The 56675-nt window shown below is 72.3% G+C and carries 49 protein-coding genes and 1 riboswitch (2 of these 50 running past the window's edge); of the genes, 14 read left to right on the top strand and 35 right to left on the bottom strand.

The features are described from left to right. Positions 1–353, bottom strand: partial view of an APC family permease gene (locus tag ACI2LW_RS15800; RefSeq protein WP_404731758.1) — the 5' portion only. 1702 nt of this gene lie to the left of the window's left edge; the window shows 353 of its 2055 coding nt (coding positions 1–353); it begins with the start codon at positions 351–353; the stop codon falls past the left edge of the window. 421 nt (positions 354–774) lie between these two features. Here ACI2LW_RS15800 and ACI2LW_RS15795 point away from each other — a divergent pair, with 421 nt between their 5' ends. Together ACI2LW_RS15795 and ACI2LW_RS15790 are read left to right on the top strand one after the other, a co-directional pair. Continuing rightward, positions 775–1446, top strand: a complete 672-nt coding sequence (locus tag ACI2LW_RS15795; RefSeq protein ID WP_404731757.1) for a potassium channel family protein — start codon at positions 775–777, stop codon at positions 1444–1446. Continuing rightward, on the top strand, positions 1446–2123 hold the full coding sequence (locus tag ACI2LW_RS15790) for a potassium channel family protein (RefSeq protein WP_404731756.1): 678 nt from the start codon (positions 1446–1448) through the stop codon (positions 2121–2123). The genes ACI2LW_RS15795 and ACI2LW_RS15790 overlap by 1 nt, the downstream gene beginning before the upstream one ends. A gap of 433 nt (positions 2124–2556) precedes the next feature. Here ACI2LW_RS15790 and ACI2LW_RS15785 read toward each other — a convergent pair whose 3' ends face one another. The 8 genes from ACI2LW_RS15785 to ACI2LW_RS15750 all read right to left on the bottom strand — a co-directional run bounded on the left by ACI2LW_RS15785 (position 2557) and on the right by ACI2LW_RS15750 (position 10908). Then, positions 2557–3348: a DUF3159 domain-containing protein gene (locus ACI2LW_RS15785; protein WP_404731755.1), complete on the bottom strand. Its 792-nt coding sequence runs from the start codon at positions 3346–3348 to the stop codon at positions 2557–2559. A gap of 3 nt (positions 3349–3351) precedes the next feature. Further along, positions 3352–3750 carry an OB-fold nucleic acid binding domain-containing protein gene (locus ACI2LW_RS15780; RefSeq protein WP_404731754.1) on the bottom strand — a complete coding sequence of 133 codons (399 nt, stop codon included), beginning with the start codon at positions 3748–3750 and terminating at the stop codon, positions 3352–3354. Between the two features lie 150 nt (positions 3751–3900). Continuing rightward, positions 3901–4590 (bottom strand): response regulator, encoded by a 690-nt coding sequence (locus ACI2LW_RS15775; RefSeq protein WP_404731753.1) that lies wholly within the window; start codon positions 4588–4590, stop codon positions 3901–3903. Further along, entirely contained in the window at positions 4587–7190 is a 2604-nt protein-coding gene (locus tag ACI2LW_RS15770) for an ATP-binding protein (protein ID WP_404731752.1), read from the bottom strand. The genes ACI2LW_RS15775 and ACI2LW_RS15770 overlap by 4 nt, the downstream gene beginning before the upstream one ends. Before the next feature lie 816 nt (positions 7191–8006). Beyond that, positions 8007–8699, bottom strand: a complete 693-nt coding sequence (locus ACI2LW_RS15765) for an ABC transporter ATP-binding protein (RefSeq protein ID WP_404731751.1) — start codon at positions 8697–8699, stop codon at positions 8007–8009. 304 nt (positions 8700–9003) lie between these two features. Further along, positions 9004–9765: a DUF3710 domain-containing protein gene (locus tag ACI2LW_RS15760; protein ID WP_404731750.1), complete on the bottom strand. Its 762-nt coding sequence runs from the start codon at positions 9763–9765 to the stop codon at positions 9004–9006. A 1-nt stretch (position 9766) separates the two neighbouring features. Further along, entirely contained in the window at positions 9767–10327 is a 561-nt protein-coding gene (dut, locus tag ACI2LW_RS15755) for a dUTP diphosphatase (protein WP_404731749.1), read from the bottom strand. Next, positions 10324–10908, bottom strand: a complete 585-nt coding sequence (locus ACI2LW_RS15750) for a PaaI family thioesterase (RefSeq protein ID WP_404731748.1) — start codon at positions 10906–10908, stop codon at positions 10324–10326. The genes dut and ACI2LW_RS15750 overlap by 4 nt, the downstream gene beginning before the upstream one ends. A 57-nt stretch (positions 10909–10965) precedes the next feature. On the opposite strand from ACI2LW_RS15750, the gene ACI2LW_RS15745 reads away from it, so the two are divergent. After that, positions 10966–11445 (top strand): DUF3093 domain-containing protein, encoded by a 480-nt coding sequence (locus ACI2LW_RS15745; protein ID WP_404731747.1) that lies wholly within the window; start codon positions 10966–10968, stop codon positions 11443–11445. A 40-nt stretch (positions 11446–11485) separates the two neighbouring features. Here the strand turns inward: ACI2LW_RS15745 and ACI2LW_RS15740 are convergent, their stop codons facing one another. The 4 genes from ACI2LW_RS15740 to ACI2LW_RS15725 form a co-directional block, all read right to left on the bottom strand. Beyond that, a complete protein-coding gene (locus ACI2LW_RS15740; RefSeq protein ID WP_404731746.1) occupies positions 11486–12448 on the bottom strand; it encodes a hypothetical protein in 963 nt (320 codons plus the stop codon). A gap of 13 nt (positions 12449–12461) precedes the next feature. Continuing rightward, complete coding sequence (locus ACI2LW_RS15735) at positions 12462–12758, bottom strand: DUF4193 domain-containing protein (protein ID WP_005481602.1); 297 nt, start codon at positions 12756–12758, stop codon at positions 12462–12464. 403 nt (positions 12759–13161) lie between these two features. After that, positions 13162–14403, bottom strand: a complete 1242-nt coding sequence (locus ACI2LW_RS15730) for a sensor histidine kinase (protein WP_404731745.1) — start codon at positions 14401–14403, stop codon at positions 13162–13164. A 6-nt stretch (positions 14404–14409) separates the two neighbouring features. Then, positions 14410–15063 carry a response regulator transcription factor gene (locus ACI2LW_RS15725; RefSeq protein ID WP_003997304.1) on the bottom strand — a complete coding sequence of 218 codons (654 nt, stop codon included), beginning with the start codon at positions 15061–15063 and terminating at the stop codon, positions 14410–14412. Between the two features lie 690 nt (positions 15064–15753). Between ACI2LW_RS15725 and ACI2LW_RS15720 the strand changes: the two genes are divergently transcribed. Further along, positions 15754–15927, top strand: coding sequence for a hypothetical protein (locus ACI2LW_RS15720; protein ID WP_019981855.1), 174 nt, complete (start codon positions 15754–15756; stop codon positions 15925–15927). Between the two features lie 310 nt (positions 15928–16237). Here ACI2LW_RS15720 and ACI2LW_RS15715 read toward each other — a convergent pair whose 3' ends face one another. After that, positions 16238–17053, bottom strand: coding sequence for an inositol monophosphatase family protein (locus ACI2LW_RS15715; protein WP_404731744.1), 816 nt, complete (start codon positions 17051–17053; stop codon positions 16238–16240). Positions 17054–17061: 8 nt separating this feature from the next. Then, on the bottom strand, positions 17062–18189 hold the full coding sequence (locus ACI2LW_RS15710; protein WP_404731743.1) for a ferrochelatase: 1128 nt from the start codon (positions 18187–18189) through the stop codon (positions 17062–17064). A 188-nt stretch (positions 18190–18377) separates the two neighbouring features. Between ACI2LW_RS15710 and ACI2LW_RS15705 the strand changes: the two genes are divergently transcribed. The 3 genes from ACI2LW_RS15705 (at position 18378) to sepH (ending at position 22332) form a co-directional block, all read left to right on the top strand. Then, positions 18378–19616: an MFS transporter gene (locus ACI2LW_RS15705; protein ID WP_404731742.1), complete on the top strand. Its 1239-nt coding sequence runs from the start codon at positions 18378–18380 to the stop codon at positions 19614–19616. Next, entirely contained in the window at positions 19576–20895 is a 1320-nt protein-coding gene (locus ACI2LW_RS15700) for a D-arabinono-1,4-lactone oxidase (protein ID WP_404731741.1), read from the top strand. The genes ACI2LW_RS15705 and ACI2LW_RS15700 overlap by 41 nt, the downstream gene beginning before the upstream one ends. 405 nt (positions 20896–21300) lie before the next feature. Then, a complete protein-coding gene (sepH, locus tag ACI2LW_RS15695) occupies positions 21301–22332 on the top strand; it encodes a septation protein SepH (protein WP_404731740.1) in 1032 nt (343 codons plus the stop codon). A 118-nt stretch (positions 22333–22450) separates the two neighbouring features. On the opposite strand, the gene ACI2LW_RS15690 is transcribed toward sepH, so the two are convergent. Next, positions 22451–23302 (bottom strand): sulfurtransferase, encoded by an 852-nt coding sequence (locus tag ACI2LW_RS15690; RefSeq protein ID WP_404731739.1) that lies wholly within the window; start codon positions 23300–23302, stop codon positions 22451–22453. Positions 23303–23601: 299 nt separating this feature from the next. Between ACI2LW_RS15690 and ACI2LW_RS15685 the strand changes: the two genes are divergently transcribed. Beyond that, entirely contained in the window at positions 23602–24477 is an 876-nt protein-coding gene (locus ACI2LW_RS15685) for a VOC family protein (protein ID WP_404731738.1), read from the top strand. Positions 24478–24577: 100 nt separating this feature from the next. Here the strand turns inward: ACI2LW_RS15685 and ACI2LW_RS15680 are convergent, their stop codons facing one another. From ACI2LW_RS15680 to ACI2LW_RS15655, 6 genes are all read right to left on the bottom strand, one after another. Beyond that, positions 24578–26524, bottom strand: a complete 1947-nt coding sequence (locus ACI2LW_RS15680; RefSeq protein ID WP_404731737.1) for a DUF262 domain-containing protein — start codon at positions 26522–26524, stop codon at positions 24578–24580. A 116-nt stretch (positions 26525–26640) separates the two neighbouring features. Further along, the gene (locus ACI2LW_RS15675; RefSeq protein WP_404731736.1) at positions 26641–27114 is read right to left on the bottom strand and encodes a hypothetical protein; all 474 of its coding nucleotides are present in this window, start codon (positions 27112–27114) and stop codon (positions 26641–26643) included. Further along, positions 27114–29546 (bottom strand): AAA family ATPase, encoded by a 2433-nt coding sequence (locus ACI2LW_RS15670; protein WP_404731735.1) that lies wholly within the window; start codon positions 29544–29546, stop codon positions 27114–27116. The genes ACI2LW_RS15675 and ACI2LW_RS15670 overlap by 1 nt, the downstream gene beginning before the upstream one ends. A 206-nt stretch (positions 29547–29752) precedes the next feature. Further along, complete coding sequence (locus ACI2LW_RS15665) at positions 29753–30133, bottom strand: hypothetical protein (RefSeq protein ID WP_404731734.1); 381 nt, start codon at positions 30131–30133, stop codon at positions 29753–29755. Continuing rightward, positions 30130–30387, bottom strand: coding sequence for a hypothetical protein (locus ACI2LW_RS15660; protein WP_404731733.1), 258 nt, complete (start codon positions 30385–30387; stop codon positions 30130–30132). The genes ACI2LW_RS15665 and ACI2LW_RS15660 overlap by 4 nt, the downstream gene beginning before the upstream one ends. 80 nt (positions 30388–30467) lie before the next feature. Continuing rightward, entirely contained in the window at positions 30468–31028 is a 561-nt protein-coding gene (locus ACI2LW_RS15655) for an ATP-binding protein (protein WP_404731732.1), read from the bottom strand. A gap of 149 nt (positions 31029–31177) precedes the next feature. Between ACI2LW_RS15655 and ACI2LW_RS15650 the strand changes: the two genes are divergently transcribed. Both ACI2LW_RS15650 and ACI2LW_RS15645 read left to right on the top strand, forming a co-directional pair. Further along, entirely contained in the window at positions 31178–32119 is a 942-nt protein-coding gene (locus tag ACI2LW_RS15650) for a helix-turn-helix domain-containing protein (RefSeq protein ID WP_404731774.1), read from the top strand. Further along, entirely contained in the window at positions 32116–32331 is a 216-nt protein-coding gene (locus ACI2LW_RS15645; RefSeq protein ID WP_404731731.1) for a DUF397 domain-containing protein, read from the top strand. Before ACI2LW_RS15650 ends, ACI2LW_RS15645 begins: the two co-directional genes overlap by 4 nt. Positions 32332–32424: 93 nt before the next feature. Here the strand turns inward: ACI2LW_RS15645 and ACI2LW_RS15640 are convergent, their stop codons facing one another. Together ACI2LW_RS15640 and ACI2LW_RS15635 are read right to left on the bottom strand one after the other, a co-directional pair. Then, entirely contained in the window at positions 32425–33267 is an 843-nt protein-coding gene (locus ACI2LW_RS15640) for a hypothetical protein (RefSeq protein WP_404731730.1), read from the bottom strand. Positions 33268–33395: 128 nt separating this feature from the next. Continuing rightward, on the bottom strand, positions 33396–36671 hold the full coding sequence (locus ACI2LW_RS15635) for a type I restriction endonuclease subunit R (RefSeq protein ID WP_404731729.1): 3276 nt from the start codon (positions 36669–36671) through the stop codon (positions 33396–33398). A 221-nt stretch (positions 36672–36892) separates the two neighbouring features. Between ACI2LW_RS15635 and ACI2LW_RS15630 the strand changes: the two genes are divergently transcribed. Beyond that, entirely contained in the window at positions 36893–38092 is a 1200-nt protein-coding gene (locus tag ACI2LW_RS15630) for an IS110 family transposase (RefSeq protein WP_331747619.1), read from the top strand. 8 nt (positions 38093–38100) lie between these two features. Here ACI2LW_RS15630 and ACI2LW_RS15625 read toward each other — a convergent pair whose 3' ends face one another. From ACI2LW_RS15625 to ACI2LW_RS15615, 3 genes are read right to left on the bottom strand one after another with little or no spacing between them, the layout of a single operon-like run. Continuing rightward, positions 38101–39390, bottom strand: a complete 1290-nt coding sequence (locus ACI2LW_RS15625) for a restriction endonuclease subunit S (protein ID WP_404731728.1) — start codon at positions 39388–39390, stop codon at positions 38101–38103. Further along, positions 39383–41005: a type I restriction-modification system subunit M gene (locus ACI2LW_RS15620; RefSeq protein ID WP_404731727.1), complete on the bottom strand. Its 1623-nt coding sequence runs from the start codon at positions 41003–41005 to the stop codon at positions 39383–39385. Before ACI2LW_RS15620 ends, ACI2LW_RS15625 begins: the two co-directional genes overlap by 8 nt. Before the next feature lie 17 nt (positions 41006–41022). Beyond that, positions 41023–43170 carry a hypothetical protein gene (locus tag ACI2LW_RS15615; RefSeq protein WP_404731726.1) on the bottom strand — a complete coding sequence of 716 codons (2148 nt, stop codon included), beginning with the start codon at positions 43168–43170 and terminating at the stop codon, positions 41023–41025. Between the two features lie 231 nt (positions 43171–43401). Here ACI2LW_RS15615 and ACI2LW_RS15610 point away from each other — a divergent pair, with 231 nt between their 5' ends. Next, entirely contained in the window at positions 43402–44034 is a 633-nt protein-coding gene (locus tag ACI2LW_RS15610; RefSeq protein ID WP_404731725.1) for a hypothetical protein, read from the top strand. Positions 44035–44538: 504 nt separating this feature from the next. Then, positions 44539–44898 carry a hypothetical protein gene (locus ACI2LW_RS15605; protein WP_404731724.1) on the top strand — a complete coding sequence of 120 codons (360 nt, stop codon included), beginning with the start codon at positions 44539–44541 and terminating at the stop codon, positions 44896–44898. A gap of 41 nt (positions 44899–44939) precedes the next feature. On the opposite strand, the gene ACI2LW_RS15600 is transcribed toward ACI2LW_RS15605, so the two are convergent. From ACI2LW_RS15600 to ACI2LW_RS15585, 4 genes are all read right to left on the bottom strand, one after another. After that, on the bottom strand, positions 44940–45590 hold the full coding sequence (locus ACI2LW_RS15600; RefSeq protein ID WP_404731723.1) for a thymidine kinase: 651 nt from the start codon (positions 45588–45590) through the stop codon (positions 44940–44942). Positions 45591–45659: 69 nt separating this feature from the next. Further along, complete coding sequence (locus ACI2LW_RS15595; protein WP_404731722.1) at positions 45660–46850, bottom strand: alkaline phosphatase family protein; 1191 nt, start codon at positions 46848–46850, stop codon at positions 45660–45662. After that, positions 46850–47446 (bottom strand): DUF5998 family protein, encoded by a 597-nt coding sequence (locus ACI2LW_RS15590; protein WP_404731721.1) that lies wholly within the window; start codon positions 47444–47446, stop codon positions 46850–46852. Before ACI2LW_RS15590 ends, ACI2LW_RS15595 begins: the two co-directional genes overlap by 1 nt. Positions 47447–47643: 197 nt before the next feature. After that, positions 47644–50856 (bottom strand): GNAT family N-acetyltransferase, encoded by a 3213-nt coding sequence (locus tag ACI2LW_RS15585; RefSeq protein ID WP_404731720.1) that lies wholly within the window; start codon positions 50854–50856, stop codon positions 47644–47646. A gap of 127 nt (positions 50857–50983) precedes the next feature. Here ACI2LW_RS15585 and ACI2LW_RS15580 point away from each other — a divergent pair, with 127 nt between their 5' ends. Continuing rightward, entirely contained in the window at positions 50984–51265 is a 282-nt protein-coding gene (locus ACI2LW_RS15580) for an HPr family phosphocarrier protein (protein WP_404731719.1), read from the top strand. Between the two features lie 414 nt (positions 51266–51679). Here ACI2LW_RS15580 and ACI2LW_RS15575 read toward each other — a convergent pair whose 3' ends face one another. From ACI2LW_RS15575 to ACI2LW_RS15560, 4 genes are all read right to left on the bottom strand, one after another. After that, the gene (locus tag ACI2LW_RS15575) at positions 51680–52378 is read right to left on the bottom strand and encodes a GntR family transcriptional regulator (protein WP_404731718.1); all 699 of its coding nucleotides are present in this window, start codon (positions 52376–52378) and stop codon (positions 51680–51682) included. Between the two features lie 200 nt (positions 52379–52578). After that, entirely contained in the window at positions 52579–53352 is a 774-nt protein-coding gene (locus tag ACI2LW_RS15570; protein WP_404731717.1) for a M23 family metallopeptidase, read from the bottom strand. Positions 53353–53364: 12 nt separating this feature from the next. Next, positions 53365–53528: riboswitch (cyclic di-AMP (ydaO/yuaA leader) on the bottom strand. Positions 53529–54027: 499 nt separating this feature from the next. Then, complete coding sequence (locus ACI2LW_RS15565; protein WP_404731716.1) at positions 54028–55416, bottom strand: M16 family metallopeptidase; 1389 nt, start codon at positions 55414–55416, stop codon at positions 54028–54030. Then, on the bottom strand, positions 55413–56675 hold the 3' portion of the coding sequence (locus ACI2LW_RS15560; protein WP_404731715.1) for a M16 family metallopeptidase. The gene runs 120 nt beyond the window's last position; the window shows 1263 of its 1383 coding nt (coding positions 121–1383); the start codon falls outside the window, past its right edge — the gene reads right to left on this strand; its stop codon occupies positions 55413–55415. The genes ACI2LW_RS15565 and ACI2LW_RS15560 overlap by 4 nt, the downstream gene beginning before the upstream one ends.

Raw genomic sequence — 56675 nt, 5'->3', positions numbered from 1 at the left:
AGCAGGGCGCTGGCCACCGTCAGGCCGGCCTTGGCGCCGAGGTTGGTCGTCGCCACCTCGTAGTCGCCGCCGCCGCTGGGATAGGCGTGCACGTTCTGGCGGTAGGAGGCGACCACGGTGAACATCAGCACGACCACCGCGAGGGCGATCCAGGGGCTGAAGTGATACGCCGACACGCCCGCGATGGACAGGACCAGCAGCACCTCTCCCGGGGCGTAGGCCACGGAGGACAGCGGGTCGGAGGCGAACACGGGGAGTGCGATGCGCTTCGGCAGGAGCGTTTCGCCCAGCCGATCGCTGCGCAGTGCGCGCCCGATCAGGATCCGCTTGGGCACGTCGGTCAGTTTGGACACAACAGAGGATCGTATGCCTTCGAACAGGGTGTCGCCCACCCGCCACCCCCGGGACCGCACACCGGGGGCGGGCGGGCCTCCGGCGGCCCGTCCGGCCGGGCCTCCGGCGGCCGGGCGGGCCGGGCCTCCGGCGGCCGGGCGGGCCGCCGAACTCACCAGGCTGATCGGTCGCGGCTCACCAGGCTGATGGGTCGCGGCTCACCAGGCGGATCGTCCGCGCGGGCGGATGCGGGTGACGGCTACGTTGGGATAGTGCTACGGAGCGGTCCCCGGGAACGTCCGGAACAGGCACGCCCCGGCATGATGGTCCCCGGCGGCCCGCGACCGGGCCGCGACCGTTGCCCGCCGGCGAGCCGAGAGAGAGATATGAGCAGGACGCGTACGCAGGCCGCAGGGCCTGTGGGGAGTGTGGTGTAGCGCCGTGCACATCGTCATCATGGGCTGCGGGAGAGTGGGCTCCGCTCTCGCCCAGACCCTGGAGCAGCAGGGGCACACGGTCGCCGTGATCGACCAGGACCCCACCGCCTTCCGCCGGCTGGGGCCGGGGTTCGGGGGCCGCCGGGTCACCGGGATCGGTTTCGACCAGGACACGCTGCGGGAGGCGGGCATCGAGGAGGCCGGCGCCTTCGCCGCCGTCTCCAGCGGCGACAACTCGAACATCATCTCGGCGCGGGTGGCCCGCGAGATGTTCGGCGTGCAGAACGTGGCGGCCCGTATCTACGACCCCCGCCGCGCCGAGGTCTACCAGCGTCTGGGCATCCCCACCGTGGCCACGGTCCGCTGGACCGCCGACCAGATGCTCCGCCGGCTGCTGCCGTCGGGCGCCGAGCCGCTGTGGCGGGACCCCACCGGCGGTGTCCAGCTCGCCGAGGTGCACGCCTCCCCGAACTGGGTGGGCCACAAGATCAGCAGGCTGCAGGAGGAGACGGGCGTCCGCGTGGCGTTCCTGACCCGCCTGGGCGAGGCGATCCTGCCGTCCTCGCAGACGGTGCTGCAGGAGGGCGACCTCGTGCACGTGATGATGCGGACGGACGACGTGGACAAGGTCGAGGCGGCCTTCGCCGAGGGCCCCGAAGAGGAGGGCGGTCACTGATGAGGGTCGCCATTGCCGGTGCCGGCGCGGTCGGTCGTTCGATCGCGGGCGAGCTGCTGGAGAACGGGCACGAGGTCCTTCTCGTCGACAAGGCGCCGACCGCCATCTCGGTCGAGCGCGTCCCGCAGGCGGAGTGGCTGCTGGCCGACGCCTGCGAGATCACGTCCCTGGACGAGGCGGCGCTGCAGCGCTGCAACGTCGTGATCGCCGCGACCGGCGACGACAAGGTCAACCTGGTCGTCTCCCTGCTGGCGAAGACGGAGTACGGGGTGCCGCGTGTGGTCGCCCGGGTGAACAACCCGAAGAACGAGTGGCTGTTCAACGAGGCGTGGGGGGTGGACGTCGCCGTGTCCACGCCGCGGCTGATGTCCGCCCTGGTGGAGGAGGCGGTGAGCGTCGGCGACCTGGTCCGCCTGCTCCGCTTCAGCCACGGCGACGCCAACCTGGTGGAACTGACCCTGCCGGAGGAGTCGGCGCTGGCCGGGACCCAGGTGGGCGACGTCGAGTGGCCCGAGGACACCTCGCTGGTCACCATCATCCGGGGCACCCGGGTGCTGACCCCGTCCCGGGAGGACTCCCTGGAGCCGGGCGACGAACTGCTGTTCGTGGCCGCGCAGGCCCGGGAGGAGCAGCTGGAGGACCTGCTGTCGGTGCGGCGGGAGGACGCGGACCGCTGACCCCGCGCGGGAGGTCCGCGCGGCGAGGACCGTGTACGACGGCGGAGGGCGCCCGGTGATCACCGGGCGCCCTCCGCCGTCGTACGGGGCCGGGAAGGCCATCGTCGTCGTCAGGAGCCGGGAGGGCCCAGGCCCTCCGCCGTCGTGCGGGGTGCAGAGTGCGGACGGAAGGGCCGGGGGGACCGGGGTCCGGGGCGGTGCTACGGCTGCCGGCCCGGGATCCCGGGCGGCGGGCCCACGTCTGCCGACCCGCGGGCCGAGGCAGCGCTATGGCTCCCGGTGCGGGATCCGGGGCGGCGGGCCCACGTCTGCCGACCCGGAGGCCGAGGCGGTGCTACGGCTGCCGGCCCGGAGTCCGGGGCGGCGCTACCGCTGCCGGCCCGGGGCCCGAGGCGGCGCCACGACTGCCGCCCCGGGGGCCGGGGCGGCGGGGCTACGCCTGTCGGCGGTGGCGGCCGGCGCTCGGCGTGCCGGGGGCGTTCGGGGTCTCGCCGCGCTCGGCGACCTCGGCGGCCAGGGCCGCCTTGCGCTCCTCCTCGGCCTTCTCCTCCGCCTCCATCTCCGCGAACACGTCGATGGGCGCGGGCGCCTTCGCCAGGAACAGCCAGGTCAGATAGACGGCGAGCAGGAAGGGCGGGATCTTGAGGGCGACCAGGACCCAGCCGAGCTGGGTGGTGTCGGCCCACCAGTACAGCGGGAAGAGGACCGCGCACTTGGCGAGCAGGATCAGACCCCAGGCCCAGCTGGCCTTGGCGTACGCCTTCTTGCGGCCGGGGTTGCGGGTGCGCCAGGAGAGGTTCTCCTTGAAGACCGGGCCGAGGATCAGTCCGATCAGCGGCACACCGGCCAGGGTCGTCACGATGTACGCCAGCGCCATGCCCAGCGTGTAGAGCATGCCGGGCAGGTAGAAGTCCTTGGCGTTGCCGGTGATCATCGCGAAGACCACGCCGAAGGCGACGCCGAAGACACCGCTGAAGGCGTGCTTGACGGTGTCCCGCATCGCCAGCCGGACCACGACCAGCACCAGCGACACGGCCAGGGCGGCGATCGCCGACCAGTGCAGGTTCTTGTTGATCGTGAAGATGGTGACGAAGAGCAGACCGGGCAGCACCGTCTCGACCATGCCCCGGACCCCGCCGAACGCCTCGAACAGCGCTGCCTCCGTCACCGCGCGTGCGTCGCCTTCGGCCGCTGTCTCCTGGGTCGGCTTGTCGAGTGAGGTCACGGGCTACTCCCGTCCGAGGGGTCGCAGTTCGTACTTGGGGTTGAACAGCACCCGGCGGCCCCGGCTCATCGAGATCCGGCCCGATGCGATCAGCTTGCGCCCGGGTTCTATGCCCACGATGGAACGCCGGCCGAGCCAGACCACGTCCAGCGCGGCGGTGCCGTCGAACAGCTCGGCCTCCAGCGCCGGGACACCGGCCCGCGGACGCAGCGTGACCGTGCGCAAGGTACCAGTAACCGTGACGACCTGGCGGTCGTGGCAGTCACCGATCCGGGTGCATCCCGTGGTCTCGGTGTCCTCCCGCAGCTCCTCGGACTCCAGGTCCTCCTGGGAGGAGGAAAGCCGGTCGAGCATGCGCCGGAACCGGCTCACCGGCTTTCGGGACGGAGGAACAGCGCTCATGTCTGAAGCGTACCGGGGTGCGCCGACGGCGCCGCAATCGCGTGCACTCCGGCCACCCACGCTCCACCACCGCACGCTCCACCACCGCACGCTCCACCACCGCACGCTCCGCCCTCGCGGTCCGGCCCCGCACGGTCCGGCCCCGCGCGCTCACCGCTCGAAGCGGTAGCCCATCCCGGGCTCGGTGACGAAGTGCTTGGGGTGCGAGGGGTCGGCCTCCAGCTTCCTGCGCAGCTGGGCCATGTAGACCCGCAGGTAGTTCGTCTCGGTCCCGTACGACGGTCCCCACACCTCCTGGAGCAGCTGCTTCTGGCTGACCAGCCGGCCGGTGTTGCGCACCAGGACCTCCAGCAGGTGCCACTCGGTCGGGGTCAGCCGTACGTCGCGGCCGTTCCGGTTGACCTTCTTGGCGGCCAGGTCGACGGTGAACTCCTCGGTCTCCACCGAGGTCACGTCGTCCTCGCCGGCCGCCCCGACCGGTTCGGCACGGCGCACCGCGGCGCGCAGCCGGGCCAGCAGCTCGTCCATCCCGAACGGCTTGGTGACGTAGTCGTCGGCGCCGGCGTCCAGCGCCTGCACCTTCTCGTCGGAGGAGTGCCGGGCGGACAGCACCAGGATCGGCACCCGGGTCCAGCCACGCAGTCCCCTGATCACCTCGACGCCGTCCATGTCGGGCAGGCCCAGGTCGAGGACGACCACGTCGGGGTGGCGCGAGGCGGCCAGGTCCAGCGCGGTCCGGCCGTCGCCCGCGGCGTCGACGTCGTACTTGCGTGCCCTGAGGTTGATGACGAGGGCGCGCACGATCTGCGGCTCGTCGTCGACCACCAGCACCCGGGTCATGAGGCCTGCCTTTCGGGGTGTACGGGGCGCCGCGCCCACTCGGGAAGCGACGGCCGCGAGCCTGCCGGGGACGGCTGCGAACCTGTCGGCGACTCCTGCGAGCCCGCTCCCGCGGCCCGGAGGGTGAGGACCATGGTCAGTCCGCCGCCGGGGGTGTCCTCGGCGTCGAGTGTGCCGCCCATGGCCTCGGCGAAGCCGCGCGCCACCGCGAGACCGAGGCCGACGCCCGCCCCGCGGGGCGCGTCGCCGTGCCGCTGGAAGGGTTCAAATATCCGTTCCTTCGCCTCGTCCGGGACGCCCGGTCCGCGGTCGACGACGCGCACCTCGACCCGGCCGGCCATGGCGCTGGCGGAGACCAGGACCGGCTCGCCGGGCGGGCTGTACTTGACCGCGTTCTCCACGATGTTGGCCATCGCGCGCTCCAGCAGCCCCGCGTCCACCTCGGCCATCGGCAGGGTCTCCGGGATGTCCAGGACCACGCTGTCCTCGGGCACCCCGCCCAGCGCCATCGGGGCCACCTCGTCCAGGTCCGTCTCACGGATCAGCGCGGTGACGGTGCCGGTCTGCAGGCGGGACATGTCGAGCAGGTTGCCCACGAGGTGGTCGAGCCGGTCGGCGCCCTCCTCGATGCCCTGGAGCAGCTCGGCCCGGTCCTCCTCGGACCACTCGACGTCCTCGGACCGCAGCGAGGAGACGGCCGCCTTGATCCCGGCGAGCGGGGTGCGCAGATCGTGGCTGACCGCGGCGAGCAGCGCGGTGCGGATGCGGTTGCCCTCGGCGAGGGCGCGGGCCCGCTCGGCCTCCTCCCGCAGGCGCCGGCGGTCCAGGACGACGGCCGCCTGGGCGGCGAACGCGGCGAGCACGCGGCGGTCGGAGGCGGGCAGCACCCGGCCGGTCAGCGCCAGCGCCATGTGGTCCCCTACGGGCATGTCCACGTCGGCGTCCTCGGGGCGCCGCGGGGGCCCGCCGGTGCCCACCCGGCCGGCGCACGTCCACGGGTCGACGTCGCTGTGCCGTTCGAGCAGCGCCACCGACTCCATGCCGAAGGTCTCGCGCACCCGGTCCAGCAGGGCCTCCAGGCTGGTCTCGCCGCGCAGGACGCTGCCCGCGAGGAAGGACAGTATCTCGGCCTCGGCGCGCAGCCGGGCCGCCTGGTGGGTGCGCCCGGCCGCCAGGTCCACCACCGAGGCCACCGACACGGCCACCCCGACGAAGATCACGATGGCGACGATGTTCTTCGGGTCGGCGATGGTGAGCCGGTGCAGCGGCGGTGTGTAGTAGTAGTTCAGCAGGAACGACCCGACGGCCGCCGAGGCCAGCGCCGGCAGCAGCCCGCCCAGCAGGGCCGCCGCCACGGTCAGGCCGAGGAACAGCAGCATGTCGTTGGCCAGGCCCAGGTGCACGCCGTTGAGCAGCAGGGCGAGGACCACCGGTCCCGCGACCGCGACCGCCCAGCCCCAGACGATGCGCGCCCGTCCGAGCCGTGCGCCCCTGGCCACGGGCAGCCCGCGGCCCTTGGCGACCTGCCCGTGCGTGACGATGTGCACGTCCAGGTCGGGCCCCGACTCCCGGGCCACGGTGGCGCCCACGCCCGGTCCGAAGACGTACTGCCAGGACTTGCGGCGCGAGGAGCCGAGGACGATCTGGGTGGCGTTGACGCCGCGCGCGAAGTCGAGCAGCGCGGCCGGTACGTCGTCGCCCACGACGTGGTGGAAGGTGCCGCCCAGGTCCTCCACCAGGGTGCGCTGGACGGCCAGTTCCTTCGGGGAGGCGCCGGTCAGTCCGTCGCTGCGGGCGATGTAGACGGCCATCACCTCGCCGCCGGCGCCCTTCTCCGCGAGCCGGGCGGCGCGCCGGATCAGGGTGCGCCCCTCGGGGCCGCCGGTCAGGCCGACCACGATCCGCTCGCGCGAGCCCCAGATCGCCGAGACGCGGTGCTCGCTGCGGTACTTCTGGAGGTACTCGTCCACCCGGTCGGCCACCCACAGCAGGGCGAGCTCCCGCAGGGCGGTGAGGTTGCCGGGGCGGAAGTAGTTGGAGAGCGCGGCGTCGACCTTGTCCGGCTTGTAGATGTTGCCGTGGGCCATCCGGCGGCGCAGCGCTTCCGGCGACATGTCGACCAGCTCTATCTGGTCCGCGCGCCGCACCACCTCGTCCGGCACGGTCTCCCGCTGCCGTACGCCCGTGATCGACTCGACCACGTCCCCGAGGGACTCCAGGTGCTGGATGTTGACGGTGGAGACCACGTCGATGCCGGCGGCCAGCAGTTCCTCGACGTCCTGCCAGCGCTTGGCGTTGCGGGAGCCGGGGACGTTGGTGTGGGCGAGCTCGTCGACCAGGGCGACGGCGGGGGCGCGGCGCAGCACCGCGTCGACGTCCATCTCGGTGAAGGTGGTCCGGCGGTGCTCCAGTTCCCGGCGCCGGATCTGCTCCAGGCCGTGCAGCATCACCTCGGTGCGCGGGCGGTCGTGGTGCTCGACGAAGGCGACCACGCAGTCGGTGCCGCGCTCCACCCGGCGGTGCGCCTCGGACAGCATCGCGTAGGTCTTGCCGACGCCCGGCGCGGCGCCGAGGTAGATCCGCAGCTTGCCTCGTCCCATGGCCCCATTGTCTTCCCGTGTCCGCGCACCGTCCCTGCGCACGCTGCGACGACCCTACGGCCAACAATCCGGACGAACCGGGCCGGCCCAGCGCGGACCCACGTCTTTGACGCAACTCGGACGCCCACCCACAGGGTGCCGGGGCACCCCTGCCGTCTCCGCGCGAACGCGCGACGCCAAGCGCTCGGCGGCCCGCGTGGGTCGGCCCGCCCCACGGCCCCGGTTCGGCGGCCCGACGCCCCACCCCCATGCCGGCGTACGCCCGCAGACAATCGCGACCGGCGGTCCGCGGCCGCCGAGCGGCGAGCGGCGAGCGGCGAGCGGCGAGCGGCGAGCGGCGAGCGGCGAGCGGGGTCAGCATGCGGACGGCAGCGACGGCCGTATCGGACGGCGCGCCCGCGGGCCGCCCGCACCGGGCGCGCCTACGGCGGTCCGCGGGCGACCGGCGTCCGTCCCCTCGGTCGCCGGCGGTCCGGCCGTCGCCCGGCGGGGCAACGGGCCGACGGGGGCAACGGGCCGACGGGGGCAACGGGCCGACGGGGGTGACGGGCCGACGGGGGTGACGGGCCGACGGGGGTGACGGGCCGGCAGGCACGGCACCCCCGCAGGGACGACGGACCACTAGGACCACACGCCGGCACGCACGCGACGCCCCCGCAGGGACGGGCCGACGAAGGCCGCGCGCAGGCCGGGGCGGCGCCCCGGCGCGGACGGCGCCCCGGCGCGGACGGCGCCCCGGCGCGGACGGCGCCCCGGCGAGGGCGGTGCGTGCCCCGGCGAGGGTGGTGCCGGGCGGGGCGCCGGGGCGCCCCCGGCTCAGTGTTCGACGATCTCGCCGTCGCGCAGTTCCAGGACGCGGTCGGCGAGGTCCAGGAGAGTCGCGTCGTGGGTGGCGACCAGCGCGGTCACCTGCTCGCTGCGGACCACGGCGCGCAGCAGCTCCATCACCGCGTGGCCGGTCTCCGCGTCGAGCTGGCCGGTCGGCTCGTCGGCGATGAGCAGCGCCGGCTCGTTGGCCAGGGCGCGGGCAATGGCCACGCGCTGCTGCTGGCCGCCGGAGAGCTCGCCGGGCCGCTGCCCGGCGTGGCCCGCGAGGCCGACGAGGGACAGCAGCAGCTCCACGCGCTCCTCCCGCTCCCGCGGGTCGGCGCGGCGCAGCCGCAGCGGCACCCCGACGTTCTCCGCGGCCGTGAGGATGGGGATCAGGCCGAAGGACTGGAAGACGAATCCGACGCGGTCACGCCGCAGCGCGAGCAGGCCCTCCTCGCCGAGTCCGGCGAGGTCCGAGCCGTCGACGCAGACCCGTCCCTGGTCCGGTTCGTCGAGGCCGCCGACGATGTTGAGCAGGGTGGTCTTGCCGGAGCCCGAGCGGCCCTTGAGGGCGACGAGCTCGCCGCGCGGCACCTCGAAGGAGACACCGCGCAGGGCGTGCACGGCGGCGGCTCCGTGCCCGTAGGCCTTGTGGACGTTCTCCACTCGGACCATGGTGTCGGTGACGACCCGGCTCATCCGCTCTCCCCTTCGCTCCCCCGTGGACCGGCGTCAGTATCGCCACCCGCACCCGGCTCCGCAATCGGCCCCCCGGCCGGCGGGACGCCGGGCGGTCCCCCGCGGACGGGACTTCGGTACGTCCCCCTGGCGGACGCCACTCCGGAAGGTCCCCCGGCGGGCGGCACTCCGGAAGGTCCCCCGGCGGACGGGACTCCGGAAGGTCCCCGGGCGGACGGGACTCCGGCGGACGGGACTCCGGACGGCTCCCCGGGTACGGCGAAGGGCCGCGCCCCGGCGGGGGTGCGGCCCTCGCGGCGAACCGTCAGCGGACCTCGGTGATCTCCGGGCCACGCTGGAGCTGGCCCATGCCGCCGGCGAAACGGGACTGGCCGTCGTCCTGCTGGACGCCCTCGGGCACCATCTGCGCGTCGTTGGGCAGCTTCAGGACGATCGGGTCACGGGGCGCCATCGGGCCGTCGCCGCGGACCACCACGGTGTCCCGGAAGATCTGCTCCAGCAGCCCGGCCGCCTGCGGCTGCACCGCGCCCTGGCCGGAGATGACCCCGCGCAGGAACCAGCGGGGGCCGTCCACGCCCACGAAGCGCACGACCTGGAAGCCGCCCGTGCCGTCCGGCAGCTGCACCGGCACCTGGGCGCGCAGCTCCCAGCCCAGCGGACCCTCGACCTCGTCGACGATGCCGCCCTGCTGGGTGATGCCGGTGGCGATCTCCTCGCGCACCTCGCCCCAGATGCCCTCGCGCTTGGGCGCGGCGAAGGCCTGCAACTGGACGGCGCTGTCGCCCAGGACGACCGTCGCCGCGACGATCGCGTCGCCCGCGACCTCCACCCGCAGTTCCATGCCGTCGACTCCCGGCACGAACAGACCGCCCAGGTCCACGCGGCCCTCACCGGGGTCGCGCACCTCGGAGCTGTCCCAGGGCCCGTCGGGCCGCGGTTCGGGCTCCAGCCTCACGCGCTCGCGCTCGACCTCTTCGTCCGCCTCGGTGTCGACGCTGTCGACGACCTGCTCGGCCTCGCCGGCCGCGTCCTCGGCGGCACCCTTCTTCTTGCGACGTCCGAACACGTCACTGTCCTTCCCGGTCGGATACGACCGAAGCGTATCGATTCCCACCCGTCTGGCCGCGCATGGCGGCCCGACCGTCTGTGCCGCTCACGCCGTCCACCGCGGCGTGGCCACCGGTGGACCCGAAGCCCCCCTCGGCCCGTGCCGAGCCGGGAAGTTCCGCCACCTCCTGGAAGCGGACCCTCTCGACCTGCTGGACGACCAGTTGGGCAATCCGGTCGAAGCGCTCGAACCGCACGGACTCGCGCGGGTCGAGATTCACCACGATCACCTTGATCTCCCCACGGTACCCGGCATCAACCGTCCCCGGGGCATTGACGAGGGCGACACCGCAGCGGGCGGCGAGCCCGGACCGGGGATGCACGAAGGCCGCGTACCCCTCGGGGAGGGCCACGGACACGCCCGTGGGCAGGATGGCCCGTTCGCCGGGCGCCAGTTCGCAGGCCACGGTGGTGCGCAGATCGGCGCCCGCGTCGCCGGGGTGCGCATACGCCGGAAGCGGTACCTCCGGGTCGACACGCCGGACCAGCACCTCCAGCGGACCGCCGCTCGCGCGGCTCACGGATTCACCTCGAAGGCGCGGGCCCGCCGGATCTGGTCCGGGTCGCTCATGGCGGCCTGGATCTCCTCCTCGCGGCCGTGCTGCACGAAGTGGTCGACCTTCACCTCGATGAACAGGGCGTCCGCGCGGACGGCGACCGGCCCGTCGGGGCCGCCGACGCGGCCGGTGGCCGTCGAGTAGATCTTCCGTCCGGCCACGGCCGTGACCTCGGCCTCCAGGTACAGCGTGGTGCCGACCGGCACCGGCCGCACGAAGTCCGTCTCCAGCCGCCCGGTGACGGCGATCGTCCGCAGCAGCCAGTTCAGCGAGCCGAGCGTCTCGTCCAGGGCGGTGGCCAGGACCCCGCCGTGCGCGAGGCCGGGCGCCCCCTGGTGGGCCGGCTGCACGGTGAACTCGGCGGTGATGCGGACGCCCTCCCCGGCCCGGGCCTGGAGGTGCAGCCCGTGCGGCTGCCGTCCACCGCACCCGAAACACTCGTCGTAGTGCGCGCCGAGGAGTTCGCCGGGCGCGGGGGCGTCGGGATGCCGTACGGGCTTCACGGCGTCGGCGGGGGGCTGAAGAGCTGCGGAACTACCACTCACAGCCGCAGACCTTACCCGCGCGTCCGGGTATCGCGGACACCGTGCCAAGCTAGCCGTATGCAGCTTCCCGCCCAGCCGTACGAAGAACGCCTCACCGCGCCCCGCTCCTGGTGGCTGATCAGCGTCCTGATCGGTGTTGCCCTCGCCCTGGTCCTGCTGCCGTTCGGCACCCTGCCGATGCTGGGCGGCCTGGTCGGCGGCACGGCGGCCGCGGCGGTGGTGGCCAGCTCGTACGGCTCGGTACGCATCCGGGTCGTGAACGGCGTCCTGGTGGCGGGCGAGGCGAAGATCCCGGTCACGGCGCTGGGTGTGGCGGAGATCCTGGACGCGGAGGAGGCGCGCGCCTGGCGCACGTACAAGGCCGACACCCGCGCCTTCCTGCTGCTGCGCGCCTACATTCCGACGGCGCTGCGGGTGGAGGTCACCGACCCCGAGGACCCGACGCCGTACCTGTATCTGTCGACCCGGGAGCCGGAGCGGCTGGCCACGGCCCTGCGGGAGGCCCGCCAGGCCGCGACACCGGGGGCGGCGGCGTAGTCGCTCGCCCCTTCAGGGGAGGGGTCGGGCGGTCCGGGCGTCAGTGTCCGGGTTCCCGGTTGATGTCGGCGACGTCGTCCATGGGCAGCGGGTTCTCGGGAGTCTCCAGCGGCGGGAGCCGGCGCAGCTCCTCCCAGGGGACCTGGATCTTGCGCAGGTCCGCGCGGATGCGGGCCGCGAGTCTCTTGGTGTCGCGCCGGTTCATGACGGCGCCCACCGCGGCGCCCATCAGGAACGGGAGCAGATTCGGCAGGTCGCGCACCGTGCGCTTCATGACCTGCTGGCGCAGCTGCCGCTTCATCCGGCCGCCGAGGGCGGCGTCGATGGTGGCCGGCTTGGTCACGTCGATTCCGCGCTCCCCCGACCAGGAGGACAGATACGCGGTGCTGCGGGCTCGCAGACGGCCCGGTGGGCGTACTCCGTACACCTCGTGGAGCTCGGCGATCAGCTTCAGCTCGATCGCCGCGACGCCGGTGATCTCCGCGGCCAGTTCGGTCGGCATGGCGGGCGGCACCGGCAGCATCGCCGCCGCTCCGATCCCCGCTCCGACCGTCGACGTCGCGTTGGCCGCGCCGGCCACCAGCTTGTCCGCGAGCTCCTCGGGCCCCAGGCCCGGGAACTGCCGGCGCAGGGTGGCCAGGTCGCGTACGGGGACGCGGGGGGCGAGGTCGATGATGCGGTCGGTGACGAACGCCAGCCCCGCTCTGGCCCGCACCCTGCCGCGGCCCAGTCCGTGCCGGGCCGCCTCGCCCGCCCTGCCGCGCATCGCCACGAGCCGCCGGCGCCGGGCGGAGGGCGTGGAGTCGCCCGCCGGTCCCGCGGGGTCACCACGCCCGGACAGCGGTTCGAGCGAGGCCGGTCCCGTCGATCCGGCTGTGCCGGATGTGGATGTGCGGGACCGGCCTCGCTCGTCGTCACGTGCGCCGGAGGAGCCGCCGGACGGCTCCGGGTCCGCTCCCCTGCGCGGGAAGCGGCGCTTCCAAGGAGGGGTCGAGCCGGTCACGGCCGACCCTCCCTCAGTCGCAGTCGCGGCAGATCGGCTGACCGTTCTTCTCCCGGGCCAGCTGGCTGCGGTGGTGCACCAGGAAGCAGCTCATGCAGGTGAACTCGTCCTGCTGCTTGGGCAGCACCCGGACGGCCAGCTCCTCATTGGAGAGGTCCGCTCCGGGCAGTTCCAGCCCTTCGGCTGCTTCGAACTCGTCGACGTCGACGGCGGAGGTCGACTTGTCGTTCCTCCGGGCCTTCAGCTCTTCGAGACTGTCCGAGTCGACGTCGTCATCGGTCTTGCGTGGGGTGTCGTAGTCGGTTGCCATGTCGCTCTCCCCCTCTGGGTGTCTGCGGTATCTCCAGCGCACGTAACGCGTGAGAGGCCGGACTTGTGCCCGACCCGAGGCGGAGATTTTGCCTCACATCAAGGTCTGTTACTCAATCGACACCCAACCGGACTCCTCAAGAGTGATCGGCTTGGATGGCGATCGGGACCGTACACGGTTCGAAGCTCGCACTCCAAAGCGGTCTCACCGTGTACTTCCCGTGATCAGGACCCCTGAAAACCCGGATTTTCCCGGCTTTTCGACAGCATTCATGATCACGGAGAGTGGATGGCCGGAAAAGCGCTCATGTGATCGATCACACACGTGGGACCCGGGACGGCACCCCGCTAATTCCGCGCAAAGCGAACATCCGCGCTCTCTCGCCGTCACCGGCGACATGATCTCAGACCGGCAGGGTGACCCGCATCACCAGTCCGCCGCCCTCGCGCGGCTGGGCCGCGATGTGCCCGCCGTGCGCACGGGCCACGGAGCGGGCGATCGAGAGCCCCAGGCCCACGCCCTTGTCGCTGCCCGTGCGCTCGGTCCGCAGCCGTCTGAACGGCTCGAAGAGGTTGTCGATCTCGTACGCCGGGACCACCGGTCCCGTGTTCGTGACGACCAGCACCGCCTGGCCGTGCTGCACGTCCGTGGTGACCTCCACCCAGCCGTCGTGCGGCACGTTGTACCGCACCGCGTTCTGCACCAGGTTGAGCGCGATCCGCTCCAGCAGCACGCCGTTGCCCTGGACCACGGCGGGCTTGCGCTCCCCGCGGATCTTGACGTCCTTGGCCTCCGCCTCCGTGCGCACCTGGTCGATGGCCTGGGAGGCGACCTCGGCCAGGTCCACCGGCTTGCGCTCCACGATCTGGTTGTCGCTGCGGGCGAGCAGCAGCAGGCCCTCGACGAGCTGCTCGCTGCGCTCGTTGGTGGCCAGCAGGGTCCTGCCCAGCTGCTGCAGCTCCACCGGGGCCTGCGGATCCGACAGGTGCACCTCCAGCAGGGTGCGGTTGATCGCGAGCGGGGTGCGCAGCTCGTGGGAGGCGTTGCCGACGAAGCGCTGCTGGGCGGTGAAGGCCCGCTGGAGCCGGTCCAGCATCTCGTCGAAGGTGTCCGCGAGCTCCTTCAGCTCGTCGTCCGGGCCGTCCAGCTCGATCCGGCGGGACAGGTCCGAGCCGGCCACGGCGCGGGCGGTACGGGTGATCCGGCCGAGCGGGGAGAGCACCCGGCCCGCCATCGCGTAGCCGAACGCGAAGGCGATCACGGCGAGGCCGAGCAGGGCCAGCAGCGAGCGGCTGAGCAGGTCGTCCAGGGCGTGCTGGCGCTGCTGGTTCACGCACTGGTTCATCGCGTGGTTCAGCTCGGTCGCGGTCGTCTGCGTCGGGAAGTTGCAGGTGTCGCTGGTGACCTGACCGGAGATGATCTTGAAGGGCAGTTCGCTGCCCACGTTCAGCGCGTTCGCCGCCAGCAGGTAGATGATCGACAGCAGCAGGATGCCGGCGATCAGGAACATGCCGCCGTACAGCAGGGTGAGCCGTATCCGGATGGTCGGGCGCAGCCACGGGAAGGGCGGTTCCGGCCTTCGGGGGTCCCAGGTGGGCTTCGGGGGCGTCTGGGGCGTCTGGGGCGGCGCGGGGGTGGCGGCCACGGCGGATCAGATCCGGTAGCCGGAGCCGGGCACGGTGACGATCACCGGCGGCTCGCCGAGCTTGCGGCGCAGGGTCATCACCGTCACGCGCACCACGTTGGTGAACGGGTCGGTGTTCTCGTCCCACGCCTTCTCCAGGAGCTGCTCCGCCGAGACGACGGCGCCCTCACTGCGCATGAGGACCTCCAGCACCGCGAACTCCTTCGGGGCCAGCTGGACCTCCTTGCCGTCCCGGAAGACCTCGCGGCGGTTGGGGTCGAGCTTGATCCCGGCGCGCTCCAGGACGGGCGGCAGGGGCAGGCTCGTACGCCGGCCGAGGGCGCGTACGCGCGCGGTCAGCTCACTGAAGGCGAAGGGCTTGGGCAGGTAGTCGTCGGCGCCGATCTCCAGCCCCTCCACGCGGTCGCTGACGTCACCGGAGGCGGTGAGCATGAGCACGCGCGTGGGCATGCCCAGCTCGACGATCTTGCGGCAGACGTCGTCTCCGTGCACCAGCGGGAGGTCGCGGTCCAGGACGACCACGTCGTAGTCGTTGACGCCGATGCGCTCCAGGGCGGCCGCACCGTCGTACACGACGTCGACGGCCATGGCCTCCCGGCGCAGTCCGGTGGCCACCGCATCGGCGAGCAGCTGCTCGTCCTCGACGACGAGTACGCGCACGTCGCTTGTCCTTCCTGATCTCCGTCCGCGCGGTGCCGCTCGGGCACGCGCGGGCGGGGGCTTCATGGGTGTGTTGCCTCCATCCTGCCCTTTTCGGCCATAAGTCGGCTGTAAGCCGGGGCAGGACCGGCCGCGGACGGGGAAGCGGGCGCGGACGGAAGGTCGAGGAGGCCCCGGGTACGGCGCGGAACCCGGGGCCGGAGTACGGCGCGGACCCGGGCCGGGGCGCCGCGCGGACCGGGGCCGGGGCGCCGCACGGACCGGGGCCGGGGCGCCGCGCGGACCCGGACCGGGGCGCCGCACGGACCGGACCAGGGCGCCGCACGGACCGGGGCCGGGGCGCCGCACGGACCGGGGCCGGGGCGCCGCACGGACCGGACCAGGGCGCGGCGTGGACCGGACCGAGGCGCCGCGCGGGCCGGGGCCGGGAATCCCGAAGATTTTCGCGCGGTTGAGGTTTCCGCGGGAGACAGCCTGGGGAGGACGCTTTACACCCCGCGATCACGCTCTGCATGTGCCGCACCACCAAGCGGTACACCTCGATCCGCTGCCGCAGAGCGGGCGTGGGTGTCCGGCACCGTCGCCGCCCCCGGCACGGTGACGCCGGGCACCCGCTGGAGACGTGATCGCCCCTTCCCGACGGCACACCCCCGTGCCACCGACCCACGACCCAGGACGAGGGGGCGCAGCATGGACGCATTCACCGCAGGACTTCTGCAGCGCATAAAGGCGACCGAGTCCGACCTGACGCGGGCTCGTGACGAGGGCGACGACTTCCTCGTCGAGGTGGAGCTCGCAGAACTCGACGATCTGCGCCGCCTCGCCGCCGAGCACGGTGTGGAGGTCGGCGTGTCCGGCGTCTGATCAGCCCGTAGGCGAACAGCCGTACGGGAGCGGGGCCCGGCGAATCCAGCGCCGGGCCCCGCTTTCTGCTGTGGTGACCCGCCCGCCGGGCCCGCTCCTCCGCTGAGGTGACTTTCCCGCGCGGGGCCGAGCGTCCGCCGAGGGGGCTTCCCTCCGCGGGGCCGCACATCCACTGAGGTGGCGGTCCCGCGCCGGGCGGCCGTCCGCCGAGGTGGCCGGCCCGCACCGGGGACGCAGGTCCCCCGACGGGCGGCCCACCCGCCGGGCCCGCAGGTCCCCCGAGGGGTGGCCCGCCGCCGGGGTCGGCCGCTCAGCCCCCCGCGGCGCCGAGGTCCTCCAGGAGACGCTGGAGGGGCTCGAAGACCGCCTCGGTGGCCGCGATCGTCAGGTCGCTGGACACTCGCCGCCCCGGCAGGCCGCCGGTCCGCGCGCCCGCCTCCCGGGCGATCAGGTCACCGGCGGCGTAGTCCCAGGGGTTCAGGCCCCGCTCGTAGTAGCCGTCCAGACGGCCCGCGGCCACGTCGCACAGCTCGATCGCCGCCGAGCCGCCGCGGCGGATGTCGCGCACCAGGGGGATCAGGCGGTGGGCCACCTCGGCCTGGTGGGCACGGACCTCGGCGACGTAGGCGAAGCCGGTGGCGATCAGCGCCCGGTCCAGGGGCGCGGGGGCGCGGCAGGACAGCTTGCGCTCGCCCGCCCAGACGCCGGTGGCCCAGGCGCCCCGGCCGCGGATCGCGTGGAAGGTCTCGCCGCGCATCGGGGCGCTCACCACCCCGACGACGGTCTCGCCGTCCTGCTCGGCGGCGATCGACACGGCCCAGGTGGGCAGGCCGTACAGGTAGTTCACCGTGCCGTCGAGGGGGTCGATCACCCAGCGGATGCCGCTGGTGCCCTCGCTGGAGGCGCCCTCCTCGCCGAGGAAGCCGTCCTCGGGGCGGCGGTCGGCGATCAGGCCGGTGATCAGCTTCTCGGCCGCGAGGTCCATCTCGGTGACGACGTCGACCGGGCTGGACTTGGTGGCGGCCACCCCGAGATCGGCCGGGCGGCCGTCGCGCAGCAGGCGCCCGGCGCGCGTGGCGGCCTCACGGGCGAGTTGCAGGAGTTCCGAGTGCAGGGCGTCGGTCACGGCGGTCCTCACGCGTAGGGGCTGTCGGCGCCCGCGGCGGCCGGCCGGGGGGCGCGGGCCGGGCAGCAGCCGGCGGGGCAGACGTCGTGGCTCGGGCCGAGGGCGCCCAGGGCGCAGCGCGCGGGCCGCTCCCCGCGCTCGGTGGCGGCCCGCTCCAGGATCAGTTCGCGGACGGCGGCGGCGAACCGCGGGTCGGCGCCCACCGTGGCCGAGCGGCGCACCGGCAGGCCCAGCTCCTCGGCCTTGGCCTTCGCCTCGGTGTCGAGGTCGTAGAGGACCTCCATGTGGTCGGAGACGAAGCCGATGGGGGCCATGACCACGGCGGGGACGCCCGCCGCGTGGCGCTCCTCGAGGTGGTCGCAGATGTCGGGCTCCAGCCACGGGATGTGGGGGGCGCCGGAGCGCGACTGGTAGACGAGCTGCCAGGGGTGGTCGACGCCGGTGCGCTCGCGGACCGCCTCCGCGATCAGCTTCGCCACGTCCAGGTGCTGGCGGACGTAGGCGCCGCCGTCGCCGTGTCCCTCGGCCGGTCCGGAGGTGTCGGCGGCCGAGGTCGGGACGGAGTGGGTGGTGAAGGCGATGTGGGCGCCGTCGCGGACGTCCTCGGGGAGGTCGGCGAGGGACCTCAGGACGCCGTCGGTCATGGGCTCGACGAAGCCCGGGTGGTTGAAGTAGTGCCGCAGCTTGTCGATCCGCGGCAGCGGCAGGCCCTCGGTCTGAAGGGCGGCCAGCGCGTCCGCGAGGTTCTCGCGGTACTGGCGGCAGCCCGAGTAGGAGGCGTAGGCGCTGGTGGCCAGCACCAGGACGCGGCGGTGGCCGGCGCCGGCCATCTCCCGCAGGGTGTCCGTGAGGTAGGGGGCCCAGTTGCGGTTGCCCCAGTACACAGGCAGGTCCAGGCCGTGGCCGGCGAAGTCCTTGCGCAGGGCGTCCAGCAGGGCGCGGTTCTGCTCGTTGATCGGGCTGACGCCGCCGAACAGGAAGTAGTGCTGCCCGACTTCCTTGAGGCGTTCCTTGGGGATGCCGCGCCCGCGGGTCACGTTCTCCAGGAACGGGACCACGTCGTCCGGCCCTTCGGGGCCGCCGAACGAGAGCAGGAGCAGGGCGTCGTACGGGGTGGCATCAAGCGCGTCTGGCATGCCTTCGATCCTGCCACCCGGTACTGACGGCCGGGATTGCGACCCGCTGGATTCCGACCCGCCGGGGGTGGGGCCCGCTGGATCTCGCCCCGCCGGGATTCCGCCCCGCCGCGGCGGTACGTGACGGCCCCGGGGGCCCGTAAGCTGTATCAGCCACCTATACGCCTTACCGGATCCCCGGAGACCCCGTGCCCAGCCCGTACCGTGCCCTGTTCGCCGCTCCCGGGTCGAAGGGTTTCTCCGCCGCCGGCTTCCTCGGCCGGATGCCGCTGTCGATGATGGGCATCGGCGTGGTCACGATGATCTCCCAGCTCACCGGGCGCTACGGGCTCGCGGGCGCGCTGTCGGCCACCATCGCGTTGGCCGCCGCCGTGCTCGGGCCGCAGATCTCGCGGCTGGTCGACCGGCACGGGCAGCGGCGGGTGCTGCGGCCCGCGACGCTGGTGGCGCTGACCGCGGCGGCGGCGCTGCTGCTGGCCGCGCACTTCCGGTGGCCGGACTGGGTGCTGTTCGTGTGCGCCGCCGGGATCGGCTCGGTGCCGAGTCTGGGCGCGATGGTCCGGGCGCGCTGGGCCGCGCTGTACCGGGGGACCCCGCAATTGCACACCGCCTACTCGTTCGAGTCGGTGGTGGACGAGGTCTGCTTCATCTTCGGGCCGATCGTGTCCATCGGGCTGTCCACGGCCTGGTTCCCGGAGGCGGGACCGCTGCTGGCCGCCTGCTTCCTGGCCGCGGGCGTCTTCTGGCTGACCGCGCAGCGGGCCACCGAGCCGGAGCCGCACCGGGGCGCGCACCACGGCGGCGGCTCGGCGCTGCGCTCGAGCGGGCTGCAGGTGCTGGTGGCCACCTTCGTGGCGACCGGGGCGATCTTCGGGGCGGTCGACGTGGTGACGGTGGCGTTCGCCGACGAGCGGGGCCACAAGGGCGCGGCCAGCGTCGTGCTGGCGCTGTACGCCACCGGTTCGTGCACCGCGGGGGTGCTGGCCGGGCTGCTGCGCCCGGCCGGGGCGCCCGCCCGCCGCTGGCTGCTGGGCGTATGCGCGATGGCCGTGAGTATGATCCCCCTCCTACTGGTCGGGAACTTGCCGTTTCTGGCCGTGGCGCTGTTCGTCGCGGGCCTGTCCGTCGCTCCTACGATGATCACGACGATGGCCCTCGTCGAAGAGCACGTACCACGCGCGCATCTGACCGAGGGCATGACCTGGGTGAGCACCGGCCTCGCGGTCGGGGTGGCGCTCGGTTCGTCGGTGGCCGGCTGGGTGATCGACGCGGCCGGCGCACGGGCGGGGTACGGGGTTCCGGCGGTGTCCGGGGCCGTCGCGGTCGCGGTCGGTTTCCTCGGGTACCGCCGGCTCGGCAGGCCGGCTACGGGTCGGGGAGGCTCCGTTGAGCAGCACAGCGAGCGCGAAGCACGGCACGTGGCGTAACTGGGGCGGCAACGTCGGCGCCCGCCCGGCGAAGGAGGTCGTGCCCGCCTCGGTGGAGGAGCTCGCGGCCGAGGTGCGCCGGGCCGCCGAGGACGGCCTGAGGGTGAAGGCGGTGGGCACGGGTCACTCCTTCACCTCGATAGCGGCGACCGACGGCGTGCTGATACGCCCTCAGCTGCTGACCGGCATACGCGCGATCGACCGCGAGGCGATGACCGTCACGGTCGAGGCGGGCACCCCGCTCAAGAGGCTGAACGTCGCGCTCGCGCGGGAGGGGCTCTCCCTCACCAACATGGGCGACATCATGGAGCAGACGGTCTCCGGCGCGACCAGCACCGGCACCCACGGCACCGGACGCGAGTCCGCCTCGATCGCCGCCCAGATCAGGGGGCTCGAACTGGTCACCGCCGACGGATCGGTGCTGACCTGCTCCGCGAAGGAGAACCCGGAGGTCTTCGCGGCCGCCCGGATCGGCCTGGGCGCCCTGGGCGTCGTCACCGCGATCACCTTCGCCGTGGAGCCGGTCTTCCTGCTCACGGCCCGCGAGGAGCCGATGCCCCTGGAGAAGGTGCTCGCCGACTTCGACCAGCTCTGGGCCGAGAACGAGCACTTCGAGTTCTACTGGTTCCCGCACACCGAAAACACCAACACCAAGCGCAACAACCGCAGCGCCGGTCCGGAGCGGCCGGTGGGGCGGGTGGCGGGCTGGTTCGAGGACGAGTTCCTCTCCAACGGCGTCTTCCAGGTGGCCAACTGGGTCGGCAGGGCGGTGCCCGCCGCCATCCCGGCGATCGCCGGGGTGTCCAGCCGGGCCCTGTCCGCGCGGACGTACACGGACATTCCCTACAAGGTCTTCACCTCGCCGCGCCGGGTGCGCTTCGTGGAGATGGAGTACGCCGTCCCGCGCGAGGCGCTGGCCGGCACGCTGCGTGAACTCAAGGCGATGGTCGACCGGTCCGGACTCAGGGTGAGCTTCCCGGTCGAGGTGCGCACCGCGCCGGCCGACGACATCACGCTCTCCACGGCCTCGGGCCGCGACAGCGCGTACATCGCCGTCCACATGTTCCGCGGCACCCCCTACCAGCGGTACTTCACGGCCGCCGAGCGCATCTTCACCGCGCACGAGGGCCGGCCGCACTGGGGCAAGGTGCACACCCGCGACGCCGCGTACTTCGCCGGCGTCTACCCCCGTTTCGGCGAGTTCACCGCGCTGCGTGACCGGCTGGACCCGGAACGGCTGTTCCAGAACGACTACTTGCGCAGGGTGCTGGGGGACTAGTAACGGGGGGGTTCCGTTTGGGGCGTTTGCGTGAAGTACGCCACGTTCAAGATCGAAAAAACGGGTCAGGGGTGGCCAAGTGCCGCCCCTTGCCAGAAGTTGGGCGGCGCGCCAATCCACGCACGTGGTCCGAATGGAGTACTGTGGCGAGCCCTGGGTCCGGTCTCCCTCCAGGGTGTCCGGAACCTTGCTGGACCGCCGGGAGGGGGCTGGTTGCACAGGGTGACGGAGTTGGTCACTTAGCGTTGTGAACAGGTAACCGTGCCATAACGGCGATCCAGGGCCCGCGCCCGACACGCCGGGCAACTCGGCAAGGTTGTGGCAGGCTGCACCCGGGCAGGCCACACTCGACTAGCGGAAGCAGCGACGCACGTGACGTCGGCAGGCACCACCCGGGAGGTCCCCATGCCCGAACTGCGTGTCGTGGCCGTCTCCAATGACGGCACACGGCTGGTGCTGAAGGCTGCGGACAGCACGGAGTACACGCTTCCGATCGACGAACGGCTCCGCGCCGCCGTGCGCGGCGACCGTCCCCGCCTCGGCCAGATCGAGATCGAGGTGGAGAGCCATCTCCGCCCCCGCGACATCCAGGCGCGGATACGAGCGGGTGCGACCGCGGAAGAGGTCGCCCAGCTCGCCGGCATCCCCGTCGACCGGGTACGGCGCTTCGAGGGCCCGGTGCTCGCCGAGCGCGCGTTCATGGCCGAGCGCGCCCGCAAGACCCCGGTCCGCCGCCCCGGCGAGAACTCCGGCCCGCTGCTCGGCGAGGCGGTGCAGGAGCGGCTGCTGCTGCGCGGCGCCGAGAAGGACACCGTCCAGTGGGACTCCTGGCGCCGCGACGACGGCACCTGGGAGGTCCTGCTCGTCTACCGGGTCGCGGGCGAACCGCACTCGGCGAGCTGGACCTACGACCCGCCGCGGCGCCTGGTGCAGGCCGTCGACGACGAGGCGCGCGCGCTGATCGGCGAGTCCGACGACCTGGGGACGCCGGAGCCGAGCTTCCCGTTCGTGCCGCGGATCGCCCGTCTGCCGCGGGACCGTTCCTTCGACCGGGACCGTGACCGCGAGCGTCCGGCGCTGCCCGCCCAGGCCTCCGAGCCCGCCGAGGAGAGCACGGGCGAACGCGACTCGCTCACCAGCCTGCTGGAGGCGGTACCGAGCTTCCGGGGCGACCTGGTGGTGCCCGAGCGCGCGCCGGACCCCGGGGAGGAACCCGTCCAGGAACCGGTGGTGGAGGAGCCGCCCGCCCCGGCGGCCTCGGCCGGATCGGCCTACGCGGACGTGCTCATGCCGCGCTCCGTCAGCAGCCACCGCGACCGCCTCATCGGCGCCACCGACCGCCAGGCCGAGGCGGACGGCGTCCGCCCCGGCCGCCGCGCCGCGGTACCGAGCTGGGACGAGATCGTCTTCGGCACGCGCCGCAAGAAGCAGGAGTAGCCGGGCGGACCGCGGGGTCCGCCACGGCGGGGCAGGGCAGTTGACGACGACGGCGACCGGGGCCGCGCTCCTTGGAAGGCGCGGCCCCGTCGTCACGTCGCTGCCGCCGGACCGGTGGTCACTGCGGGTCCGGGCCGACGGCCACCGGGCGGTCCGGGTCCGAGGACCACTCCGACCACGAGCCGACGTACAGGGCCGCCGGGATGCCCGCGACGGCCAGGGCCAGGACCTCGTGGGCCGCGGACACGCCCGAGCCGCAGTAGACGCCCACCTCGCCCCCGCCCGCCGCGCCCAGCGCCTCGAAGCGGGCGCGCAGTTCCTCCGCGGGGCGGAACCGGCCGTCCGGGCCGACGTTCTCCGTCGTGGGCGCCGACACCGCGCCCGGGATGTGGCCGCCGATCCGGTCGATGGGCTCCACCTCCCCGCGGTACCGCTCCCCCGCACGGGCGTCGAACAGCACACCGGACCGGGCCAGCGCCGCCGCGCCGTCGGCGTCCAGCAGCGGCACCGCGCCCGGCGCGGGCACGAAGTCGCCCTCGGCCGGCTCGGGCACCGCCGTCTCCAACGGCCCTTCCCAGGCCGCCAGGCCGCCGTCCAGCACCCGTACGCCGGGATGCCCCGCCCAGCGCAGCATCCACCAGGCACGCGCCGCCGCCCAGCCCTGACCGCCGTCGTAGACGACGACGGGCCGGTCCGCGCTCACGCCCGCGCGGCGCATCGCGGCGCCGAACTCCCCGACGGGCGGCAGCGGGTGACGGCCCCTCGCACCGGGCGCGGCGGCCAGTTCACTGTCCAGGTCCACGAAGACGGCACCCGGCAGGTGCCCGGCCTCGTACGCGGCGCGCCCGTCGAACGGCGGCTCACCGCCGGCCCTGGCCACGCTGAGCTGCCAGCGGATGTCGAGCAGCACGGGCGGGTTCGGTCCCTCGAGGGCGTCGGCCAGTTCGGCCGCGGAGATGATGGCGTTCATGGTCACCATCCTTGCGCACGGGGTGGCCGCATCGTCCAGGTCCGGCTACTCTGCTCGGCCGGACAGGTCCGGTCACCAGGCGTACGGAACCGGACACGCGCCGTACAGCCGATCGACGCCCTTCGGCCACCGCACGGAAACGGACAGGTCGCCACGAACCGGTCAACCTCCGTGCGCGGCGGCGCGCGCACGCACACCGCACCGGGGCCGGTACGAGCACCGGCCGGCAGAGCCCGCAGGCCCGGTCCGGGCTGCGGGAACCGAGGCGGCCACCGCGAGGGGCCGAGGAGGAAGTGACCATGACCGAGGTACCCGGGTCGGGCGGCCGCGACGGCCGGACGCACACTCGGTACACGCCCGGCACGCCGTGCTGGGTGAGCCTGATGGTCCACGACATGGCCGCCACCCAGGTCTTCTACGAGGAGTTCTTCGGCTGGGAGTTCCAGCCGGGTCCCACCCGGCTCGGCCCGTACGTACGCGCCCTGCTGGACGGGCATGAGGTGGCCGGCATCGGCCGGCTGCCGGCAGACCGGCACCTGCCCGTCGCCTGGACGCCGTACTTCGCCTCGCGGGACGTCGACCTGACCGCGGAAACGGTACGCCTGTGCGGCGGCACCATCGGCGTGGGCCCGCTGGATGCCGGCGACGCCGGGCGCCTGGCGCTCGGCTCGGACCCCTCCGGCGCCGTCTTCGGCATCTGGCAGGCCCGCGCCCACCTCGGCACGGGCGTCACCGGCCGGCCCGGCACCCCCGTCTGGAACGAGCTGTTCACCTTCGACACGGCGAGTGCCGCCAAGTTCTACGAGACCCTGTTCGCCTACGAGGAGACGCCCCGCGACGCGGAGACGCCCCGCGCCCCGGCGGGGCCCGGCGATCCGGCGGGGCCCGGCGATCCGGCGGGGCCCGGCGATCCGGCGGGGCCCGGCCGGGCGACGCTCCGCCTCGACGGCCACCCGGTCGCCGGCATCCGGGGCATGGACCGGGCGGCGCCCCGCGACCGCGGCCCGCACTGGCTGACGTACTTCGAGGTCCCCGACACCGACCGGGCCGTCGAGCACCTCACCGCCCTCGGCGGCCATGTGCTCACCGCCCCCGAGGACACCCCCCACGGCCGCACGGCCACGGCGACCGACCCGGAGGGCGCCCGCTTCGCCCTGATCCGGCACCCGAGTTGACCGGAGCCGTCGCTCAGGAGGGTGACACCGGCGGGACGCCGGGCGACGGGGCCCGGCCGCGGGCACCGTCCTCCCTCCCGGACGGGCCGGAGCGCCCGGATCAGGCGGCCTGTTCGACCTGGAGCTTGCCGACGTACCGCCTCAGCGCGTCCACGCTGTGGAACACCCGGTACTCGCCCGCCTCGAGCAGAGCCTGTTCTTCGGGAGCCGTCTCGGGAACAAGGATCACGGGATCACCCATCTCCTCCTGGAGGCCCTGCGGCCAGAAGGCCGCAGCCACGAGGATGGGACTGCCGGTGTGAGGGTCGGTCACTTCCGCGTCCAGTTCGGGTGCGGCGAAGCCTCCCTCCCGAAGAGCGGTCAGCAGGTCGGACAGGCCGGGCATGTCCTCGTCCGGCGTCCTGTCGGACATCGGGGCCACCTGCCGCGGCAGCGCGCCCGCGGGGAGCGGGGACAGACCGACCGGCGAAGGTCCCTCCAGCAGCCGGATCAAGAAGTCATTGGCGGCGTCGGCCAGAAGCTCCCGCCGTGCGGCGAGGAACTCCCGATAGGCGTCGATGCTCCAGAGTGCGGGGTCGGTCGGGATCCACTGAGACTCCAGAGCACCCGGCACGCGGCGGACGATCTCCGGCAGGTAATCCTCCGGACGCTTTGCGCTGATCTGCAGGTTGGTGTCCTGGGTGAGGAAACAGAAGTTGGCGACGGCGTTCACTTCCGCCCTGCTGTAACCGTGCTTGTAGAGCTGGGCCTTGGGGAAGATGTGGTGCACCTGGAGAGAACTGAGCTTGCCGAGCATGCCGTCCTTCAGTGGAACCCCGCTGGCCAGGTCCTGCGCGCCATGCACCCGGGACAGCATGTAGAGCAGCGGGTAGAAGCGTGATCCCATGCTGGTGCCCTGGAAGTCGTCCGGCCTGATCTCCAGGCGGCCACCGCGGCCCTGCCGCAGCGTCTCGATGAGCTGATCGACCCCGCCGGCGTCGACCGCCTGGAGATCCTGATTGAGTGCGGTCTCGGTGGCGCCGGTGTGACGGCCCCAGATGAAGCTCTGCACGAACCAGTAGAAGAGCCGGTCGCGCGTCATGACATTGGGGAACTTGCCGGAATGGTGGTGCAGCAGTCGGCTCATGACGGGGAACGCCGCCCGGCCGTTGAGCACACGGTCGTGGTCGAGTCCCAGGCGCCCACCGAGCGCGTTGAGGAGATAACTGATTGACTCCACGGTCTCGTTGAGCCCGCCTCGGAATGTCTGGACATCCACGGAAGCCAGTTTGGAGAACTGGGCCTCACCGGTGAGCACGGCGTTGACGTTGCGCAGCAGCCAGTCCAGCTTGAAGGTGAAGCCGCTGTCCGACCAGTTCTCCAGCGCCTCGTTCATCGTCGGACGTGCCTGCGGCCACGAGGCGCAGATGGCCGCCAACGCGAGGTCGCCCTTGGAGAGTTTGGTGCCGCCCGAGTTCACCCGGTTGAAGATCTCGACGACGACATCGATCGTCTTGTCCTCACCTGTGACCTCGTCGATGTGGATGTTGCGGTCCTTGATCTGGGTGATGCGGTTCAGACGCTCCAGGTAGGTGGACATCCGTACTCCGTCGCCGCCGGTCAGAGCGGTGACGGACGGCAGGAGCACGCCCAGTCCGTCCCGGAAGAGCGCGGTGACGTCAACCCAGAGCGGGTTGTCCTTCATCTTGGCCGGTGCATAGAACTCGAAGGCCTCCGTTTCCAGGTTGAAGTGAAGCCCGGTCAACGCGGTCTGGTTGCCCTCGAAGAAACGGGGCAGCCGGCCCTTCATGACCCCGTACAGGGTGGTCACCCGCTGCTGCCCGTCGAGGAGCATCTGTACGGTGCCGTCCTTCTCAGGGCTTTCTCCCCGGGTGCTCGCACTCTCCGCCTTGGTGCTCCAGGTGAGGAACCCCCCGATCGGATAACCGCGGTACAGGGACAGGAGGAAGCCGCGTACCTGGTCACGGGTCCAGACGTAACCACGCTGGAATTCGGGGAGGGCGATGTCGCCGGACTCGACCTTGAAGAGAATCTGTGAAATCTGCACTCATGCCTGCTTGGTTAGGCCCGCCGGTCTTCTGCGGGGAACATGTGTCTCTGGGGTAACAGCGCCGACCCGCCCGGAGGTTACACCCGGAATCCGGCCGGGCACGGGCCGTTTGCTCATACCCCGTCGACCGGCCGCGCACGGTCTTCTCCAGCGCGTTCCGCGCCCGTGTGCCAGGGGAACACCGAGCCCGTCCGCGACGCGGCGAGCTCCGCGAGGATCCCTTCGACGGCTGTCTGCCAGTCGCGTACCTGGGTATGGCTCGGGCCGATCTCGTCGCGGTGGTACTTGCAGCCGGAGCTGAGCCGGCTCCACAGGGCGTGGACGCGACGGGCCAGGCCGGGACCGGCGTAGTGACGCAGGCAGAGAAGCTTGGCACGCATGCTGCGAACCTCGCGGAACGCGTCCTCCTCAACCGTGAGGACCGCGTCGACGGCCGTCTCGAGAGCGATCCGGAGAGCGTAGGCCGCGCCACGTGCACGGCCTGTCGGCGTCAGCGGACCGTCGCTCGGGCTTTCGGTGAGGAGAGACTCGGCGGTTGCCAACAGGCCGGTGATCGGGTCGGCACCATTCTGCGGTGTGGCGGGCATCAGGCCGTCGCCTCCGGCTTGCGGATGCGGTCGGCGAGGGCCTCGACCTTCCTGACGAAGGAGACCGGTTCGTCCGGGAGGAATCCGTGGGGGTGGGCGCCGAGCTGGCACTGGTGGATCAGGGCCGTGCTCTCGTTGCCGTACAGGAAGCGAAGGCGCTTGTTGACCTCCTCGTCGTCGTGGACGAGGCCGTCGTCGAAGAGGGCGAAGGAGGTGAGCGGGATGAGCCGTCCGGTCGCGTCGAGGGCGGCCTGGAGGTCGTCGGCGGACTGCCCGGTGCGGCTGCGGCGGAGCCAGGCTGCCTCGACGATCGCTGCCGAGAGGGCCTCACGGCACAGGGCGGGCAGGATGTGGCGCAGGGCCGGCTCGGGGCAGTTGTCGGTCTTCGCGAGGGCCATGGCCTCACCGATGGCCTCCTTGACCGGATCGGTCTCGGACACCACCTTCACCTCGGACTTCTCGCCCCGCTCCACCTTCAGGACGGTCACCGGCAGGCCCTGGCTGCGGAAAGCGTGCGGCAGCCGGGTGTCGTGGGTGAAGACGACGACCTGCCGGTCGCGGCCGAGTTCGTCGAGGACCTGGGCCAGTCCGTCGACCTTCGCCGGGTCCATGGACTGCACGGGGTCGTCGATGACGACGAATCCGAAGGGGCTGTCGGCGGTGGCGGCGCGGGGCAGAAACAGGGAGAGGGCGAGCGAGTGCAGTTCGCCCTGGCTCATGACGCCGAGGGCGGGGGCTTCGGTGTCGTCGACGGTGACGTCCATGACCAGCTTGCGCACGTTCGCCCGCTCGCTGCCGTGCAGGCCGCCGGGCTTCAGATCGACGCTGCTCTGCTGGCGGAGCTTCTCCCAGATCCGCTGTGCGTGCCCGGAGAAGGTGCTGAGCCTGAGGTCGCGGATCTCGGTCGTGAGCTTCTTGACCCAGGTGTGGGCGGCGTTGACGTCCTTCTTGGGCGACACGACGGCGTCGGCCGCCCGGCGGAGCCTCGTCCACTCGGCCAGCAGGCCGACGACCTCGCGCCAGCGTTCGTCCAGGGCCGCCAGTTCCTCGTGCGCGGCCCGGGCCACGGTCTCGCACGCGTCGGCCAGCGTCACCGCCGCCCGCAGCGCCCGCTCGGCGAGTTCGGCGGGGTCGGTGATCCGCCGGCAGGCGCGCCAGGCGTCCCACGGTTCGGTGAGCACCGCCGGGAACTCCCCGGGCACGTGAACCAGGTCCTGCAGGGCGCGCGTGGCCTCCCGCACGTCGGCCTCGGCCTTGCGCACCGCCGCGGCCTCCTGCTGGAGGGCGGCGATCTCCGCCTCGGCGCGCCTGGCCCATTCCCGGTCCAGGGCCTGCTCGGTGCCGCAGACCGGGCAGGCCGTGTCGCCGGCGTGCCGGTCGCTGTGCCGCAGGGCCGCCTGGAGCAGTTCCGCCCTGCTGTGGGCGTCCGCGGCCGCGGAACCCTTCAGGTCGGCGGTGTCCGCCACGGCGCGCCGCAGCCCGTCGACGGCCGCGCCGACCCGGTCGAGGTCGGGGCCCTGGGCCGCGGCCTCCAGGCGTGCTTCCCGCAGCCGTCCCTCGTCGGCCGTGGGCACGCCGGCGATCAGGGCGTCGAGCACGGTGTAGTCGGGACCGCCCTTGTCGTCCATCGCCACCAGGGCCCTGACCGCCCGGTCGTCGTCCCCGACCGCTTCCAGCGCCGTGTGCAACAGCGCCTTCTTCTCCTTCTCGGCGCTCTGCACCGCGTCGAGTTCCTTCTTCCGCTCCGCCAGCCGCCGCGCGGCCGCGTTGAGGTACTCCAGTCCGAGGATGGCGGCGACGTTGTCGTACATCTGGGACGGCTTGCCGCTGATCATGTTGCCCAGGTCGACGTACGACAGGAACGGGCGGTGGTTCCGCATCGCCTGGTCCCAGCCGGCCTGCTCCAGCGGTACGGTGCCGTGCCCCGGCCGCTTGAGCAGGGCCTCGGAGTCGGTGAAGGCCTCGCCGGTCCAGGTCCGGGTGAGGGTGCTCGGCGACGGGTCGCCCTCGACGGCCAGCTTGGCCTCGACGACGGTCCGTTCGCCGTGGTGCAGGTTGCGCCAGCGGACGGCGTGGTTCGGGTGCCGTCCGGAGCAGTGGGCGTTGGTCCCGGTGAACAGGGTCTCGACGGCCTCGGCGAAGCTGGACTTGCCGGAGCCGTTGCGGCCGACGACGAGGGTGACGCCGGGCTTGGGCCGCAGATGCAGCCGCGCCTCGGAACCGACCCCGCGGAAGCCGGCGACGGTGACCTTCCCCAGGTAGACGGGTCCGGTGGCGGTGTGTGCGCCGTCCTTGGTGCCCTCGCCGTCGCCGAGCGCCTCACGGACGAGGTCCTTCGCGGTCGCGCTGAGCTTCGTGTCGGCGGTCAGCCGCGCCTCGACGAGTTCGGGCAGCGGCAGCGCGTGGGTGGGGTCCGGTTCCATCGCGTCCATGTGGTGTCTCCCGTGTTCTCCGGACTGATGCGGAAGGGTTGAGCACCGACAGGCGTGGAGCGGCGGAGCCGCGCGGTGCCTGTCGACGGGACGGACCGTAGAAGGCGGCGCGGGTCGTTTAACGGCGAAGGGCCGATAACCCTGGTTATCGGCCCTTCGGCAGCGGTGGTCGTGGAAGGACGGCGGCGGTGCCGCCCCGGCACGGTTTAGGGGTTCAGATCGATGACGCGTACGGGCTGCCCCTTCCACACGTCGGGGGCCGTGGTGGCGACCACGGCGCCGTTGGGCCGTTCCGCGGTCGGCGCGGCGGCGTGCCGCGTGTGGGCGGGGGCCCAGGACGTCTCGCCCGCTACAGCGAGCACGGCCGGCAGATCCAGGTCGAGCACCGTGACGCCGGGCAGCGCGGCGAGATGCTCCGCCGTACCGGGCCGCATACGGTCCGCCTCGACCAGCGCACACGTGGGGGCGTAGAGGAACCAGCCCGGCTCCGCGTGCGCACGGTGGATCAGACGTGAGGCGAGCACGTTGCCCCTGCCTGCCGCCACCATGGCCGTCTCGTCCAGGACGACGTGCAGAGCCTCGGTCACCTTGCCCCCGCCTCGCCGAGCCGCCGGTCCAGCTCTGCGTCCAGCGCCGCCTGCTCGTCTACGCTCGGGTCGTAGCCGTTCCACTCGCGCAGGACGGCGCGCGCCTGTTCGGCGCGGGCTGCGCGCTCCTCCGGCGTGAGCAGCGTCTCGGCGAGGTGGGACAGATAGCCCCGCAGGGACATGCCTTCGGAGGACGCTATCCGCGCGAGCCGGTCACGGGCTTCGGCGGGGATGCGGATGTTGGCGTCGGACATGCGGACCTCCTCAGTCGACTCCCGAGAGTATGGGTACGGGTACGTACCCGTCCACTCCGCTCCGGGCGATCCGGGTGACTTCACCGCTGGGCCCCTACAAGCGTGTACTCCGCCCACACGGTCTTGCCCGGGCCGTCCGGGCGCGGGTGCCAGTCCCAGCGGGCCGCCAGGTGCGCCACGAGGACCAGTCCGCGGCCGGCCTCCTCGGCCCTGGCGGTGTCGTGCGGGACGGCGGGGCGGCGGGGAAGGCGTTCGGTGCGGGTGTCGGTCACCTCGACGCGGACGGTACGGCCGTCGCGGGCGGCGTGAAGGGCGAGGTGGAAGTCCCGGCCGGGGACGTGCCCGTGTCGTACGGCGTTCGCGGTGAGCTCGGCGACGATCAGGACGATCGCGTCGTGCGGGCCGGTGCCGTACGGAACTCCCCACGCGTCCAGGCGGACGGCCGCCAGACGGCGGGCGAGGCGGGCTCCCCTGGGTGTGGAGGTGAAGCGCATCTCGAAGGTGCGGCCCGGTGGCGTCAGGGCGGAGGCGGGAGCTTGGGGTGCGCGTGGTGGCGAGTGGGGAGCGGGTGCGGCTTCCGGAGCGGTGGAGGCGATGACGGGCCGGGCGGCGCCGATGGGCGGGGTGGGTTGGGTCGACATGCCGACCACCGTCCCGGCGGTGGCATGACGTGACCAGCGGTGACGCGGTGACAGGCGGGGGTTGTACGAGCGCTGTCAGCGCGCGTCGGAGCTGCGCGCCGTAACGGCACCCGCTCCGGGGGCGTTGGGGCAGGGAGGCGGTGATGCACATGAAGGAGCGCGAGGGCGCGGAGGCGGTCGCCGAGGTGACGTCCGGCGAGGGTGAGGGCGGCGGCGCCGGGGCGGTGGTGAGTCTCGGGGACGGCTGGGACAACGACGACCGGCCCTCCGCCGGGCGGCGGCCGGAGGACGAGGCCGGGCGGGGTGTCGTGGTCGCGTTCGGGCAGACCATGAAGACGCTGCGGATGCGGGAGGGGCTGGAGCGCGAGGAGTTCGGACGGCGACTCGGGTACTCGGCGTCCACCATCGCGTCGTTCGAGCAGGGGCGGAGGATTCCGTCGCCCCGGACCATCGAACGGGCCGACGAGGTGCTGGGGGCGGGCGGGTTGCTGTGCCTGTGGAAGGAGCAGGTGGAGCGGGCTCAGTATCCGGTGTTCTTCCAGGGGATGGCGGTGCTGGAGAAGGAGGCCGTTGAGCTGCTCTCCTACGACACCCTCGTGGTCAAGGGGCTGCTGCAGACCGAGGAGTACATGAGAGCGCTGCTGGGGATGCGGCGTCCGGTCCTGGACCCGGAGACCATCGAGCAGCGGGTGGCGGCACGGCTGGTTCGGCAGGACATCTTCGACCGCTGGCCCGCGCCCTTGCTGAGCTTCGTAATGGACGAGTCGGTGTTGCGGCGTCCGTACGGTGGGAAAGACGTGCTGCGCGGCCAGTTGGAGCACTTGCTCCTGATGGGCCACAAACCGAACGTCGTCATCCAGATCATGCCTCTCTCCTGTGAGGAAAGTGCGGGCGTGGACGGACCGTTCGCGATCGTCACGCGCAAGGACGGCAAGAAGTTCGTGTACGCCGAGGCCCAGGGCACCAGCGCTCTCCAGACGGACCCCGTACAGACGACTCTCACAGCCGCTCGCTATGGGATCATCCGATCACAGGCTCTCACCTCGCGAGAGTCACTGGAGTTCATCGAAGGGGTGCTGAGGTCACTATGAACAACGCTGAGTCCTCGACCACCGCGTCCGGCCTCGCCTGGTTCAAGAGCAGCTACAGCGGAGCCGAGGGCGGCGATTGTGTAGAGGTCGCGCCTGGCACGGCGGTTGTGCACGTCCGGGACTCGAAGGCCGTCGCCGGCCCCATGCTCACGGTCTCGCGTGAGGCGTGGGCGGGGTTCGTCGGGTTGGCCTCGTTCGAGCAGCGCGTCTGACAGTATGCGGCACCGTTGAGCATCCGGGCTCATGAGGCCCGGATGCTCAAGGAACGGCAGTAGGCCGGCGGCCATGGTTCAGCCGAGGATTCTCTACCTGGAGGCAGCGTCGTCGTCCCCGTCGGACTGTTCGACGTAGCCCGTGGCGGAGGGCTCGTGGTCCTGCACGACCTCGATGTCCTCGACCCGGAGGGTGGGTTTCGTGATCTCCAGTCCGGCGAGGTGATTCTTCAGCTTCTTCGCCATGGGACGGTAGGTCGCGAAAGTGAGCCCGCCGGAAATGACGGCACCGACGACGGGAATTGCCTTGGAGACGGACCTTGCGAAGGTCTGCTTCGTCATCTCCTTACCGAGGTGAGTGGCGATCTTCTTCACGAGGGGGTAAATGAACCCCTTGGTGAGCGCCTTCTGGGGAAGCTTCTTGGCGACCTGCTTCGCCATCGCCTCCGCGAGCTTCCCGACAGCGGTATTCGCCGACTGAGTGCCGAACATCACGCCGACGAAGAGGGTGAGCACTCCCTCGGTCGCGTCATCGATGTCGTCGCCCTCTCCGGAGAACAGGTCGGGCCAACTGTAGAGGTAGGCGAGCTTCTGCGAGATGCGCAGCATGTGACCCAGGTACTGCGCCAGGTCGGCGGGGACGGTGGCGGGAAGGAAGACCAGACCGGGCAGTCCGGCAGCCGCGGACATGGCGCTGACCTTGGCGGTCTCGTACTTGATGGAGTCGTTGGCAGCCTTTTCCAGAATGTCTAGGGGGATACCCGCCGCTGCCGGGGTGTCTTCGATCGCTGCTTTGATCTGCTCGTCGGAGCATTGGCGAGACAGTGCCTTCCGAAGGTACGCCTCCCTGTTGATACGTACGCCCGGAAGTTTCGCCGCGGCGACCAGCACCGCGGAGAAGTACGACCCCGGGTCTTCGATCTCTTTACCCGCCATGAGATAAGCCTGCTTCCCGGGAGGAACTACCTCCCTGTATGTCTCTTGGGTCGCTGGGCAAGGGCTGCTCAACCCAGCGTTCCGGTGAGCAGCCCTGGCCCACGCGCGAGGCGTAGGGGGCGGAGAGCTCAGCCGCCGGTCTCTCCGTTGGTGGACCACTCGTTGGCGAAGTGTTCCATCTGACGGAGGACCAGGTCGATGGCCTCCTTCTGCTGGTCCGGCGGGTAGTTGTTGCGGGCCAGGAGGCGCTTGATGGTGCTGCGCAGGCGGGCGCGGACGGACTCGCGGGCGATCCAGTCCGGCTTGAGCTGGCGGCGGACCTCGGTGACGAGTTCGCGGGCGATGCCGGCCAGGACCTCGTCGCCCATGAGCGAGCGGGCCGTGCCGTGGTCGGCGACGGCGTCGTAGAAGGCGAGCTCGCGCCAGTTCAGGGGCGGGTCGAACTTCTCGCCGCGGCGGGCGTCGGCGGCTACCTCCTTGGCCATCTCGACCAGTTTGGCGATGAGTTCGGCGCTGGTGTACTGCTGGCGCATGTAGCGCACCATCAGGTCCTGGAGGCGCTCGGAGAAGGTGGTCTGCCGGACGATGTTGTGCCGGGTGACCTCACGCATCTTCCGTTCGACCAGTCGCCGCAGCGCCTCGGCCGCCAGGTGCGGGGTCTCGCTCTGCTGGAGCTGGGCGACGAGCGCGTCGTTGAGGTGGGTCAGGTCGGCGGTCTCCAGCCCCGCTTCGGCGAACAGGTCCGTCACCCCACCAGTCTCCACCACCGAGGAGGTGAGCTGGGCGAGGTACAACTCGACGTCGCGGGCCACCGGGAGGCCGCGTGCCTCGCGCTCCATGGCGTCCAGCTTGGCCATGTAGGCGCGGACCTCGACGAAGAACTGGATGTGCCGCTTCCAGGCCGGCTTGTCCGCGAACCGGTTCCCCACCTCCTTTGAGCTGCCCGCCAGCGCCCAGAAGCGCTCGAGCCGGTAGGCGTGGTCGCGGAAGCGGCGGCCCAGGGTCTGGCGCGGGTCGTCGAGCAGGTCGGGGTTGTTGCCGGGGGTGCGGGGGTCACGCAGGTGGTTGGCGGTCTTCAGGGCCGCGTCGACGAACGCCCGGGGGCCGGGCTTGTCGAGCAGAGGCTCCCAGGCGAAGCCGCGCAGGATGCCGGTGAGCACGTCGTACTCGTTGCGCAGTTCGTCCAGCGCGCGCTCGACGTCCTGGCCGAGGGTGCGGTCGCGCTGGTCGGCCTCGGTGTACTCGGCGATGGCCTTCTGGAGGTTCTCCGTCAGCGGGGCGTAGCCGACGAGGAGGCCGTCCTCCTTGCCGCGGAATCGGCGGTTGACGCGGGCCAGGGCCTGCATCAGGTTGGCGCCCTTGAGCGGCCGGTCCAGGTACATGGTGTGGATCGGCGGGGCGTCGAAGCCGGTCAGCAGCATGTTGTTGACGATGAGCAGTTCGAGCTCGTCGTCCGAGTCCTTGGCCCGGTTGATGACGGCCTTGCGGCGGCTGTCGGTCAGCGCGTGGGCGAGCAGGGCGTCCGGGTCCTTGCGGGTGTTCGACGAGAAGACGATTTTCATGGCGCCCTTGTCGAACTCGTCGCTGTGCCACTCGGGCCGCAGTTCGCGCAGCGCGTCGTAGACGCGCACGCAGATCTCGCGGGTCGCGCACACCACCATCGCCTTGCCAGGTGCCCCGCCCGACTCGGAGACACCGACGAAGGGCGCCATGCGCTCGCGGCGGGCCTCCCAGTGCTCCACCAGGTCGGTGGCGAGGTCCCTTATCCGGGCCGGCGCGCCGTACATCGCGTTCATCGTCGCCACGGCCTGCTCGACGCGGCGGCGCTCGGTGTCGTCGAGGCCATCGGTGATGCGGTCGGCCTCCTCGTCGATGGTGGACGGGTCGACGTCGCGGTCCAGGACGAGCTGGATCACGCGGCTCTCGTGGTAGACCTTCACTGTCGCGCCGTCGTCGGCGGCCCGCTTCAGGTCGTAGACGTCGATGTAGTCGCCGAACACCTCGCGGGTGTTGCGGTCGGCCTCCGAGATCGGGGTGCCGGTGAAGGCGAGCAGGGTGGCATGCGGGAGCGCGTCGCGCAGGTGGCGGGCGAGGCCGTTGAGGTCGTCGTAGTGACTGCGGTGGGCCTCGTCGACGATCACGACGATGTTCCGGCGGTCGGACAGCATCGGGTGGTCGGCGCCCGACTCCCGCTCCTCCTTGGTCTTGCCGAACTTCTGGAGCGTGGTGAAGAGGATCCCTCCCGTCCTCTTCGCCGCCAGCTCCTCTCGGAGTTCGGCGCGGGTGACGACCTGCTTGGGCGTCTCCGGGAGGATCTCGCTCTCCTGGAACGTCGAGTAGAGCTGGTCGTCGAGGTCCGTGCGGTCGGTGACCACCACGACGGTGGGGTTCAGCAGGGCCGGGTCCCGCATCACCGCGGTTGTGGTGAGGACCATCTCCTCGGACTTGCCGGACCCCTGGGTGTGCCAGACCACGCCGGCCTTGCCGTCGCTTGCTGAGGCCGTGCGGACGGCTTCGGCGGCGCGGGTGACCGCGTGGTACTGGTGCGGCTTCGCGATCCGCTTCATCCGCTTGGACGGGACGAAGTTGATGAACGACTGGACCAGTTCGAGGAAGCGGGGCTGGGTGAACAGGCCGTGGATCGCCAGGTTCTGCCCCGACTCCGCGAAGCCTTCCGCGGTCAGCGGGTCGACGCGGGCGCCGAACTCGTCCGTGTTCCACGGGGCGAAGTGCTCGTAGGGCGTGAACGGCGTGCCGTACTTGGCGGTGATGCCGTCGGAGAGGAGGACGACGGTGTTGTGGCGGAAGGCGGTCGGGAACTCCTGCACGTACCGAGCCACTTGGGCATGTGCCGTCTGGAGTGTCGCGTCCTCGTCGCCGGCGCGCTTCAGCTCAATGACGGCGAGGGGCAGGCCGTTGACGTACAGGACGACGTCAAAGCGGCGGTTCCTGTCGCCGTCGATCACCGTGACCTGGTTCAGGGCGCGGTAGGTGTTCGCGTCCGGGTCTTCCAGGTCGACGAGACGGATCGTGGGGTTGTGCTCGGCGCCGAAGGAATCGGTGTAGGTGACGGACCGTATGCCGGTGGTGAGGTGGCGGTGGGCGGCCCGGTTCTCCTCGTAGGTGTCCTGGGAGCCGGGGGTGGCGGCGGTCGCCACGGCTTCGCGGACGGCGTCCGGGGGGAGGTCCGGATTCAGGCGCTCGATCGCCTCCCGGAGGTCCGGGTAGAGGATCAGGTCGTCCCAGGACTTACGGTCGCCGGAACCAGGCGCGAACGCGTTACCGGAGGCCGGCTGCCAGGCCAACTCGGCCAGTTCGTCGAGGGCGAGCAGTTCCCAGTCGGCTTCGGTGGGGCGGCGGTGGGTTCTGTCGTCGGGCTCGTTTCCGTCGTGGTGCGTCGTCATGTGGCCCTACCTTCTTGAGTGCATCCCGTGAGTTCGCGACTCTGGGACTGCGCGGGTGGGGCAGGGATGGTTTTCATGCTGGCTGCCTCCGATGGCTCAGGACGCTGATCCCCCTGTCCCGCCATTTCTTCCGGACTGCTGATTAGGCACTGCGAACGATCGCTTGGTAGGGCGAGGACAGGCGGAAGAAGTCGCGCCACACGCTGCACCGGGAGGGGACCGTGACCGCCAACGCAGGCTTCGACATCGCCAAGGAATTCCACTGGCTCGCGGTGACCGACGACCGCGGCCGTCAGCTGCTCAGCCACCGGGTCGACAACGACCCCGCCGCCATCGACGAGGCGATCGGCGAACTGCACACCGTCGAGGCCGAACACGGCCCCGTCACCGTCGGCCTGGACATCCTCGGCGGCATCGCCGCCCTGCTGACCGCCATGCTCCTGACGGCCGGCTTCCGCGTCGTCCACGTCCCCGGCCTGGCCGTCAACCGCGCCCGGCGCGCCACCCGTGGCGGCGAGAACAAGTCCGACCCCCGGGACGCCAAGGTCATCGCCGAACAGGTCATGCTCCGCGACGACCTGCGCACCGTCGAACTGCCCGACGACAGCGCCGTGGAGCTGAGGCTGCTGGTCAGCCACCGCACCACGCTGGTCAGGGAGGCCACCGCCCGCACCGCGCGGCTGCGTGACCTGCTCACCGGTATCCACCCCGGCCTGGAACGGGCCGTCGACGCGACGAACCAGTCCGGGCTCATCCTGCTGGGCCACTACGTCACACCCGCCGAGATCCGCCGCGCGGGCACCGCCCGGATCGCCGACTACCTGCACCGGCACGGCGTCAGAACCGCCCTGGCGCAGCCGCTGGCCGATGCGGCGCACACCGCCGCACTCGCCCAGCGTGCCGCGCTGCCCGGCGAACGCCGCACCGCCCAGCTCATCCGGGAACTCGCCGACGAGCTGCTGGCCGGCAAACGCCGCATCAAGGCCCTGGAAGCCGAGATCGAGAAACTGGTGACCGGCCACCCTGACGGGGCCCTCATCCGCAGCCTGCCGGGGATGGGGGCCGCCCTCACCGCCGAGTTCCTCGCGGCTGTCGGCGACATCCGCCGCTTCAGCAGCGGCGACGCGCTGGCCGCCGCCTCCGGGCTGTCCCCGGTGCTCTCCCAGTCCGGCAAGATCCGCTACTCGCGCAGCGCGACCGGCGGTGACAAGGCCCTCAAACGGGTCTTCTACCAGGCCGCGTTCTGCTCCATCCAGCGTGATCCCACCTCGCGCGCCTTCTACGACCGCAAACGATCCGAAGGCAAACGACACCATCAGGCCCTGATCGCTCTGGCCCGGCGCAAGATCAACGTTCTCTACGCCATCCTGCGCGACCGTCGCCCCTACGAGGCCCGGCCGCCTCTTCGTCTCGTGGCTTGACAACAGCATTAGGCAGCGTCCTCGACAATCTTTTCGGCGTCCTTGACGCGGAGGCGGCCGGACATGAGTTGGGGGAGGAGGGTGTCGCGGAGGGTGGCGAGGGTTCGGTTTTCCCTGCTGGCCTGAGCGGCAGCAGCGTGGAGGGGCGCGACCTTCCGAGTGAATTCCGCCACTTCCGTCGGGTGCGGCAATCGGATCCGCATGGCCTTGAAGTTCGTGCGACTTAGCTCCAGGAAAGTGGAGCCGTTAGCCAGGCTGATCATCTCGTCCACGCGAGAACGCATCTCATGCAAGAGCCACCAGCGCATTTCCTCGTTCGGAGGAAGTACCACAATGAACCCCTGGTTCACGGCAGCGGGTACTTGCGGCAGTGCGAAGGCACCAATGGTGGCACGTGAGGTCATGAAGATCGATTGCGCCGGGTAGAGCTGGGAAGCGCAGTTCTGAAGGCCGAGTTCCGTAACGTTCCGGCTGGTCTCGAAGAGATACGGCGACGCAAGAGCCGTCACGTCGGAGGGAGTGGTCCAGCAGATATCCCCGCCCCAGTACTCGTCGACCCTCGTGCTTGGAGTTCCCCCACCGGCGACTGTAGCTACAGATCCGAAGGTCTCCGCACCGAACTCAAGACTGTTAGCCACCCCGAGGAACTGTGCATCCGCCAGGTCGACAGCAGTCGCCGCGATGCGCTCATTGACGGCGATCTTGTCATCGAGCGCCCCCAGCACCCCAGCGATGCGATCCTGCTCCGCGCGGTCTGGGATGCATACGTGAAATGCCTTGGCTTCCGGAAAATACACGGTTTGGTGAGTCGTCCCGTGCGCGAAACGGCGTACCGACTCTTGCTCCATGAGGAGGATGTAGTGCAGATACTTGAAGGAGATCTCCGGCCCACACACCCAGTTGATGAAGTCCTGACTCGTCGCCATGGGAACCCCCATGGTGACCACGTAGCCAACTGATGCGGTGCGGGAAAGACAAACAGTCCCCGCCGGAAGAAGTCGAGCAGACGAATTATCCAGACCAGCTTGGGTAATGGTCTGCAAAGTATGCTTGATGGTGCGGCCATGGTTTCCGGTGGCATCCTTGATGCCGATCCACGGAACATCACCGCCCCAGTATTCGGGGTGCCGACGGCTCGGCGTATGCCCGCTCTCCAGCCGGGCAACGCTGGAGAGCGGAGCCCAACGGAAGCCGGCGGGGGCTGGGGTAGGGGGCCTACCGACGCTGAGCGCCCACTTGCCGGGAATGACTCCGGTCGTGGCCGCACGCCCACCCGTCACAGTTGTCGTCCTAGCCATCAATCTCTCCCAACCGCTCTCGGACCGTCTTGGCAAGGACCTCGGACTTGTCGAAGAGCTCGTACAACTCCCCCGTCAGGTCGGCAATGCGCTGGGCTACGACCTCCGGTTCCTCTTCCTCTGCATCCACGGCCCCCACGTATCGCCCGGGCGTCAGCACATATCCGTGCTCGCGCACCTTTTCAATGTCAGCCGAGTAGCAGAAACCAGGTACGTCCTCGTAAGCAAGCCCTGCTTCGCGCGCCGAAGGGGTGCCGCGCCACGCGTGGTAAGTGTCGGCAATCCTGCTGAGGTCGGCCTCGGGCAGTACGCGTTCCGTCCGGTCCACCATCTCGCCCATGGCCCGGGCGTCGATGAAGAGAATCTCACTGCGTCGGTCGTCAAGCCGCCGAACACCCTGCGGAGACTTATCCTTGGTCAGGAACCAAAGACACGCCGGGATCTGCGTCGTACGGAAGAGCTGCGAAGGCAAGGCCACCATGCATGCCACGAGGTCGGCCTCGATCAGGGCTTGGCGAATCTCGCCCTCGCCACCGGACTGAGCGCTCATGGACCCGTTGGCCAACACGATGCCGGCCGTGCCCTTCTCCCCCAGCTTGGAGATCATGTGCTGGAGCCAGGCGTAGTTGGCGTTGTTCTTCGGGGGGACGCCGTACTTCCAGCGCGGGTCGCTCTCGTCCCTGGCCCAGTCCTTGATGTTGAAGGGCGGGTTGGCCATCACGAAGTCGGCCTTGAGGTCCGGGTGCTTGTCGTCGGCGAAGGTGTCGCCCCAGCGGGCGGCGAGGTTGCCGTCGATACCGTGGATGGCGAGGTTCATCTTGGCCAGGCGCCAGGTGCGCTCGTTCAGCTCCTGGCCGTAGACGGAGATATCGGTCTTGTGGCCGCGCCCGCGGTGGGCCTCGATGAACTTGGCAGCCTGCACGAACATGCCGCCCGACCCGCACGCCGGGTCGTAGACCCGCCCCTCGTACGGCTCCAGGATCTCGACGATCAGCCGGACGACGGAGCTCGGCGTGTAGAACTCGCCGCCCCGCTTGCCCTCCGCGCGCGCGAAGTTGCCGAGGAAGTACTCGTACACCTCGCCCAGCAGGTCCTGCGCCGGCCGGCTGTCGCTGCCGCCGAAACGCGCGTCGCTGATGAGGTCGACGAGCTCACCCAGGCGCTTCTGGTCGACGCGGTCCTGGTTGAAGATCTTGGGGAGGACGCCGGTCAGGGAGGCGTTCTCCCGCATGATGGCGTCCATCGCCTCGTCCAGCAGCTTGCCGACGCCCTGGGCCTTGGCGTGGGTGGCGATCCAGGACCAGCGGGCGGTCTCCGGGACCCAGAAGACGTTGGCGCGGGCGTACTCGTCGCGGTCCTCCAGGAAGTCGCCGATCTGGTCCTCGGAGATGCCGTCCTCGGCGAGTTCCTTGGCCAGCTCGGTGCGGCGCTCCTCGAAGGCGTCGGAGACGTACTTCAGGAAGATCAGGCCGAGGACGAACTCCTTGTACTGGGCGGCGTCGATCGAGCCACGCAGCTTGTCGGCCGCCTTCCAGAGGATGTCCTGGATCTCCTTGGCGGTGGAGGCGCTGAACAGCTCCGCCTGATCGGTGGGCTTGCCTTTGCTTGATGCCATCGGGTGGGCCGTCTCCTTCAGTGGGCGTCGGGGTGCGGAAGTGGCTGGAGGGTGAGCGTGCCGTCGGCCAGGCCGGCCGCCATCACGCGGGTCAGGTCGTCGAGGGCGGCCGTCTGCTCGCGCAGCAGGGCGGCCCGTTCCTCGATCCCGGCGAGGACCGTCTCGTAGAGGTCGGCCTCGGCGCGGCTCAGGTCGGGGACGACGAGGTCCTCGATGCGGCGGGACGCGCGGACCGCGCCGCTGGTGCGGGCGTGCTCGGCGGCGGCCGCGCGCAGTAATGCGGCCAGCACCCGGGGCCGTACGGGCGGGTCGGCGTCGGGGTGGACGCGCAGGATGCGGGCCGGCGCGGCGACCAGGGAGAGGCCCGCCGTGTCGACGTACACGCCGAAGTGCGGGTGCGTGGTGACGACCAGGTCGCCGGGTTCGGTGAACTGGGCGTGTTCGTAGGCGGTGAGGAGGATGCCGCGGTCGATGCGGCGGCTTCCGACGCGGGCCGCGCCGAGGATCTCCTCGGGGGTGAGGACCGGGTAGTGACCTTCGGGGGTGAGGTGTTCGGGCGCGAAGCGGTGGCCGGGGCGGCGACGCAGGCGGCGGGCGCGCAGGAGACGGCCGACGGTCGTACGGCGCAGCGGCCGGCTCTCGGGGCGCAGTTCCGCCCGGGCGGTCAACCGGAGTTCGCCGGTCCGAGCGCGCTCCTGGAGTTCGCTCAGGTGCTGTGCGAGTTCGGCGATGACCACCGGGCGTTCGACGACCGTGCGGGTGTGGCGGGACGCGAGCGTGCGGTGCTGCGGGGTGAGGGCCGCGCCGGGAGCGTCGTCGAGGTCGGTGCCGCGGACGACGGCGGCGTGGCGCGGTTCGTGGCGCGGGTCGGGGGTCCAGCCGGAGGCGCGCCAGATGGCGATGTCCTCGGCGAGGGTGTCGAGGACGGGTGCGGTGAGCGGCTGGGCGGAGTAGTCGGAGAGGAGGACGAGGCCGGTTCGCTGCTCCTCGGGCACGCGGGCGAGGATCCAGACCGCCGTGCGGTAGCCGGGGCGGTAGGCGTAGGCGCCATCGGGGAGGCTGATCGCGGCCTTGAGGAGGCCGGGTTCGAGGAAGGAGCGGCGCAGGCGGTCGGCGTCGCCGTGCCGGGCGAGCGGGCCGGTGAGCGCGTCGGCAGGGCCGAGGACGACGGCGGTGGAGCCGGTGTCGAGGTAGTCGGTGAGGGCGGCGACCTGCTCCAGGACGGCTTTCGGGTCGCGGGTCTCGGCGGCCTCGTAAGGCAGGGCGCCGACGAGGAGGTGCGGGCTACCCCATTCGTCCTCGTCGGCGGAGAGTTCCTCGCCGTGGGCGACGTCGAGCCGGAACTCGTACACCCCGCGCACCAGCATCCGCCGGCGGACGAGGCGGACGCGGGCCTCGTCGGGGTCGGCGGCGAGGTAGGTGTGGCCGGAGTCCTCGGCAGCCTGGTCGTGGAGGGCGGCCAGGAGGTCTCCGGCGCGGGCATGCGGTACGGCGACCACCGATCCCTCGGCGAGGATGTCGACACCGGAGAGCGCGGCGAGGGCGCGCACCACGGCCGGCGTCGGCTCGTCGGCGGCCAGGTCGCGGGAGCCGAGGCGGTGGCGGGCCTGGAGGACCCAGTCGAAGGCCTCGGCGGGGTTGTAGGCGGCGTCGACCAGTTCGTCGGCGAGGTGGGCGAGGGCCGGGCCGGTACGGCCGGCGTCGGGCAGAGCGCGCAGCTCGGAGACCAGGAAGCGGTCGTCGGGGTCGAGGTCGGCGGCCTGTTCCATGACGGTGTCCCAGGGACGGCCGTCGCCCACGGGCGCGTCGAGCTGCTGGTGCAGGCAGATCAGGGACGTCAGCGCGCCGATCAGCGCGGAGGCGGAAAGGGCCGGAGTGCGCCAGGCGGCCAGGGTGTGCAGGGCGAGCTCGGCGCGCAGCCGGCGGGGACCGGTGTTGCCGCGGCCGGTCGAGGCGAGCCAGTCGACGACGGCGCGGGCGTCGAACAGGGGGCGTCCGTCCTCGTGGGCGACGGGGGCGGGGAAGTCGGGGTGGCGGCGGGACCAGGTGGTGGGGACCGGTCGCTTGACCTGCGCGAGGGCTGCGATCTCGGCGTAAGTGATCCGCCAGGCCGGCGTTTCAGGCAGGATGGACGGGGTTGTTTCCGAGGCCGTGCGCGTCGTCATCGGATGTGTTCCCCCCTCTCCCCCTGGGCCGTTGAGGCCGGCGTCTCCGCCTTCTTGCCTCGTGGTCCGCCCCCTGCGGCGGGCGGGCGTCAGCAATCTACAGGCAACCCGGAAGGCACGGCACAAGCTTTCTGATAATACGGGTTATCAGCACTTCCGAGCTTCTTCGTCCGGGTCGGCAGGCACCTTGTGATGGCCAAGCGCCACGACACCGACCGGAGGATCACCGCGATGAGCCACACGCCCCCGATGCCGCCCAGCACCCCGCAGTCCTCCGGCCCCGGCGGTGCACCGAGCTGGGGCGCCGTGCCGCCGGTCCCGCCGCCCGGTGCCGAGCAGGCTCCGGTGGGGCAGCCGATGTCGCCGCTGCCGCGGAAGCCGTCGCGCCGCAAGGCATGGCTCACCCACGGCGCGACCGCGTTCGTGGCGCTCATGGTCGGCGCCGGCATCGGCGGCAGCGGGGACTCCGGCGGTACGGACAGCTCCGCCGCCCCCGCCCCGGCCGTCACCGTCACCAAGACCGCGGCCGCCACCCACGGCGGCAAGCCGGAGCCCGCCGTGACGGTCACCGAGAAGGTCACGGTCAAGCCGAAGCCGGCCAAGAAGGCCGGCGCGCCCACCACGGTCGACGGCGAGGGCCAGTACCTCGTCGGCGAGGACATGCAGGCCGGTACCTACAAGACCGCCGGGCCCGACCAGAGCGGCTTCATCGACAACTGCTACTGGGCCCGCACCAAGGACGCCTCCGGGGAGTTCGGCGCCATCATCGCCAACGAGAACCTCCAAGGGCAGGGCCGCGTGACGGTCAACAAGGGTGAGTACTTCGAGACCAAGGGCTGCCAGAAGTGGACCAAGGTCGGCTGACCGACCGACCGCCGCACACGCCGCCGCGCTCGTGTTGGGGGGACGCGGCGGACCCAGGGGACGGCGCAGCCAGGCACCGCGCCGTCCCCTGGGCGAGCGGAGCGTCGGCCGAGTACCGACGGAGCCGGGGCTGAGCCCGTTGTGCGTTCGCCGTCTCCTGGCACGTCCTTCTGATCTCGGCGCCCGCGCCTCCACACATGTAGGCCGCCCCACGCTGGCGCGCCTCCTCGTCCACTCGAACAGAGAGGAAGTTCCGTCATGCCCGTCCCCGAACCACAGCCGGACCCCCGTCCCCGGACCACCGGTCCGGAGCTGGACGCGGAACCCGAGCCTGTCCGAGGGGCGTCCAGCGACTCGGCTTCCGCGTCCCGCGAGTCGATACCGCCCATGCCCGGTCGTGCGCCGGCCGTACCCGCCTCCCGTTGGTCCCGGTTGTCACGCAGCGCGGTCCTGACCGTCGGCGCCGGCCTCGGGGCCGCCGTAGTGGGAGCGTGCTGGGCGGGGGTGTCACTGGCTGACGCGGCCGGGGGCAGCGGGGCATCTTTCAGTACCGACGGGACACTTACCGTCGCCGGCATCGGTACGGGTCTCGACAGCGGCGAAACGTGCTCCGGAACGGGCGGGTACTCCGACATCGACTTCGGCACCCAGGTCACCGTCACCGATGCCGCCGGGACGCTCGTCGCGACGGGAAGCCTGGGCCTCGGCCGGGAGACGGAGCAGGGCTGCGAGTTTCCCTTCACAGTCGACGACATCACGCCGGGCTCGAAGCTCTACACGGTGGAGATCTCCCACCGCGGCGGCCTCACCAAGACCGAGGACGAACTGCGCGCAGGCCGGCTCGGCTTCACCCTCGGCGACTGAGACGGACAGCCTGATCGGGCCCCAACAGGCCCGGGCGGCGGTCAGTCCGTGGTCACCGGGAGGACGTCCGGGGACAGGGCCGCCGCGCGGGCCGAGGCGGAGGTCATGCGGCGGCGGTGGTGGCGGCGGCACAGGACCTCGTAGCCGATCTCGTCCGCCGAGTCCGTCACGTCGCCGACGACCACCTGGGCGCCCTCGACGACCATCACGCCGCCCACGGTACGGGCGTTGTGGGTGGCCCGTGCCCCGCACCAGCACAGGGCCTCGACCTGGAGGACCTCCACACGGTCGGCGAGTTCCACCAGGCGCTGGGAGCCGGGGAACAGCTTGGTGCGGAAGTCGGTCGTGATACCGAAGGCGTACACGTCGATCTCCAGGTCGTCCACGACCCGGGCGAGCTGGTCGATCTGCACCGGGGACAGGAACTGCGCCTCGTCCGCGATCACGTAGTCGGCCCGGCCGCCGCGCGAGAGGTGGTCGACGAGGTAGGCGTACAGGTCCGCGCCGTCCTCGACCTCCACCGCGTCCGTGACCAGGCCGAGGCGGGAGGACAGCTTGCCCTGGCCCGCCCGGTCGTCACGGGTGAAGATCACGCCCGCGAGGCCACGCGCCGAACGGTTGTGCTCGATCTGGAGAGCCAGTGTCGACTTCCCGCAGTCCATCGTTCCGGAGAAGAACACCAGCTCGGGCATGGGAAGTCGGGCACCTTTCGGCGAGGGGCGAGGGGGTGGCGGGGGTCGGCGTGCGGGGCGGGGGGGGCGTCAGGAGCGTACTTCGAGCAGGGGGACGAGCTGCTCGGCGGGGGTCATCGAGCCGTGGTTGCCGGCCATCGCCGACTCCTTCGGTTCGCGCTCCGAGGCGATGAGCAGGACGTCGTCCCGTGCGGCGGCCACGACGTCGCCGAGGCGCGCGTACACCCGGTCGTCGACGCCCGGGCCGAACCAGCCCGCCGCGACGGCCTCGTCGCGGGAGGCCACCCAGAACTGCTCGCCGAGGACCTCGCGCCAGCAGGTCAGCACGTCCTCCTCGGCGCCCGGCACCGCGTACACGTGCCGCGCGCGTCCCTCGCCGCCGAGCAGGGCCACGCCCGCGCGCAGCTCCCAGTCCTCGTCGAAGTCGATGCGGTGCCGCTCGTCGAAGGGGATGTCGACCATGCCGTGGTCGGCGGTGACGTAGAGCGCGCTGCGCGGCGGGAGCTGCTCGGCCAGCCGCTGGACCAGCCGGTCCACGCACATGAGCTGGCCGCGCCAGGTGTCGGAGTCGACGCCGTAGCGGTGGCCGGCGCCGTCCAGCTCGGAGTAGTACGTGTAGACCAGGGCGCGGTCGCCGGCGGCCAGCTGCTCGGCCGCGACGTCCATGCGGTCCTCGCCGGTCAGCCGTCCCAGGAACGTTCCGCCGCTGAGGGCGACCTTGGTCAGCGGGGTGCTCTCGAAGGTCGGGGAGGACACCTGCGCCGCGTGCACTCCGGCGCGGTGGGCCAGCTCGAAGACCGTGGGGTACGGCTGCCAGGCGCGCGGGTCGGAGTACGGCTGCCAGCGCAGCTGGTTCATCAGCTCGCCGGTGTCCGGGTTGCGCACGGTGTAGCCGGGCAGTCCGTGCGCGCCCGGGGGCAGGCCGGTGCCGACGGAGGCGAGGGAGGTGGCCGTGGTGGCCGGGTAGCCCGCGGTGATCGGACGGCCCGTGCCGCCGCGCGAGCTGCCGAGCAGGGAGGTCAGGAAGGGGGCGTCCTCGGGGTGTGCCCGCAGTTGCTCCCAGCCGAGGCCGTCGATGAGGAAGACGCAGGCGCGGTCGACGGGCGTGAGCTCGGTGATCGCGGGGGTCATGTCGGGGACGCCCATCCCGGCGGCCAGGGTGGGCAGCAGGTCGGCGAGAGAACCGGAGCCGTAGGCGGGGACGGGCGCGGACTCGACGGCGAGGGGCTCGGGGTGGTCCCAGGCGGTGGACTGTGTCATCAGCGGGTCAGGTCCGCGGTGGCCTCGGAGATCGCCTGGGCGAAGGCGAGGGTCTGGCGCACCGTGTCGGGGCCGTCGCCGGCCTCGCTGACCCGGAGGCTGAGGTCGTCCGCCGTCGAGTTGCCCGTGTAGCCGTGGTCGGCCTCGCAGTTGGGGTCGCCGCAGGCGGCGGGCTCCAGGTCGATGCGGGAGACGGCCCCCCAGCCGATGGTCAGCACCACCTCGCGGGGCAGGGTGCCCGGCGTGTACTGCTCGGGGTTGGCGACCACCCTGCTGACCACGACCGACGAGATGCGGCCGAGCTTCACCGACTCCGTGGAGGTGGTGGCGTACGGGGTCGGCGAGGTGCTGTCGGCGGCCTGCTCGTCGGTGTGGCTGACGATGAAGCGGTTGCCGGTCAGGACCAGCACGGTGACGTGCCGCCGTACCTCGTTCTGGTCGAAGGTGGTCTCCTGGTGGACCAGGTACGACCGGATGGGCTCGCCGCCCACGGCGGCCTCCACCGCCTCGGCCACGAGGGCCGGGTAGTAGCCGCTGCGCTCGATCGCCGCCCGCAGCCCCTGGGTCGTCGTACTGGTCTTGGCCATGCCGTCCATCCTACGGGGGCGCACTGACTGCGAGGGACCGGCGCGGGAGGGGGAAACGTGGGCGCGGCGGGGACGCGGGTGTGGTGGCGGGGGCGGCGGGGACGCGGGTGGCGGCGGAGGCACGGGGTGACGGCGGGGGCGGGCCGTGGCGGCGGGGCGCGCGGCCGTGGCGGCGGGGGCGGGCGGTCGTGGCGGGCGGAACGTGGTCAGTACGTGGGGAGTGTGCGCGGGCCGAGGTCGTCGCGGGCGGGCGGGGGTGCGAGGCGCACGCTCGCACCGAGGACGCTCAGCCCGTGCGGGGCGACGACGACCGGCTCCAGCGTGACGGCGACGACCTCCGGGTGGTCGTGGACCAGCCGGGACACGCGCAGCAGCAGTTCCTCGAGGGCCGGGGTGTCCACCGGCGCCGAGCCGCGCCAGCCGAACAGCAGGGGCGCGGTGCGGATGGAACGGATCATGGAGGTCGCCTCCCGGCCGGTGACGGGGACCAGCCGGTGGGCCATGTCGTCGAGCAGCTGGGAGGCCGCCCCGGCCAGGCCGAAGGACAGCACCGCGCCGGCCGCCGGGTCGATGACCGCGCGGACGACGGTGTCGACACCGCGGGGCGCCATCGCCTGCACCACGGGGCGCAGCTGCTCGGGTTCGCCGAAGAGGCCGGCCAGCTCGGCGTAGGCGCGGCGCAGCTGCTCCTCGTCGGCCAGGTCCAGGCGGACGCCGCCGAGGTCGGCACGGTGCCGCAGGTGGGGGGCGGTGGCCTTGAGGGCGACCGGGTAGCCGAGGGCGCGGGCGGCCTCGGCGGCGGCGTCGGGGGTGGGCGCCGGCAGGGCGCGGCGGACGTGGACGCCGTAGCGGCCGAGCAGCTCGCAGGTCTCCTCGGAGCCGAGCGTGAGGCCCTGTCCACGGCTGAGCAGCCCCTGGATGAACGCGGCGGCGCCCTTCTCGTCGATGTCGTCGTACTCGGGCACGCGGCCGGGGTCGGCGGCCTCGCGGCGCCACTGGCCGTAACGGACGGCTTCGGCCAGCGCCCGGACCGCCCGCTCGGCGGCGGGGTAGGCGGGGATCAGCCGGGAGCCGGCGCCGGGGTGCGGCTCGGGCTCGGGGGTTCCGGCGGTGGGAGTGGCGGGGGCGGCGGAGGCGGTGGCTCCGGGTGCGGGTCCGGGTCCGGCGGGGGTGACGGAAGCGGCGGCGGAGGCTCCGGGTCCGGTCTTGGAGGGTCGGGGTCCGGGGGTGGAGGGTCGGAGTCCGGGGGTGGAGGGTCGGAGTCCGGGGGTGGAGGGTCGGGGTCCGGTGGCCGGGTCCGGCGCGGACGTGGTCGGGCCCGTGGGGTTGGGGGCGGCGTGCGGGCGGAGACCGGCCTGTGCTCCGGGGGCGGCCTCCGGGGCGCGGGCGGCCTCCGGGCGGAGACGCGTCTGCGCTCCGGGGGCGGCCAGAGGTCCGGGGCCGGTCCGCGGTCCGGAAGGGGCCCGCGTTTCCGGGCTGGGAGCGGCCTGCGCGCCCGGGCCTGAGGCGGCGGTGGCGGCCTGTGCGCCCGGCCCGGAGGCGGCCTGCGTGCCCGGGCCGGTGCTGGCCGCGGCCGACAGGGCCTCGGCCAGTCCGCCCAGCTCCACGTGCACCACCAGCACCGGCTTGCCGGGGACCGCCTCGGCGGCCGAGCGCAGCGCCTCGGCCAGGGCGGCGTCCTCGGCCGCCCGCTCCCCCACGGCCGGTATGGCGGTCACCACGACCGCGTCGACCGCGTCGTCGGCGAGCGCCCGCGCCAGCGCCCGGCGGAAGTCCTCGGCGGACGCCGCCGTCGTCAGGTCCTGCGGCGGCTGCGGCCGCAGCCCCTCGGCGAGGCACCGGTCGTAGGTGAGCACGCCCAGCGACTCGGAGTTGCCGAGGATCGCCACCCGCGGGCCGCGCGGCAGCGGCTGCCGGGCGAGCAGCAGCCCGGTGTCCACCAGTTCCGTGATGGTGTCCACGCGGATCACTCCGGCCTGCCGCAGCAGCGCGGAGACCGTCGCGTGGGGCAGCCGCGTGGCCCGGACGGCGTGCCCCTGGGGGGCCGATCCGGCGCTCTGCACGACGACCACCGGCTTGACGGCCGCGGTGCGCCGGGCGAGACGGGTGAACTTGCGCGGGTTGCCGATCGACTCCAGGTACATCAGGGCGACGTCGGTGTCCGGGTCGTCGTACCAGTACTGGAGGACGTCGTTGCCCGAGACGTCGGCGCGGTTGCCGGAGGAGACGAAGGTCGACACCCCGGTCACCCCGGTGACCCCGCCGCCGCGCCGGTGCAGGCGGGACAGCAGCGCGATGCCGATGGCGCCGGACTGCGCGAACATGCCGATGCGGCCGGGGCGGGGCATCTGGGGCGCGAGGGAGGCGTTCAGCCGGACCCCGGGCGCGGTGTTGACGATGCCGAAGGCGTTGGGCCCGACGATCCGCATGCCGTACGAGCGCGCGAGGCGCACCAGGGCGCGCTGGCGTTCGCGGCCCTCGGGACCGCTCTCGGCGTACCCGGCGGAGATCACGACCAGGCCCTGCACGCCGTGCTCGCCGCACTCGGTGACGACCTGGGGGACGTGCTCGGCCGGTACGGCGAGCACCGCGAGGTCCACGGGGCCGTCGATCTCCCGCACGGACCGGTGGGCGGGCACGCCGTCGATCTCCTCGCGGCCCTCCTCGAAAGCGCGGTTGACTGCGTGCAGCCGGCCGGTGAAGCCGGCGTCGCGGATGTTGCCGAGGATGCTGCGGCCCACGCCTCCGGGCGTGCGGCCCACACCCACGACGGCGACCGAGCCTGGCGTCAGCAGCCGGCGCACCGAGCGGGCCTCCGCGCGCTGCTCCCGCGCGCGCTGCACGGCCAGGGAGCGGTCGGTGGGCTCGATGTCGAACTCCAGGTGGACGACGCCGTCCTCGAAGCTGCGCTTCTGGGTGTACCCGGCGTCCGTGAACACCTTGATCATCTTGGTGTTGGCGGGCAGCACCTCGGCGGTGAAGCGGCGGATGCCGCGCTCGCGGGCGACGGCGGCGATGTGTTCCAGCAGCGCCGAGGCGACCCCGCGGCCCTGGTGCGCGTCCTGCACCAGGAAGGCGACCTCGGCCTCGTCGGAGGGACCGGTGGCGGGCGCCCCGTCGGCGCCGATGCGGTCGTAGCGCACGGTGGCGATGAACTCGCCGCCGACCGTGGCCGCGAGTCCGACCCGGTCCACGAAGTCGTGGTGCGTGAAGCGGTGGACGTCCTTGGCGGACAGACGCGGGTACGGCGCGAAGAAGCGGTAGTACTTGGACTCGTCCGACACCTGCTCGTAGAAGCTGACCAGCCGGTCGGCGTCCTCGGCGGTGATGGGGCGGATCCGCGCGGTGCCGCCGTCGCGCAGCACCACGTCGGCTTCCCAGTGGGCTGGGTACTCGTGCCGGTCCGGCGACGTCTGCATGCGCCCCAGACTACGGCTCGCGTCCGGCAGTGGCGCGAGGCAGTCTGTGGCACAGGGCGGTTCCCGGCGTGCGCCGCGTATGGGAAACTGGTCTAGACAACCCTGGTACACCGAAGGGCAGCATCACATGGCTGAGCGCCGCGTCAACGTCGGCTGGGCCGAGGGCCTTCACGCCCGCCCCGCATCCATCTTCGTCCGGGCCGCCACGGCCGCAGGGGTTCCCGTGACGATCGCCAAGGCCGACGGCACCCCCGTCAACGCGGCCTCCATGCTGGCCGTCCTCGGCCTCGGCGCCCAGGGCGGCGAGGAGGTCGTCCTGGCCTCCGACGCCGAGGGCGCGGACGCCGCCCTGGACCGGCTGGCCAAGCTGGTCGCCGAGGGTCTGGAGGAGCTGCCCGAGACGGTCTGAGCCGTCGGTCCGCTCGTGCGGCGGGACCGCGTCACCCGTTCCGGGAGGCGCGGTCCCACTGCTTTCGGGACCGCCCGCCTCGCCGACGAGGGCGGCGCGCACCCCGCCCTCGTCGGCGGGCGCGGCGCGTACCCCTCGTCGGCGGGCGCGGCGCGCACGCCCTTCCCGGCGCGCCCCGCCTCAGCGGCTCGCGCGATTCCTGCCGGACGCGCGTTTCTCGTCGGGCATGCGTTTCTCGTCGGACACGCGTTTGTCGTCGGACACGCGTTTCATATCGCATCCGTGCACCCACGCCCCGCGCATCCATGCACCCGTGCTCCGTATTCCGCGCACACGGAAAATGGGCATGCGGAAATACGTCCGCGGAAATACGTCCGCCGAATATCCCCCCCCTCTTTGTATACGGCCCTCGTGTTAATGCCGAAGGCCCGACATGTTGACGGGATGTTGCGAAGTCCTCACTCGGTCGGCCCGGTCCGCCGCCGCGCCCGGACGGCGCAGCCGGTGCGCGCCCGTCGCGCGCTCGGCGTGCACGGCCGTCAGCGCCCGCGCGCGCTCACCGTCGCCGCGCGCCACGGCATCCACAATGGCGCCGTGCTCGGCCCAGGACTCGGCCGGGTCGGCGGGCGCGTCCACCGTGTACATCCAGGCGATCTTGTGGCGCAGCTGGGTCAGCATCGAGGTCAGCGCGGGGCTGCCGCAGGCCTGGGCCAGCGTCTCGTGGAACCAGCCGCCCAGGGAGCGCAGATCCTCGCCGCCGCCCGTCCTGGCCCGTTCCTGGCCCAGCCTGACCAGGCCGCGCAGCACCTTCAGATGGGACTCGGTACGGCGCTGGGCGGCGCGCGCGGCGCCCAGCGGCTCCAGCAGCAGGCGCATCTCCAGCAGGTCGGCGGCCTCCTGCTCGGTGGGCTCGGCCACGCACGCGCCGGCGTGCCGGCGGGTGACGACGAAGCCCTCGGCCTCCAGGGTGCGCAGCGCCTCGCGCACGGGGACGCGGGAGACGCCGTAGCGGCGGGCGAGGACTTCCTCGGTGAGCCGGCTGCCGCGCTCGTGGACGCCGGCCACGATGTCGTCCCGGATCGCCGTGCACACCGAGTGCGCCGGAATACGCATGACCGACCTCCGCCTTAATCCCCGCGAAACGCCGTCGATTGGCGTCCGTTCGACCGACTCTATTGCAGCGGCGGGGAATTTCCGACGGCGGGCCGGAATCCATGGATATTTTTTGGACAGCGGCCGAACAAAACGGCGACGGCCCCGGCTCGATGAGCCGGGGCCGTCGTCCTGCTTGCGTGCGGCTGCGTCTCGGACCCTCAGACGTTCACGCCGTGCGCGCGCAGATAGCCCAGGGGGTCGATGTCGGAGCCGTACTCCGGGCTCGTGCGGGCCTCGAAGTGCAGGTGCGGGCCGGTGACGTTGCCGGTGGCACCGGAGAGGGCGATCTGCTGCCCCGGGGTGACCTTCTGCCCCACGGACACACCGATGGACGACAGGTGGCCGTACTGGGTGTAGGTGCCGTCGTTCATCTTGATGACGATCTGGTTGCCGTACGCCCCGCCCCAGCCCGTCTCGACGACGGTGCCGTAGCCGACCGCGTGGACGGAGGTGCCGGTCGCGGCGTGGAAGTCGATGCCGGTGTGCGAGCCGGAGGACCACAGGGAGCCGCCGGTGCGGTAGCCGGTGGAGACGTACGAGCCGGCGATCGGCGCCACGAACGTGTTGAGGCGCTTGCGCTCGGCCTCGCGGGCGGCGCGCTCCTTGGCCTCGCGCTCCTTCTTGGCCTGCGCCGCGGCCTTCTTGCGCGCGGCCTCCTCGGCCAGCTTCTGCTGGGCGGCCTGCTCCTGGGCCAGGGCCTGGGCGTCGATCCGCGCGGCGACGGTGTCGCCGAGGGTGACGACGGGGGTGAGACCGGTGTCCTCGGGGGCGGGCGCCTCGGCCGCGGGGGCCTCGGCCGCGAAGGCCGGGGCGGCGGCGAGGGTGCCGATGACGCCGGTGGTGGTGAGGGCCGCGACGCCCGCCGCGCGGGCGGTGGTGCGGTGCACCCGGGTGGGACGGCGGTGCTTCCCGGTGGCGCGCGTGAACGCCATGTGGTGGCTGGTCCTTTCCTTCCCTGTCGCCTACCGGGTTAGCTGACGGGTTCGGAGCAGGAAGGTCTCCTACGGACCCCCTCGCTGGCCGCGTGGGCGTCCGATTCACCCCAGGGACTGGATGGGTCCCCGGCTCCCCTGGCTCGCGCCGTACGGGGACTCGGCGATGGCTGTCCGGTGCCGCGGGTGCGGCGCACTGCCCGACGAACAGCCGGACCGACGCTAAGGGGGGTCGCGTTCAATTCCCAAACGGAACCGAGGTTTTGTAGCGCAGACCACAGGGCAGACGGGCAGCCTCTCCCTCAATTCGGACATGACGGGGCCCTGGTGACGCATCGGTCACCAGGGCCCCACGCGCGCGTGCTCCGCGCCGGCCGCCACGCGTGCCTGACGGGTCGTCCGCCGCGACGTTTGCGGTGACGGAGCGTCCGCCGCGCGTGCCGTGGCGGGCCGTCCGCCGCGCGTGTGTGACGGTCGTCCGCCGCGACGTTTGCGGTGACGGAGCGTCCGCCGCGCGTGCCGTGGCGGGCCGTCCGCCGCGCGTGTGTGACGGTCGTCCGCCAGGGCGCGGGCGGTGGCGGGACCGCCCGCCGCTGTGCTGTGACGGGCGTCCGCCGCTGGTGCCGTGGCGGGCGTCCGCCGCTGGTGCCGTGGCGGGCGGCCGCCGGGCGGTCGCTACTCCGCCGCGACGACGGTGACTTGGCCGATGCCGAGGGCCTCGACGGGCTCCTTGATCTTCGCCGCGTCACCGACCAGCACCGTCACCAGGCGGTCCACCGGGAAGGCGGCCACCACGGCGGCGGTGGCCTCCACCGTGCCGGTGGCGGCGAGCTGCTGGTACAGCGTCGCCTGGTAGTCGTCCGGCAGGTGCTGCTCGACCTGGTCGGCGAGCGTGCCGGCCACGGCCGCCGCCGTCTCGTACTTCAGCGGCGCCACGCCGACGAGGTTCTGCACGGCGACGTCCCGCTCGGTGTCCGTGAGGCCCTCGGCGGCGAGCTTGCGCAGCACCGCGAACAGGTCGTCCAGGGCCGGGCCGGTGTTCGGGGTGTCGACGGAGCCGCTGATCGCGAGCATCGCCGCGCCCGAGCCGTCCGGGGGCGAGAGCAGCACCTGGCCGAACGCCCGCACGCCGTAGGTGTAGCCCTTCTCCTCGCGCAGCACGCGGTCCAGGCGGGAGGTGAGGGTGCCGCCCAGGCAGTAGGTGCCGAGCACCTGGGCGGGCCACACCCGGTCGTGCCGGTCGGGGCCGATGCGGCCGATGAGCAGCTGGGTCTGGACCGCGCCGGGACGGTCCACGATCACCACGCGGCCGGTGTCGTCGGCGGTCACCGGCGGCACGGGCCGCGGCTTGGCCGGAGAGCCGTTCCAGGCGCCCAGGGTCCGGCCGAGCAGCTCGTCGAGGTCGATGCCGGCGAGGTCGCCGACGACCACGACGGTGGCCGTGGCGGGGCGCACGTGCCGGTCGTAGAAGGCGCGGACGGCCGCCGCGTCGATGCCGGCGACGGTCTCCTCGGTGCCCTGGCGGGGCCGCGACATGCGCGAGGTGGCCGGGAACAGCTCCTTGGACAGCTCCTTGGCGGCCCGGCGGGAGGGGTTGGCCAGCTCGTGCGGGATCTCGTCGAGCCGGTTGCGCACCAGGCGCTCCACCTCGCTGTCGGCGAAGGCCGGTGCCCGCAGCGCGTCGGCGAGCAGGCCGAGCCCCTTGGCCAGGCGGGAGGCGGGCACCTCCAGGCTGAGCCGTACGCCGGGGTGGTCGGCGTGCGAGTCGAGGGTGGCGCCGGCGCGCTCCAGCTCGGCGGCGTACTCCTCCGCGGAGTGCTTGTCGGTGCCCTCGGAGAAGGCGCGCGCCATGATCGTGGCGACGCCGTCCAGGCCGGCCGGCTCGGCGTCCAGAGGCGCGTCGAGCAGCACCTCGACCGCGACGACCTGCTGGCCCGGGCGGTGGCAGCGCAGCACCGTCAGGCCGTTGTCGAGCGTGCCGCGCTCCGGCGCCGGGAACGCCCACGGCCTGGCCTCGCCCGCCCGGGGCTGGGGGTGGAAGTCCATCGTGGCGAGCTCGGTCACTTCGCCGCCTCCTCGGTGTCGTCGGTGGCCGCGGCGTCCGCGTCCGGTGCCTGTTCCTGTGCGTCGTCGTCGGCGGCGGCGGTCGGCTCGTAGACGAGCACCGCGCGGTTGTCGGGGCGCAGACGGGCCTTGGCGACCTCCTGGACCTCCTCGGGCGTCACCTCGAGGACGCGCTGGACGGCGGTGAGGGCGAGCTGCGGATCGCCGAACAGGACGGCGTAGCGGCACAGTTCGTCGGCGCGGCCCGCGACGGTGCCGAGCCGGTCCAGCCACTCGCGCTCCAGCTGGGCCTGGGCGCGCTCCATCTCCTCGGCCGTCGGCCCGTGCTCGGCGAACCGGGCCAGCTCCTCGTCGATGGCGGCCTCGACGACCGGGACCTCCACGTCGCCGGAGGTCTTCACGTCCAGCCAGCCCAGGGAGGGCGCCCCGGCCAGCCGCAGCAGGCCGAACCCGGCGGCGACGGCGGTGCGGTCGCGGCGCACCAGGCGGTTGTACAGGCGGGAGGACTCGCCGCCGCCGAGGACGGTCAGCGCCAGGTCGGCGGCGTCGCACGCGCGCGTGCCGTCCTGCGGCAGCCGGTAGGCGGCCATCAGCGCGCGGGCCGGGACCTCCTCCTCGACGACCTCGCGCAGCTGCTCGCCGATGACCTCGGGCAGCGAGCCGTCGCGGGGCTCCGGCTTGCCGTCGTGGGACGGGATGGAGCCGAAGTACTTCTCGATCCACGCCAGCGTCTGCTCCGGGTCGATGTCGCCGACGACCGAGAGGACCGCGTTGTTGGGCGCGTAGTAGGTGCGGAAGAACGCGCGCGCGTCCTCCAGGGTGGCCGCGTCCAGGTCGGCCATCGAGCCGATGGGCGTGTGGTGGTAGGGGTGGCCCTCGGGGTAGGCGAGCGCGGTCAGCTTCTCGAAGGCGGTGCCGTAGGGAACGTTGTCGTAGCGCTGGCGGCGCTCGTTCTTGACGACGTCCCGCTGGTTCTCCATGGACTCCTCGTCCAGGGCGGCCAGCAGCGAGCCCATGCGGTCGGCCTCCAGCCAGAGGGCGAGCTCGAGCTGGTGGGCGGGCATGGTCTCGAAGTAGTTGGTGCGCTCGAAGCTGGTGGTGCCGTTGAGCGAGCCGCCCGCGCCCTGCACCAGCTCGAAGTGGCCGTTGCCCTTGACCTGGGCGGAGCCCTGGAACATCAGGTGCTCGAAGAGGTGAGCCAGACCGGTGCGCCCCCGGACCTCGTGACGGGAGCCGACGTCGTACCAGAGGCACACCGC

It is taken from the genome of Streptomyces sp. NPDC004065 (assembly GCF_044903565.1).
Classification (GTDB): Bacteria; Actinomycetota; Actinomycetes; order Streptomycetales; family Streptomycetaceae; genus Streptomyces.
This window is presented reverse-complemented; position numbering and strand designations above follow the sequence as displayed.

What these genes read in the sequence shown, in the direction of transcription:
- ACI2LW_RS15790 (WP_404731756.1), top strand. Translation starts at nt 1,446, where the DNA reads ATGAGGGTCGCCATTGCCGGTGCCGGCGCGGTCGGTCGTTCGATCGCG.
- ACI2LW_RS15780 (WP_404731754.1), bottom strand. Translation starts at nt 3,750, where the DNA reads ATGAGCGCTGTTCCTCCGTCCCGAAAGCCGGTGAGCCGGTTCCGGCGC.
- ACI2LW_RS15775 (WP_404731753.1), bottom strand. Translation starts at nt 4,590, where the DNA reads ATGACCCGGGTGCTGGTGGTCGACGACGAGCCGCAGATCGTGCGCGCC.
- ACI2LW_RS15770 (WP_404731752.1), bottom strand. Translation starts at nt 7,190, where the DNA reads ATGGGACGAGGCAAGCTGCGGATCTACCTCGGCGCCGCGCCGGGCGTC.
- ACI2LW_RS15765 (WP_404731751.1), bottom strand. Translation starts at nt 8,699, where the DNA reads ATGAGCCGGGTCGTCACCGACACCATGGTCCGAGTGGAGAACGTCCAC.
- ACI2LW_RS15745 (WP_404731747.1), top strand. Translation starts at nt 10,966, where the DNA reads ATGCAGCTTCCCGCCCAGCCGTACGAAGAACGCCTCACCGCGCCCCGC.
- ACI2LW_RS15735 (WP_005481602.1), bottom strand. Translation starts at nt 12,758, where the DNA reads ATGGCAACCGACTACGACACCCCACGCAAGACCGATGACGACGTCGAC.
- ACI2LW_RS15720 (WP_019981855.1), top strand. Translation starts at nt 15,754, where the DNA reads ATGGACGCATTCACCGCAGGACTTCTGCAGCGCATAAAGGCGACCGAG.
- ACI2LW_RS15710 (WP_404731743.1), bottom strand. Translation starts at nt 18,189, where the DNA reads ATGCCAGACGCGCTTGATGCCACCCCGTACGACGCCCTGCTCCTGCTC.
- sepH (WP_404731740.1), top strand. Translation starts at nt 21,301, where the DNA reads ATGCCCGAACTGCGTGTCGTGGCCGTCTCCAATGACGGCACACGGCTG.
- ACI2LW_RS15690 (WP_404731739.1), bottom strand. Translation starts at nt 23,302, where the DNA reads ATGAACGCCATCATCTCCGCGGCCGAACTGGCCGACGCCCTCGAGGGA.
- ACI2LW_RS15685 (WP_404731738.1), top strand. Translation starts at nt 23,602, where the DNA reads ATGACCGAGGTACCCGGGTCGGGCGGCCGCGACGGCCGGACGCACACT.
- ACI2LW_RS15675 (WP_404731736.1), bottom strand. Translation starts at nt 27,114, where the DNA reads ATGCCCGCCACACCGCAGAATGGTGCCGACCCGATCACCGGCCTGTTG.
- ACI2LW_RS15670 (WP_404731735.1), bottom strand. Translation starts at nt 29,546, where the DNA reads ATGGACGCGATGGAACCGGACCCCACCCACGCGCTGCCGCTGCCCGAA.
- ACI2LW_RS15660 (WP_404731733.1), bottom strand. Translation starts at nt 30,387, where the DNA reads ATGTCCGACGCCAACATCCGCATCCCCGCCGAAGCCCGTGACCGGCTC.
- ACI2LW_RS15655 (WP_404731732.1), bottom strand. Translation starts at nt 31,028, where the DNA reads ATGTCGACCCAACCCACCCCGCCCATCGGCGCCGCCCGGCCCGTCATC.
- ACI2LW_RS15650 (WP_404731774.1), top strand. Translation starts at nt 31,178, where the DNA reads ATGAAGGAGCGCGAGGGCGCGGAGGCGGTCGCCGAGGTGACGTCCGGC.
- ACI2LW_RS15645 (WP_404731731.1), top strand. Translation starts at nt 32,116, where the DNA reads ATGAACAACGCTGAGTCCTCGACCACCGCGTCCGGCCTCGCCTGGTTC.
- ACI2LW_RS15640 (WP_404731730.1), bottom strand. Translation starts at nt 33,267, where the DNA reads ATGGCGGGTAAAGAGATCGAAGACCCGGGGTCGTACTTCTCCGCGGTG.
- ACI2LW_RS15635 (WP_404731729.1), bottom strand. Translation starts at nt 36,671, where the DNA reads ATGACGACGCACCACGACGGAAACGAGCCCGACGACAGAACCCACCGC.
- ACI2LW_RS15625 (WP_404731728.1), bottom strand. Translation starts at nt 39,390, where the DNA reads ATGGCTAGGACGACAACTGTGACGGGTGGGCGTGCGGCCACGACCGGA.
- ACI2LW_RS15620 (WP_404731727.1), bottom strand. Translation starts at nt 41,005, where the DNA reads ATGGCATCAAGCAAAGGCAAGCCCACCGATCAGGCGGAGCTGTTCAGC.
- ACI2LW_RS15615 (WP_404731726.1), bottom strand. Translation starts at nt 43,170, where the DNA reads ATGACGACGCGCACGGCCTCGGAAACAACCCCGTCCATCCTGCCTGAA.
- ACI2LW_RS15610 (WP_404731725.1), top strand. Translation starts at nt 43,402, where the DNA reads ATGAGCCACACGCCCCCGATGCCGCCCAGCACCCCGCAGTCCTCCGGC.
- ACI2LW_RS15600 (WP_404731723.1), bottom strand. Translation starts at nt 45,590, where the DNA reads ATGCCCGAGCTGGTGTTCTTCTCCGGAACGATGGACTGCGGGAAGTCG.
- ACI2LW_RS15595 (WP_404731722.1), bottom strand. Translation starts at nt 46,850, where the DNA reads ATGACACAGTCCACCGCCTGGGACCACCCCGAGCCCCTCGCCGTCGAG.
- ACI2LW_RS15590 (WP_404731721.1), bottom strand. Translation starts at nt 47,446, where the DNA reads ATGGACGGCATGGCCAAGACCAGTACGACGACCCAGGGGCTGCGGGCG.
- ACI2LW_RS15585 (WP_404731720.1), bottom strand. Translation starts at nt 50,856, where the DNA reads ATGCAGACGTCGCCGGACCGGCACGAGTACCCAGCCCACTGGGAAGCC.
- ACI2LW_RS15580 (WP_404731719.1), top strand. Translation starts at nt 50,984, where the DNA reads ATGGCTGAGCGCCGCGTCAACGTCGGCTGGGCCGAGGGCCTTCACGCC.
- ACI2LW_RS15575 (WP_404731718.1), bottom strand. Translation starts at nt 52,378, where the DNA reads ATGCGTATTCCGGCGCACTCGGTGTGCACGGCGATCCGGGACGACATC.
- ACI2LW_RS15570 (WP_404731717.1), bottom strand. Translation starts at nt 53,352, where the DNA reads ATGGCGTTCACGCGCGCCACCGGGAAGCACCGCCGTCCCACCCGGGTG.